A 57,671-nucleotide genomic window follows, 5' to 3' on the forward strand; every position below is an offset into this window, starting at 1 on the left:
CGATATGTCCGAGTTCTACGCGAGCATTGACCTGCTGGTTTTGGCCTCGCGCACCGAAGGCTTTCCGAATGTGATCGCCGAAGCCATGAGCCACGGCCGCCCGGTCGTGACGACTCATGTCGGCGACAGCGCCAGAGTGGTGGACTCGTGCGGCTATGTCGTGCCGCCACGTGATCCGCAGGCATTGGCAGAGGCACTGGTCCAAGCTGCCAACTGGCCGCCCGAAACCTACAAGGCCCATAGCAATGCTGCCCGCGACCGCATCGCCACACACTACTCCCTCGACGCGATTGCCCGCGCCTATGATCAGGCCCTGAACCAAGCTGCCAACCCGGCGCCACCCACAGCGCCTCAAGTCGAATAAAGGACCTGACCCATGTGCGGTATCGCCGGATTTCTGACTTTTCAGCCCATGGGCGCCGACTCGGGCCGCACCACGCTGCAGGCCATGTGCGACGCTATTCAGCACCGGGGTCCCGATGCCGACGGATTGTTTGTCGATCCAGACGCCGGTGTAGCTCTGGGCCATCGCCGCCTTTCGATCGTCGACCTGTCGGAGACCGGGGCGCAGCCAATGACCTCGCCCAGCGGCCGGTTCACCATCGTCTACAATGGGGAAATCTACGGCTTTCTGGCCCTGCGGCAAACGTTGCTGGACAAGGGCGTCACGTTTCGCGGCACATCAGATACCGAGGTGCTACTGGCGGCTATGGACCTCTGGGGCATCCGCAAGACATTGGAACAGGCGCACGGCATGTTCGCCTTCGCGGTCTTGGATCGCAAGCTGAACCGGGTGGTTTTTGCGCGCGATCGGTTGGGCAAGAAACCCCTGTATCTAGGCCTCAAATCCGGCCAGCTTTTGTTTGGTTCCGAACTCAAGGCGCTGCGCGCGAACCCCGCATTTGGCTCGCCGGAAGCCGACCGGCGGGCCCAGGCGCAATACGCCCGCTACGGATATGTGCCGGCACCACTCTCGATCTATCGCGAAGTTATGAAGTTGCCCGCCGGATCAATGGTCGAAGTCCGCCTGGACCAGCCGCCCGCGACGGCTCAGGACCTGGTAGATGCCATCCGGACGTTCTGGGACCTTCGCGACTGCGCGAAACGGGGACTTGCCGCACCGATCCACGACGAAGAACGGGCGCTGGCTCGTATTGAAGAGGAACTGCAGCGTGCCGTGCAGGAGCGCATGGTCGCGGACGTCTCGGTGGGGTCCTTCCTGTCCGGCGGGATAGATTCAACCCTGATCACTGCCATGATGCAGGAACAAACCAACGGCAAGGTAACAAGCTTTACAGTCCGTTTCGAGGAAGAAGGCCTGAACGAAGCAGACCATGCCGCCGCAATCGCTGCACATCTGGGCACGGACCATCACGAGGTCACTGCAACACCATCCATGGCGTTCGAATTGCTCGATGACCTACCACACGTTTATGACGAACCTTTTGCCGACCCGTCCGGCGTTCCAACCCTGCTGGTTTCCAAACTGGCCCGCGACCAACTGACCGTCGTGCTGTCGGGTGATGGCGGCGACGAGTCCTTTGGCGGGTACGAACGCTATGCCCGAATGATGGCGATGGAACGCCTGGGTCGAAAGCTTCCTCGGCCGGCTGCGTCGATTTTGGCAGCATCGCCTGATGCCCTGCGTGCAGCCGTTGCGCCGATCCTGCGTAAATTCGTTTCAGGCACTATGCGCGACCAGATCACAGCCGACAGGATCTCCAAAGTCGCCTCGGTCATCGCGCAGCCTGATTTTAGAAGCCGATACAATACCCTGTTCAGTCTTTGGGACCCGGCAGCAGCGCTGAAGGACGTGAATGACGGCGGGGTCTATCAAACACTCGGATTGCCCAACGGTCTTGATGAAGTTGACACGATGCTGCTGCTGGATTCCTGCCTGTATTTGCCCGAAGGCATTCTTGTGAAAGTCGATCGAGCGTCGATGGCCGTCGGTCTTGAGGCGCGCGCGCCCTTGTTGGATGACCGCGTTGTCGCCGCCGCTTGGCAGGCGCCCCGATCCCTGCGTTTCGACGGTAAACAGGGCAAGGTGGCCCTAAGGCGCCTAGTGGACAAGCGCGTACCAAAGGCCTTGTATGACCGCCCGAAACAAGGGTTCGGGATTCCCGTCAACGACTGGCTGCGTGGCCCGCTGAAGCCTGTGGCAAACGAGGTATTTTCAACAGGACAGGGGGTCGAGGACGTATTCGACACAGCCACCTTGGCGCGACGATGGCGCGAGCATCTCAGCGGGCGTCGCAATTGGGGGCCCCATCTGTGGACGGTTCTGATGTATCATTTCTGGCAGAAAAAATGGCTGGCCTGATCCTCGAACCGCGGACTTCTGTTCACCAAATTCGCACAAAAGGACACAATTCAGCCGATTGTCATGTGAAACAGAGGTGCACGCCCGTATCGTTTGTCACGCGCCGTACCGGCGTGCCTAAGTCTGTTCATGACTGAACTGATTGCATCCTGCTCGGGCCTTTGGCGCGATATCCGGTCCGAATTTCGGTCTCCACACCCCCCTGCAATGAGACGGCAGGCGGGCCTCGCGCTACTGCTTCTGTTTGGCGTGGTCTTTGCTTTTTTCTATTTCCGGCTGGAATTCGCGCGGCAGTTTCTGGACATGCCCGCACCGCCGGGCAAACCGTTCTACAACGACGACTGCATCCTTGCCTCGGACCCTGGCCGTTACTCGCATGGCTTGTTTCAGGGGCACTACCTGGCTTTCCACCTTGCGCGCCACCCGCTGGTCGTGATGCTGAACGCCGCCATCGCCGAGCCGTTGACCTGGCTGGGCATCCGGCAGCCTATCGCGATTTCGATCAGTCTCGCATTCTGGGCCGCCATTTCGTCTGTCACGATTGCACTATTCCTACTGCGCCAACACCTGTCGCTCTCCGTTTCCATTCTGGCGACGCTTGCTGTTCTCCTGACCTTCGGAACCGTCACCACGCTCAGCGTTGTCGAGACCTACAGCGTCTCACTCTGGGCGATCGCCATGTCATTGTTGATCATGGCCGAGATGGCCAGACACTGCGCCAAGTACCCGGCCCTTACCAGCGTGATCGCTGGCCTGGCTTGCGGTGTGCTGGCCGGATGGTCCCATTTGCCGGCGGCCGCATTCTCATTGGTTTATGCCGGATTTTCATGGGCTTTTCTCAACGGAGGTGTCGGGCGGAAACTGACGTTCGGAGTGGCGGTTCCGTCGGTGATCGCCGTAATCTGCATGATGGCTCCGGTCGTTTTTCTCGGCATCGTTCTGGACGGTGATCCTTTCATGGAACCGACCGAGATGGTTGGCCGCTACGCGGACGCCGCGAACTTCACCAACCCCAAAATCATCAAAGACTATGCCGCTGGCTTCTTCCTGTTTTCCTGGGTTGCGCCAGCCGAAACGGTTCAATGCCGCTTTTTGCTGGATCGACTATGGGAGATTCTCCGCGATCCAAGCCGCTTGGCCCTGACAATTCTGGCGACAATCCTGGTCGGATGGGCAATTGTTTCAGGCGCAAGAACAGCTGGCCGCGCCCCGCTTGTGCTGGCAGTGTGGGCGTTGGTGGGCACGTTCTTTGTGTTCTACCTGTTTTTCAACCCGCCCGAAGTACTGCTTTACAGCTCTCACTGGACCACGGCCCTTATCCTGGGTTCGGTCATTCTGCTAAAAGAAAAGCCGGGACTAGTCTTGCTGTTGAGTGGAATTGTGGCACTCAGCCTGTATGTGAATGTACCGCCTCTTGCGGATCCGGCTTCGTTCGATCCGGTGCAATGCTGTCCGCACGGAGGTCGAAACTAGGCCGGACAGAGCGGCGGCTGTGGATAAACTTGACAACAAAAGTGACCCTACTTAGCGTTTTGGGTCATCGTCTCCGCCGGTGAAAAATTAAGGATACGCCGAATTCGCAAACTGCTACTTGCGCCGTTCGGAAGTGTTTCACGCTGTTGGTTGTAAAAGTGTTTTTTGGGTTGAATTCATGCGGCAGTCCACCGAACTGAAGGTCTTTTTCTTTTTCCTCGTTGCCTGTGCAGCCGGGCTATTTGCGGCCGGCACATGGCACGGAATCGGAATGCGTCCGGATTCTATGGCCTATCTGGGGCTGTCCCCCGACCGGTTTCAACAGGCGCCAACCTATACCGCGCTGATTAATCTGCTGGCCGGAATGGGTGTCCAGCCCGTGCTTGCGGCCACTGTACTGAATATCCTCAGCCTGATCCTGAACATCGCTTTGATGTTCTTGATCCTGCACGACTGCAAGGTTCGGCCACGGATGATCTTTCTGGCAGCACTGATCATGGTCCTGAGTCCCCAGTTCATGTACGCGCATGTCACAATACTGTCGGAACCGCTCACGACAAACTGCTTGCTGGGCACCTATTTCTTCATGTCCCGTTACCTGCGCGGCGACAACGTGTCCGCCTTTGTGTTGGCAAGCTGTCTGGCCGCCCTGTGCGTGCTGACCCGGTTCGCACTGGTCCCTCTGATCGCGGCCTGCTCGCTGACAATCCTTGTTTATGGTCACGGCGACCTGCGCCGTCGACTGGTTTCGGCGATTGTGTTCGGCCTGATCGCATCCGCAGTCATCATCGGGTGGTACCTGTACAATCAAACCTCTGGCGGGACCGGCATCGGGCGTCAAGCAGCGTTCCTTGGGGATCCCGACGCCGAGACCTTCCGCGCTGCACTGACCACGCTTTCAGCCTACGTGCTGCCAAGCTCCCTGCCGCCGATCATCACGTTGACCGCTTTGGTGGTGGTTTTGGGGTTCGTCGTTGCTCTGATCGCCACGGCTTTGAAGGTTCAGACCAACCCTGATGACCTTCCCGGTCTGCCAGTTGCGCGTCCGATCTCGTTCTTTTTGTTGGTCTACGTTCCTTTCCTGGTTCTGGCCCTGTTTATCGAGGCGAATCTGACCATCCATGCCCGATACCTGTTGCCAGTGTTCATTTCGACTCTGGTTCTGGGGTTTGCTCTGGTTGGTGGTCAGCCAGGAACGGATATGATGAACCGGCTGCGTCCCGTAGCCCTCATACTTGCGCTGGCGTTGACCGGAACCTATGCCGTACGCACGGCAGCGATGACCCGCACCCACATGACTGAGGGGAATTTCTATGCCTCACCGGTCTGGAAGAACTCTCCGACCTTGGCGCATCTGGACAATTTGCGGGATGGTGTCGTGGTCTATTCCAACGGTTATGATGTCATTCGGCTGGTCAAGGGCGTGGATGCGCTCAAGTCCCCTGAGTTGTTCGAACGCAGAACCGGCAGGCCGGACCCTGGTACGTCGCCAGAAAAAGAAATTCAGGAGGTCCGCAAACGCGTGGCAAACCAAAACGCGGTTGTCGCCATCCTGAACGAGGTCGACTGGCGGTTCTATCTGGTCAATGAGGAACGGCTGATCCGCGAAGCCGATCTGACGCTGCTCTATGAGGAGGCCGACGGGCGGATCTATGGATCTCCCGCCAGTTTCAAACCGATCGAATGAAGGATCGTTTATCATGAAGCTTGTTCCAACACTCGCGGCCGAACAATGATAGGATCGATGATATTCAATCGGGTGGCTCTGCATTCACGCCCTGAAGGATTGCTTGATGAAGTTTGAAGACCTCAAACACGTCTCGGTTCTGGTCGGTCGCTATTTCGTGACCGGGTGCACGGCCGTCATCATCCATTTCTCGGCGATGGCGTTCTCGGTCGAAGTCTTGGGCATCTACGAAACGATCGCTTCGGCAATCGGATTTCTGATGGGGGCCACATTCAATTACTGCATCCAAAGACTATGGGTGTTTCAGTCCAGCGTTCCACATCGCAGTGCCCTGCAGAGGTTCATTCTGGTCACGGCGACGACGTCGGCGATAAACGTGGCGCTGTTCTCTCTTCTCTTTGCGTTGTTGCCTTTCCACTACTTGATCATTCAGGCGTTCGTGACCGGGTGCATATTCCTTCTGAATTTTACCCTGAACTGGAAAATCACATTTCGCGAGCCTGCTGCTGAACCACCGGAAGCCCAGGCACAGGACGCCGGAAGGTAGGTATGCCGGACCAAACCCACTGTGTCGGCTTTGGAAACAACGCCAACAACCAACCGCTTTGTTCACGATTTTAAGACTTCGAAAAGGCAGCTCTTCGCCCGACGCCAGAATGGCTAAAAACTCTCTGCTCTCGGATTTGCATCGCTTTTTTTGCCCGCCAAACTCACAGGGACGGCCTTTTGGCCTGATATGGCTAGATAAATCTATCGAGCCGATCAAAGTACAGGTAAAACAATATGATAAATAACAGTTCGATTCTGACGCCGATTTTAAGCCGTATTCACGGTCCGAAAAAAATGGAGAACACTCGTGCAATCCGGTGACGACGCAATTGCCAGCCAGCATGAAACCAACGATTTCATCAATATCTGGTTGCTGCTGCGCCGGAACCTGCTGGTCATCTTTCTGTTGGTCGTCGGTGCGGTCTCGGCAACAGCCTTCTACATGTCGACCATCCCCGACCAGTATCGGTCGGACGCGCAGATGGTTCTGGCTCTCACGGAAACACGATTCAGCGAGTCGACCGGACAGCTGGAAACCTATGAACTGAACCGGTCGAGCGTGGAAACCGAGTTGGCCCGACTGCGGTCTCGCGACTTTGCCGAGCAGGTGGCAGACCGCTTGGGTCTGTTCGACGACCCCAGCTTTGTGCGCCGTGCCCCCGGCGCGGACAGCGAGGCGGATGAAGAGATTCACCGCGCCGCGGTCACTGACAAAGTACTGGCCTCTTATTCCGTCTCCCGCGCGGGAGAAAGCCTCGCCATCAGCATCGAAGGCCGATCCACATCGCCGGTGCTGGCTGCAGCCCTGCCCAATACCGTCATTGCCGTCTATATCGCGAACGAGCGCGACGCACGCGTCAATCGCTTGATGACATCGATCGACAATCTCAAACGCCGGGTCGGTATCCTTGGCGAAGAATTGACTCAAGCGGAATCGAATTTGGCCGAGTTCATACGTGAGGACAATCTGGACGACGAACAGTTCGTGACCCGGCTGCGCGCCGAGGTTGAGCGGCGCAAGGCCCAGCTGCGCATCGGCATCGAACGCAACCTACCGGAAGACGAAATTCTGGCCCTCCAGGAGCAGCTGATCACATCCGAGCAGGAGCTGGAGGCCCGCACCCGTCTGGAGCTGTCGTTGCTGCGCCGGGAACGCGAGGTCGAACTACTGCGAACCCGCTATCAAACCACGATCGACAACCTGACCTTGCTGGAAACCCGCATCGGCCAGCTTGAGGACGGCACAGTTCAGGTTTCCAAAGCGCGAATTCCGGTTGAACCCTATGCCCCCAGCAGGTCGTTGATCACGGTACTGGCCGGCCTGTTCGCAATGATCGTTGGCTTCATCATCGCACTGGTGCGCGAGGGCCTGGACAGAACGGTGCGCAGCGAAAACCAGATCTTCCGAATGACCGGCCTCAGCAATCTGGGATATATCGCCCGTCAGCGACGCAGCAAAATGTTCGCCGGTGAGAACAAGGCGATCGAAAACCTGTTGCAGAGCCAGAAATCGCCCCTGGCCGAAGCCGCCCGGGGCATCTTGACCAATTGTATCAAGTTCCAGCATTCCAAGGTGATCCTGATCACCTCAGGCTTGCCGAACGAGGGCAAATCCTTCGTCAGCAGCGTTCTGGCGACCTCGGCGGCCGTTGACGGACTGAACGCTCTGCTGATTGATCTGGACACGCACCGTCGCGGCGCGACGAAGACGTTCATTCCAGACATGGATGAGGTGCAACTTTCGGAAATCTATTCTGACAGTGTAACCCTGCAACATGCTCTGACCACCGAAACCAAAGGGTCACTGGATCTGATCACCGCAGCCTCGCCTACGCACGAGCTGTCTGATGCCGCGTCAAACAAGCTCAAGCAACTCAAAGAAACGCTGCTGGATCAATACGATATCATTATCGTGGACACACCCCCGGCACTGGTGATGGATGAAGTGTACCGCAACGACATCCTCGCCGACGCCGTTCTGCTGGTCGCGCGCTGGGGAAAAACGCCACAGCATGCGTTGCAAGCCGCGGCAAAACGGCTTCAGTCATCCGGCTTCAATGTACTGGGTACGATTCTGAATGACGTCGACCCCAAGAAATACCGCTGGACCACCTACGAAGGGTATTACGGTACTTACGACGACTACTAGAAAATCCGGCGACCGCGCCGTTCCGGCCACCGGGGATGTCTGGTGGCCGAGTCTGTGCTACCATGCGAGTACCGGATGCTGCGCGCGGGTACTGATCGACGTGCGGCGCGGTCGGAAATACCGGACTTTGCTTGGAGTGGGTTTTGGGGAAAGCTTCTTCAAGGGCAGATGAAAACGGGGGGCTCATAATCATCGCGCTGGCACTGGTCCTGGCGGTGATTCAGACGGCTTTTCCCTTGGTTGACGTAAACTTCTCCAGTGACTCGGCAGACTACGTTCAGGCCGCCGCCTATCGCGGCTTTGCATATCCTTTTTTTCTGGACCTTTTCGACGGGTTCCCGGACCCGCTGCGCGCCGCTGTTGTGGGCCAGATCTGGGTATTCTCGGCTGCTGCATGTCTATTGTCGGTCACACTGGCTCGGGCCACTGGCCATCCCCGTGCCGGTCTGGTCCTGCTTGGAATTCTGATCATCAACCCGATGACGTTCTACTTTAACTACAGCATCCTGTCCGAGTCTCTGTTCCAAAGCGCGACATGCGTCTATCTTGCCTGTCTGGTGCAAGCGATCCACGGCCCCAAGCCCTGGCACTTTGCAGCCCTGGGCATGACAGTCGGCGCTTTGATCGCGATCCGTCCAGTTGGTTTTGCTCTTCTGCCCATCCTTATCGTGGCGGTTCTTTGCGCGAGCTATATCAATGGCAGGCGCCCGTGGGCTGGATTGGCTCTGGCGGTTCTGGGCGTCGCCTTCGTGCTGCTTGCAGACCGCGCCGCTTACGACCTTCGCCACGATGAACCTCGCGAAAGCGTGCTGGGGAACGTCTTATTCGCAAAAAGCGCCATGTTCGCTGCAGGCCCAAACCCCTATGCCCCCGATGACCCACGAACCGAAGTCTGGATTATTCTTGAAGAACAGGGCCCGGCTGACGCACGAGAGGCGATTTCCCGGGCGCCATTTGGACCGGTCTCCTTCTTTCTGATGCACAGCTACGAAGCCAGCTTGATTTTTCTGTACGAGAAGGACCGGTTGCAGTCCATTGCCGACCGAATTGGCATTCCAAAGACCGAACTCATGGCCGAAATCGGTTCAAGACGAATTCTGGCGAACCCGACGGGGTTTTTGCGGTTGCCGCTACAGCACTATGTCGCCCTCTGGCAGCCCTTCTACCATGCCGTGACCGCGAACGACATCACCGCCTACATCGCGCAGAATGGGCCGTTCCCGATGGACAATGCGCTCGGCTATATCACCCGCGATGTTTTTGATCCGCCGTATGCACGTCTTATCCATTCCGCGCTTGCGATAGGTTGGCTGGCTTCGATCTTGATCCTGGCGGCCTCAATCCTTTGGCTGCGCCAAAACTGGGCCGGACGTCAAATACTGACTCTGGCCGGGTTGGGGGTGCTGAGCCTGCACGCGCTATTGTTTCTGTCTGCAACACTATCCATCGCGTCGGTTAGGTATCTTGCAGCACTTTGGCCTATCGTCGCGGTGGTCATATGTGCTAGTTTTCTTGTGGTTTTGAAGCTTTATGATCGCCGGAAGAAGCACGCAAGGCGCAGTCTGGAAATCTGACATGCCGCCCGTAGTGTTCTGTTTCTCGCCTTTTCGGGCCCGGCAAATGTTGTTGTGTCGGTGAAAGTGGTTGCAATGGTAAGAGCCGGATTCAAAGACTATTTGTCCATTGCGCGCATCGACCATTGGTTCAAGAACATCTTCATTCTGCCGGGTGCCGTTCTTGCGGTCATCATGGGTGCCGAGTTCACCAGTCGGTCGGCAATCGACCTCGCCGTCGGGATATTTTCGATCTGTCTGGTCGCGTCGGCCAACTATACTATAAATGAGTGGTTGGACCGCGAATTCGACCGGCACCACCCGAAGAAGAAAGAGCGTGCCTCAGTCGTGACCGAGATCGACGGCCGGATCGTCTGGTTGCAATGGCTGGGTCTGGCGATCGTCGGTCTCGGACTCGCGCTACTGATCAATACGCCGTTCTTCCTGACGGCGCTGTCCCTGCTGATCATGGGGATCATCTACAACGTCAAACCAATCCGGTCCAAGGACCGCGCCTATTTGGACGTTCTGAGCGAGGCCATCAACAACCCCATTCGGTTCTTTGCGGGCTGGTTCATTATGGTTCCGCCGATCGTGGCACCGTCCAGCGTGTTGATCTCGTACTGGTTCGGCGGCGCGTATCTGATGGCGATCAAGCGCTTTGCCGAATATCGTACCATTGACGACCCGGCACTTGCCGCGCGGTACCGCGCATCTTTCAAAGACTATGACGAGTCGAAGCTATTGGTGTCGGCGCTGGTCTACGCAATCTTGTCCACCGCTTTCCTGGGCGTTTTCCTGACAAAGTACAAGGTCGAGCTTCTGCTGTCTCTGCCCTTCGTGGCGATGTTGTTCGGGCGCTATCTTGCCGTCGGGCTGGCCCGGGACTCGATCGCACAGGCCCCCGAAAATCTGTACAAACAACGCGGCCTTGTTTTTCAGGTTATTCTGCTGGTGGTGGTCATGTTCGTTCTGCTCGAGATCAAGCTTCCGTTCTTTGAACAGTTGCTTGAAATCCGGCCAGTCGGGTCATAGGTGCCGGGCAACGGACCGGCTTGCTGCCAGACTGGAGGTGATGCGCGCATGGTGAACCAGCCTTCAGATGATGTTGTATCCGCACCGATCCGGCGATGCTGGCTGTGCGGCACCGGCGGCCTCAGGAGGATAAAGGAAAGCACCCTGCGCGGGGATCCGACGTCGCGGAACTTTGAAATTTCGAATGCCGACTACGGTACAACCGCCGCGATCGACCAATGCGTCCGCTGCGGTTTTTGCCAATGCACGGATATGGTCGATGTCCTTAAATTCTACGAAGACCTCGAAGACCCGGCCTATGAGATGACGCGCCCCCAAAGGGCGCGGCAGAAACGGGTGCTGCTAAACAGGCTGCCAAGACCCACTGCCGGCGCGAACCGGCTGCTGGATGTGGGGGCCGGAACCGGTATCCTGGTCGAGGAGGCCATCGCCTGTGGTTACGACGCGATCGGGGTTGAGCCGTCGCGACGGTTTTGCGCCCGGGCAAAACATCATGGCCTGCCGGTGGTCCAAGGCGTTCTTCCACATCCCGATCTGACCGGCCCCTACGATGTAGTCACTCTGGTAGACGTGGTCGAACATGTTTCGGATCCGCTGGACCTGATCACCCGGGCTGCACGGTTGTTGGCCGATGGCGGAGTACTGGTCGTCGTTACGCCCGACCGCTCGTCCCTGCTGGCGCGTATCATGGGAGACCAATGGTGGCACTATCGTGTTGCGCATATCGGCTATTTCGACCCTGAAACACTGCGCTTTGCCTTGGCCAAAGCTGGCTTGCAGCAAACCGAATTTCATCGTCCAACTTGGTATTTTCCGTTAGGATATCTGGTTGAAAGAGTGCATCGTTATCTACCCAGATGGGCGCGCTTCAAGGTTCCGGCACGGCTGGCTGACCTAGTGATCCCAGTGCACCTGCGGGATTCAATGATGGTCTGCGCGACCAAAGCCCAAACCCGGGACACCGCGCCCTAGACCAAAGGCAGAAGAATTTTGACAACAGCCAAGGTTTTTAGAATGCCCATTGCAAAAAGGCCAAGACTGCTCGCCGTATTCCAAGTATCGCTTTTTGCGACTGTTCTGGCGATTGGCTGCAGCCCTGGCACGCTGCTGGCCGAGAACGCGAACCGGTCCTTTTCGGCACAACTGCCGGATGGCTCCCAAAGAGCATTTCCCAGCGCTGAAGGGCATGGCGCCGCCGCCAAAGGTGGGCGCGGCGGGCGCGCGATTTATGTCACGAACACCGAAGAATACGGGCCCGGCTCCTTACGTGCATGCATCGACGCCAAAGGCCCTCGAACCTGCATTTTTCGGGTCAGCGGAACGATTACACTGGAAAAGGCGTCTCTGATCGCAAACAGTCCTTTTCTGACCATCGCCGGAGAAACCGCTCCGGGCGGTGGGATTGCGATCCGAAACGGCCCACGTCAATTGCGCCCATCACTGGAAATCCGAACGCACGATGTCATCGTGCGCCATGTTCGGTTCCGGCCCGGACCGCACGACGTAGAATCCTGCTGTTCAGGGGCCATTGGCGTCTACACCAAAGCCGCGCGTGACGTGATCTTCGACCACATTTCGACCAGTTGGGGCAGCGACGAGACGATTGACTCAGAAAACGCCGAACGGCTGACCTTTCAGTGGAGCATCATCAGCGAGCCCCTCTTGCATGGCGGACCAGGCAAAAGCAACCGGGCCCGCAACATGCTGCTGACAAAGGGCGGCAACTTCAGCATCCATCACAACCTGTTCTCTCATGGGATGTTCAGAAACCCGCAAATCGCGCCCCAGACCCCGGGGACCACGACCGAAATCGTAAACAACCTGATGTACTCACCGATCTGGCAATATGTCGTTTCGCTGGACAATCGCTGGACCGAGCTGGACGCCAATATCATTGGCAACCTGAAGCTGTCCGGTGAAAGCATCGATTCCAATCTATTGGTGCACCTGTTCGACGGCTTCAAGAACGGCTACCGATTGTACCTTCGGGACAATCTTGATGAAGACAACCGCAACAGCCTGGACCTTCCCGAGGAACTGGTCCTTGCCCCAGAACATCGTGTCTATGTCGTTGATGAGCCGGTCACCCCGCCTTTGGTCCAGGCCGATCCGGTCTCGACAGTGTTCGAAACGGTCCTGCAAAACGCTGGAGCGACACGCCCATCTCGCGACGCGGTGGATCAGAGGGTTGTTCAGGAGGTCCGTGACCGATCCGGCAAAATCCTAAAGAAGAACCCTGAAAAGGTCGGCGGTTGGCCCGAGCTTGAAAGCGCCCTGCCCTATGCAGACAGCGATGTTGACGGGATGTCTGATGAATGGGAAACGCAATGGGACCTGAATCCCACGGACCCGATGGACGCAACCGCGGATTCGGACGAAGATGGCTGGACCAACCTCGAGGAGTTCCTGCACGAATTGGCTGGCGACGGGACCGGGATGGGACAAAGCAACCCGTGACGTGAAAAGCTAGCGGCGCCGGTACCGATCGGACGCAGCCAACAGCCCCAATGCCACGATCCACGGGATCAGCATACCGCGCTGGTAAACATGGGTGTAGTTCATGGACAGCGCCGCAAAGGTCAGCGTGACCGTCACCACGGTCGCGCGCCCGTACACCCTGTTCGGCACATTATGCCGGGCCATTACGGCGTAGACGATGGCGGACCCCAAAACGAAGCACAATCCCAGCAAGGCTAGAATACCCCCTTCGTTGGCCAGCAACAGGTACAGGTTGTGAACGGGAATGCCTTGACTGCTCAGTTCGCGATACTGTCCCGCGCCCATACCGACCAGAAAGTAATCCGGCAGAAACTGCCAGGCCTCGATCATGAGATCCGCGCGGTCCTCGAATGTACCCGCGTGACTCAGGTCCCCCTCGAGCAGAGGTGACAATACCCGGTTGCGGAACGTCGGCGGAAAGATGAACTCAGCCCATTGGATACTGATCCAAGCCATCGTCGTCACAGCTGTTCCCCAGATCATCAGCACGCGCTGATTTCCAACCAGCAGCAGGAACAAAGCACCGCAGATGACCGCACCAGCAAGGCTGGAATTCGAACTTGCGTAGATCAAAGTGATGGCAAGCAGCCCGAAGAGGGCCAAGAATGGCAGTTTTCTTAGCGCACCCGTCAGCCCAAGATACCACAATACCGGGAACCAAAGCACGATCAGTCCAGCCAACCCGTTTGGATTATCCACCAGTCCCGCCACGCGGTAATTGCCGCTGACCAGCATGAAATACCGGGATTCGCCACCGGAATAGCCCACGCCATAGGCGATCATCCCGACAAGACAGTTCAAGGCAATCGAGATCACGCCGACCTTTGCAAGAGTAACAGCCTCTTCATATGGGCGACCCAGGATCGCCAGAGGCAGAAGAACAAATGAAAAGAAATACTGCACGATGACCACGAAGGCCGACACCGGATCGCCGTGCGCGATAGAGCCGATCGACAGTCCCGCCACCATCATCAGCATGCCGATGAACCAGACCGAAGACGCGGATTGCAACGGAAACAGCGGCAGGCTGCGGTTGCACCGCAGGATCACGGCAACCGTCAAAAACATGTCGCTGGCCGTGAACAGAACCGCCGGATGGCGAAAGGCAGTGAACGTGCTGAACAGCAACGCAGTCATCAGACACGCGAATTCGATCTGCTCCAAAATCGGCTTAGGCCGGCTGATACTGTTGACTGGCGCCATATTCTACAATCCAAACGGCGGTGGGTTACCTGGCCCGCAGACTGGTACCCGGAATACAAGGGTAACACCCAAGATACCTTCAAAAAACATGTTTCCGGCTCCCATCGCCCGGCTGCCGGACCGGGTCATGCCGCTCCCGGCAGCAATTGGCCCCTCAACGTCATTTCCAGACCCGTTGCAATGTCCACGACCGGCGCATAGCCGAATGCAGCCCGGGCTGCGTTCGAGGACAGATCGAACCTCGTGAATGGCGGACTGTCTCCGGATCGGGTTTCGATCATACCCTGGCCACCTGCGACGGACATGACCTCCTGCGCCAAATCCGCCAAGGAAACCGGATCTCCGCCGGAGATATTGAATACACCGCAAGCTGCGGCCTGGGCCGATTGCAAAATCGCCCGGCTCAGGTCATGCGCATGCACGAAATCAATGCTGTTCTTTGGACCGGTTACTGTGATGTTTTGCCCCGCGGCCGCATCATTCAGCATCCGCACAAGAAACTTGTCATCAGGCAGCCCATGACCATAGAGCGCCGAAGGTCTGAGCACGGTCACTCGCGCTCCAGAAGTCTGGGCAAGCTCAGCCAGCCCCGCTTCGGCCAGACGCTTGGTTGTAGCGTAATCACCGCCAAGCGGCCCCGGGGCGGTTTCCGCACTTTCGTCGATTCCGCGGGCATGAGGATCGCGATATACCGACCCGCTGGACACAAAGATGAAGTGCACGTCACGATCTGCCGCCCAACGCGCCGCATTCAACGTGGCTCGGACATTGCTGTCAAACAGCACCTGCCAAGCCGAGCCGTCACCCGCAGGCCCGGCAAGATCAATCCGGGCCGCGCAGTGCACGAATACATCCGCACCTTGCACCAGTTGATCCAGCCTGTCATGGGCGATCGCGTCCTGCAGATCCCAGTCCGACCGGTCGATCCGCGCAACAGGAATGTCACGTCGGCTTAGCCAGGCCACAAGATGGCGACCCAGCAAGCCGGTCGCCCCTGTCAGGGCAACTTTCATGACGTCCCGCCATAGAGGCTGAACTGGGCCGGGATCTGAGGTTCCGACTGTCCGGCCTGATCCAATGTATCTGTCATTGAACGCGGAACGACCAGCTCACTCCAATACCGCAGAACCATGCTGTCCCAAGCGATTTCTGGCTCATAGGCAAGGCCGCGGTCGGTCTTGAGGTAAAATTCGACCGGGTTGAAACCCAGTTGAGCACAGAACGGTGTAGTACCAGAGAACCGGGCATTGATTTCGAACACCTTGGGTACTCCGTCGTCGCCAAGGCGCAGCTGAAAATTGCAGGCCCCTTCGACGTCCAGCTTGCGCGCGATAGCTGTGACATAGTCTTCGATCACCGGATTCCGCTCGGGAATGGCCCGATATGTATCGCCCGACCGAAGCACTCGACGCAGTGCCAGAACCGGCGACAGACTCCCCTTCGCCCCGACGATCGTGCACGTGAACTCGCGCGCGTCATCGCCGATCAGCTCCTGTACGATGGTTGCCGCCGGATCACCGGGGTAGTTGGCCAGCTCGTCCCGAGAATTCACCCGTTCGACCCCGATGGACCGAAACCCGACCGCCGGTTTGGCAATGACCGGGTAGATCAGATCATCCATTTCCAAGGCCTCGGCCATGGGCCACGTGCGCGGATAGGGCAGCCCGTTATTCGCCAAAAAAGCCGAGGTCAGTCCCTTGTCATCGGCAATACGCACCGTCTCTGGACTGTTGACCACGACCTTTGTCCCGAACTGTTCCGCGATGCGATCCCGGTTTTCGGCACACAATGCCAGTTCGATATCCGTACCGGGGAAATAGTAATCCACGGACTCTGCCTGAAATATCCGTGCCAGTGAGTCGAGGTATCCCGGCGAGCGGCACCCTTCGACCAGAAAGGCTTTGTCGCAGGCATAAAGGCCGGCGGATAGGGCAGACATGTCGGCTCCAAGAATACGCAGCGGCGGATCAGAAATCAGCCTGAGCGACTTGATGATGCCCTGGCCCACTCCGCCACCCGCACCTGTAACCAAAACCGTGATCAATTCATTTCTCCATGAATGAAATAAGCCGTTCCTTTGTCCCCTGACTGAGGTCAGTGGCCTGAATATCCGCGCGGATCTGTTCCAGATCAAAGCTGATCGACGGGATGTCGATTCTCACCCGGTCGCCATCCAGCTCAAGGGTCAGATAAGACAGGCCCGTGCCCCGCCCCTGCCCGACCGCTCCGGGGTTCAGCAGCAGCACTGACCCTTTCGGAATCCTTATCCATTTGCGTTGATCCGCAGGTGTTGGTCTTCCGGCTTCGTCGATCATGACGGCAAAGGCCCGGTGCGAATGCCCAAAGACCCCGACCGTTTTTCCCATTTGTCGCAAGACCGCTGCGGCTGGTGCCCATTGATCCGGTTTCGAGACATAGGACCAGTCCCCATAATCGTAAGGGTTGGCATGTGAGAACAGGATCGGCCCCATGCTATGGCGGTCGGCCCAGGGGTATCGGTCGGCCAACGGTGGGTCGCCCCGGACCTCACCATGCGTCCACTCGACGGACTCCAACACAAATCCTGCAATGTTGTCGTAGAGAGACGGGTTACCTTTATCCAGATCGAAATAGAACTGATCGTGGTTGCCGCGAATGAACACGCAGTTTTGGCGAGCCATCAGTTGGTCGGTCAGTTCCAACACCTGCCGAGGGCGCACACCATATGTCAACAGATCGCCCAACATTACGACGACATCCGGCGCAAAAGCTTCGGCCTTTTGGATCGCGGTCGCATACGCCGTGGCGTTTCCATGTATGTCGGACAGTACCGCGATCTTCAGCGTACTCATGACCACTCTCCGCCGACCATGTCCGGCAATCCAAATCAAGCGCCGGCCCTGGTTCCAACCACTGCGAACACAGGCGCTCTGAAACACCCTTTAACAAATCAACTGCACAGCCCGGCCGAACCGTTCGACGGTGCAAACTTTCTGGGATGATACCGGCTGAGAACCGTGCCGCAACTCCCTTTGTCCAACCCAGGTCGCCCTGGAACAGTTCGGGTCCGGCCAATCAAGCCAAAGCAAACAATAGCTCAGGAAAATACTAACTGTCGCCTGATCGGACGAAATAAGAAAGGCCGGGCTCATTCGCCCGGCCTTCTGTGGTCAGCCAATGATCGCGTTCAGTGTCGCACTGGGACGCATCACAGCGGCAGTTTTGGCGCGATCGCCATGGTAATAGCCGCCCAAATCAGCAGGCTTGCCTTGAGCGGCCAGCAGTTCGGACAGGATCTGCTCTTCCTTTTCCGCCAGTTCTTTGGCGATCGGTGCAAAATGCGCCGCCAGTTCAGCATCATCCGACTGCGCGGCCAGTGCCTCAGCCCAGTAGCGGGCGAACCAATAGTGGCTGTCGCGGTTGTCCGGCTCGCCAACCTTGCGGCTGGGCGAGCGGTCGTGGTCCAGGATGCCCTGCGTTGCGGCCTCGGCCGCAGCGCCCAGAACGGCGGCCTTGGCGTTTCCGCGGCTGTCGGCCAGGAAATTCAGCGATTCACCCAACGCGCAGAATTCGCCCATCGAGTCCCAACGCAGGTGGTTTTCCTCGACCAGCTGCTGAACGTGCTTGGGCGCCGAGCCACCTGCACCGGTTTCGAACAGGCCGCCGCCATTCATCAGCTTGACGATCGACAGCATCTTGGCCGAGGTGCCCAGCTCGAGGATCGGGAACAGGTCGGTCAGATAGTCGCGCAGCACGTTGCCGGTGATGGCGATGCTGTCCTTGCCGGCGGTGATGGTTTCCAGCGACTTGCGGGTCGCCTCACGCGGCGCCAGGATCAGGAACTTGTCGGCTACGCCCGCTGCCTCAAGCGCCGGCTTGACGTATTTGATCAGCTCGGCGTCATGGGCGCGGTTCGCATCCAGCCAGAAGATCGCCTCGGAGCCGGTCAGACGCTGACGGTCCATCGCCAGTTGGATCCAGTTTTCAATCGGGGCTTTTTTGGCGGTGCAGGCACGCCAGATGTCACCCTTTTCGACCTCATGCGAATGCAGGACCTCGCCATTGGCCAGAACGACGCGGATCGTGCCGTCGGCGGGCGCCTCAAATGTGGTCGGGTGGCTGCCGTATTCCTCGGCCTTCTGGGCCATCAGGCCCACGTTGGCCACCGAACCGGCGGTCGCCGGGTTCAGCGCACCGTTGGCTTTGAAGAAATTGATGGTCTCGTCATAGACCGGCGCATAGCAGCGGTCGGGGATCACGCAGTTGGTGTCGCCCTTCTTGCCGCTCTCGTCCCAGCCCTTGCCGCCCGCGCGGATCACGGCCGGCATCGAGGCGTCGATGATCACGTCCGACGGCACATGCAGGTTGGTGATGCCCTTGTCGCTGTCGACCATGTACATCGAGGGACGGTCTGCCTTGACCGCTTCGATCGCGGCCATGATCTCGGCATCTTCCTTGACGCGGTTCAGCAGATCGCCCAAGCCGGAGTTCGGGTTGACGCCCAGCTGTGCCATGCGGTCGCCGAATTTTTCGAACACCGGCGCCAGCCACGACTTTACGGCGTAGCCGAAAATGATCGGGTCACTGACCTTCATCATCGTCGCCTTCATGTGCAGCGAGAACATCGTGCCGTCTTTCTTGGTGTCCTCGATCGCGGCATCCAGAAACTCCGACAGCGCCTTGATTGACATGAAGGTAGCGTCCGCAACGGTGCCCTCTTCCAGCGTCCAGCCGTCTTTCAGGACGGTAGCACCACCATCCTTGCCCACGAATTCGATCCGCGCATCACCGGCCTGATCCGCAGTGATGGTGGCCGATTTCTCGTTGGCATAAAAATCATTGCCCGGCATCGACGACACCTTGGTCTTGCTGTCGGCCGACCATTCGCCCATCGAATGCGGGTGCTGCTGGGCATAGCGCTTGACCGCCTTGGCGGCGCGGCGGTCGCTGTTGCCCTCGCGCAGAACCGGGTTCACGGCCGAGCCCTTGATCGCGTCATAGCGGGCGCGGATCTCTTTTTCGGCGTCGGTCTTGGGGTCCTCGGGATAGTTGGGGATGTCGTAGCCCTGCCCCTGCAGTTCCTTGATGGCAGCGACCAGCTGCGGCACCGAGGCCGAGATGTTGGGCAGCTTGATCACGTTGGCCTCGGGGGTCTTCACCAACTCGCCCAAGGCGGCCAGATCGTCGGGCTGACGTTGCTCTTCGGTCAGGTTTTCGGGGAAGGCCGCGATGATGCGCCCGGCCAGCGAAATGTCTTTGGTACCAACGCTGACGCCCGCGGCCGCGGCGAATTTGCGGATGATGGGCAGGAACGAGGCACTGGCCAGCTCCGGCGCTTCGTCTACGATGGTATACAATATGTCGAAGTTCGATTTTTCTGCCATGTTCCCTTACCTTTTTTAAGCCTTTCAGGGGCGTGCGAGCCGAGAGTTGTGCCGCGTGCAGCGCGGCGTGCGAGGAGCATGAATGCTGTTCCGCTCCGGGGTGACTCTGATTTGACAGGGCCTCCCTTAAATCACCCGAGGCCCGGGATCAATCGCATCTGAACGCGCATTTTGACCCAGTTTGCGCAAAACCGCGCATATGCCCGTATTTTCAGCCCGCCGACGATACGCGACGCCTTTCCCTTGGCGCGGGCGCTGGCTAAGACGGTCCTCCAACCCGAGATCAAGGAGGCCCCGTTGGACCGCATCGCCCGCACCATCGCCACGGAAATCAATGCCCGCCCCGAACAGGTGGACGCGGCGGTCAAACTGCTGGACGAAGGCGCCACCGTGCCCTTCGTGGCGCGCTACCGCAAAGAGGTGACGGGCGGGCTGGACGACAGCCAGCTGCGAACCCTGTCCGACCGGCTGGCCTATCTGCGCGAGCTTGAGGCACGGCGCGAGACGATCCTGAACTCGATCAAGGATCAAGGGAAGCTGACCGACGATCTGGCCAGATCCATTGCCCGCGCCGAAACCAAGGCGCAGCTGGAAGACATCTACTTGCCCTACAAACCCAAGCGTCGCACCAAGGCGATGATCGCGCGGGAAAACGGGCTGGAGCCGCTGGCCGACGCGATCCTGGCCGACCGCAGCGCCGACCCCGAGGGTCTGGCCCAGGCCTATGTGACCGAGGCCGTGCCCACCACCAAGGACGCGCTGAATGGCGCGCGCGACATCATCACCGAGCGTCTGACCGAAAACGCCGCCCTTCTGGGCGAGCTGCGCAGCTTTATGCAGGCCGAGGCGCTGCTGACCTCGAAGGTGATCGAGGGCAAGGAACAGGAAGGCGCCAAGTTCAGCGACTATTTCGACCATGCCGAGACCTGGGCCAAGGTGCCATCGCACCGGGCGCTGGCGATGCTGCGCGCGTCGAAAGAGGGGATCGTGACGCTGGACATTGCCCCCGACCCCGAAACCGGCGCCGCCCGGGCCGAGGCGATCGTGGCGGCGCATCTGCAGACGCGTGGCGACGGCCCGGGAGACGCCTGGCTGCGCAAGGTCGCGGGCTGGACTTGGCGGGTAAAGCTGTCGCTGTCGATGATGGTCGAGCTGATGGCCGATCTGCGTAGCCGCGCGCAGGAGGAGGCCATTCTGGTTTTTGCACGCAATCTCAAGGACTTGCTGTTTTCCGCCCCGGCGGGCCCCCGCCCCACCCTGGGGTTGGACCCGGGCATCCGCACCGGCGTCAAGGCCGCGGTGGTGGACGCGACGGGCAAGCTGGTGGCGACCGCCACGCTGTATCCGTTCCAACCTAAGAACGATCTGCGCGGCGCACAGGCCACCATTCTGAACCTCATCGCCACCCACAAGGTCGAACTGATCGCCATCGGCAACGGCACCGCCAGCCGCGAGACCGAGCGGCTGGTGGCCGACACGCTGAAACTGCTGCCCAAGGGGGTGCAGGCGCCCACCAAGGTCGTGGTGTCCGAGGCCGGGGCCTCGGTTTATTCGGCCTCGGAACTGGCCGCGCGCGAGTTTCCCGATCTGGATGTCTCGCTACGTGGCGCGGTGTCGATCGCCCGCCGCCTGCAGGACCCGCTGGCCGAGCTGGTCAAGATCGAACCCAAGAGCATTGGCGTCGGCCAATATCAGCATGACGTCGATCAACACCGGCTGAGCCAGTCTCTGGAAGCGGTGATCGAAGACGTGGTGAACGCCGTTGGCGTCGATCTGAACACCGCCTCGGCGCCGCTGCTGGCCCATGTCTCGGGCCTGGGTCCCGGTCTGGCCGAAGCCATCGTCACGCATCGCGACCTCAATGGCGCGTTCCGATCGCGGCAGGATCTGCTGAAGGTTGCGCGCCTCGGCCCCCGCGCCTTTGAACAATGCGCGGGCTTTTTGCGCATCCGCGACGGGGATGAGCCCTTGGACGCCTCGGCTGTCCACCCCGAGGCCTATGACGTGGCCCGCCGCATCGTGCAGGCCTGCGGCCGCGACATCCGTCAGATCATGGGAAATGACGGTGCGCTGCGTGGTCTGCGCGCCGAACAGTTCGTGGATGACCGGTTCGGTCTGCCGACGGTGCGCGACATCTTTGCCGAGTTGGAAAAACCCGGCCGCGACCCGCGCCCCAGCTTCGTGACCGCCAGCTTCAAGGAGGGCGTCGAAGAGATCACCGACCTCAAACCCGGCATGGTGCTGGAAGGCACCGTGACCAACGTCGCTGCCTTTGGCGCCTTTGTCGATATCGGCGTGCATCAGGACGGTCTGGTGCATGTTAGCCAGTTGGCCGATCGGTTCGTGAAAGACCCGCACGAGGTGGTCAAGGCCGGACAGGTTGTTCGAGTTCGTGTGGTTGAAGTCGACGTGCCGCGCAAGCGGATCGGGCTGAGCATGCGCAAGGATGGCGCTGCCTCCGACCGGCGAGATCGCGACGTCAAAGGCCAGAGCGCGCGCGGAAAGAATACAGGCACACCGAAATCACAACGCGCTAAATATCCCCATAATGCGCAGCACAGTGCGATTGGGGATGCGCTGCGAAATGCATTGAAAAATCAATAAGCCCCCTGCCCCGCCTGAACTTCAGGCGGGGGTTTCCGTCTGGAACGCATCGGGCTCCAACTCCTCCCAAAAGGCAAAAATGGCATTGGCGTTCAAACCTGATCGCCATCCGTGTTGCCGGAAGTTCTCTCGGTCTAGCTCGTCCGACAGAGTCGACATGAACAAGCGTTTGTCGGCATCCCGTTGAGTGGGGTTTCGCCGCGAAACCAGGTCTTCGACTATGGCCAGCTTGCGGGCACGCTCGGCGCGCTCCGCCACGCGCGCGGCATAAGCTTGATCTTCGCGCGCTTTCTCTTCCTCCCGCTGCTTGGCTGCGGCCAGCGCCTCGGGACTAGGCGGCTTCACGGTCTCTGCCGCGGGAGCCTTGTAGTCATCGCGCAGGGCGACCGAAAGATATCCCAGCGTTGATTTCACGTCCCCCTGCCCGGCTACATAGTCCAGCTTCTGCTGAACGTAATCCTCACCATGCTCAGAGATCCACTGCCGCGCCAGCCGATCGGACACCCCTTGTTTGCGCAAGGTTTTGTAGACCGCCAGGTTGCGCACCCCATCGCCGTCGTCGATCTCGAACATTGCCTTCTGCGGGTTCGCCTTGATCAGGAACCGAATGTCGGTGACGCTTCGGCCCTTCTTGCGGAACTCGGGCTCGATCAGAATATCCGAGCTTTTGTTCACCTCGGCCACAGCGGGTTTGATGATCTTGGCATTCAGGTGTTTGAAGCTCGTGTAATAGTCACTGCCGTCCACACCCATCAACTTGCGGAACACCTCGAGCGCCCACCACCCGGTCGACCCGGTACGGACGAAACGATAACAATTTTCATACAAGGCCAGCCCGTGCCCCGAGCTGAAATTGCGCTGGATATGCACATTGATCAACGCATAGATCTTCGGATCGTACAGCTTCTGCGCCAAGGCCGGGGAATAGGCGTATTCGCAGATCCCGCCCTTGAGCTTGGCGAAACTCAGCAACGACGACACGCCCCACTCTTGCCGACCTTTTTCATCGAGCATGTCCCATTCGGCCACTGTCTCGGCAAGAGCTCTCAGGCTGGCGCGCAGTGTGTCGAAGTCGTTCGAGTTGTAGCCTACCATCATCGCCAGGGTGCGAGCATCGATCGTATGGGTCTGCGCGGTGGTCAGAGAGTCGTAGGCATTGAGAAGCAACACATTGGACAGCTTGCGCTGCAACAGCGTCAGCTTGCCGCTGATATGGATCGCGGCCACATTCTTTTTCACCGTTTCCCGACGCAAAGCGCCTGAGAGGTGATCCATGTCCAGTTGTGTATCCGGCATGATTCTGCCCGGCTGCTCGTTTCCCAAGTTTGTGACACAAAAGGTACCCGTGGATCAACTGAATTTGGGTCCCCATATGCAGGACGGAGTGAATCCCGTAGACAGGTACCTATCCGAATCGGCGACCCAGTTATCCACAGAAGTGGGGGGCAATTGGTTCCAACTTGGAGTCGTGTCCCGCGTGGGCGGCGGTCATCGCAATCGGATTAGACCCTAAATAGTCCTCGATAGAGCCCAACCGCGAATCGGTGCCCTTATCCCCGGATTCGGGAACCTTTGATCCTGTACGCAGGTGCCTTTGATCCCGAAGCCAGGAACCCTAAGTCCTGTATTCAGGTGCCGAAGCTTACGTAACTATATGTTTTATATAAGTTTTCTGTATGCAAAGAATCTAAATTCCTTAAAGAAAATAAACTTTTTGGTGTGCACCTCTTCATGAATTAATGCAGGTTTCGTCGCGAAACCGAGCTCTTAGGCATTCTTCTGTGGAAAACTGCTCTTTCGAGGATAGCGCAGAAAGAAAATGTTCGGTACATTTCCAGATATACGCCGGAAAGGCGAACATTATTCGAGGCATCGACAGTGACAAAATCTAAACAACCTGCTCTACCGCCGTATTTCAATCTGGATCCGGCCAAGGCTGCATCAAAGTTACCCGATCCTATCGGGACATCACGATTCGCAAAAGCTGCAACCTTCTGTGCCAAAGGGCGCGAAGATCTGGCGCGCCGCGGGTATGCGCCCGATGGCGAAAAGCGCCTCCGCCGGTTTTCGATATGGGAGATTACCAAGTATCTGATCCCAGTGGCTCCGGCCCACCTTCGCCGTGTCCTCAAGGCGAATCCTGACCTTCCGCAAGGCGAAGGCGAAGCGGGATCGAAATGGTTCACGCTCGAAGAAGTTCTGACCTTGAGGCACCATTTCGCTGCTGAAGGTGTAAGCACCAAGGAATACCTGCCTTACCGACCGGAAAACTTGCCGGCAAAAGTTGTTGCCGTTGCCAATTTCAAAGGTGGAGTGGGCAAGACGTCGACTGCTGCTCATCTGGCAATGTCAGCTGCGTTGGACGGTTATAAAGTGCTGGTGATTGATCTTGATAGCCAGGGATCCATGACGTCCATCCTGGGTGGTCGCGTCGCGGATGAATGGCAGACGGTCTTCCCCTTGATCGCAAAAGACTATGCGCGCGCGGTCCAGGAAGAGAACAGGGTCCGCGCCGCTGCCGGTCAACCCGAAATTCCGTTGGACGAAACTCTGCAAGAGGCATTGAGGACCCAACCGCAGGATGCCATTCAGAAGACCCACTGGCCCAACATTGATCTCATTGGCGCTCAACTGAACCTCTATTGGGCCGAATTTCAGATCCCGGTCTGGCGGATGGGCCTTCGCAGCTGGCCGCTGTGGGACGGGCTCACCAACTTCTTGCAGGACGAGGCCGTATTGAATGATTACGACATCGTGTTCCTCGATACTCCTCCTGCACTTGGGTACCTAACGATCAATGCGCTGGCCGCAGCGGACATTTTGCTGGTGCCGCTCGGAGCCTCATTCCTCGAGTTTGACTCCACCGGGCGCTTCTTCGACATGCTCTACACCACGTTCGCCAGCATCGAGGATGGCGAGAACGCGGCACAAAGGGCGGCTGGGTTGCCCGAACTGAAGTTCGAGTGGGATGTCGTGCGCGCGATCATCACCCGGTTCGACGCCAGCCAGCAGACGGACATGGCCAACGTGATACAGGCGTATTTCGGTGACTTCATGAACGCCTATCGGCAGGATTACACCGCCTTGGTCGGTCAGGCCGGAGAACAGGTGAACGGAATCTATGAAGCGGACTACCGTGACTTTAACCGCGACACCTATGTCCGAGGGCGAGAGACCTTCGATCGGACCTACGCGGAATTCAAAGAAGTACTGATCGGGTGTTGGTGGCGCGACGCCCAGATGGGAGGACAGGCAGATGGCTAAACGCAGAAGACTGACGGCGCCGGATGCGGCGGAACTTGAACAACTCGAGGCTGGTTTCGCCGCGAAACCCTCGATCAGCCCGTTCGAGGCCAACCCGACAACTCCGCCAATCGCGCAGGTCGCGGCCGAGGCCGCGACGCTGAATGGCATGGCAGCAGTGACCGATCGTGCAACCCTTGCAAAAGACCAAGGCGACGCTGCGCGTTGGCGGGATGCCCAGGACGCCGGTCTGGTCGCAGAGATGGTGCCCATAGATCAGATCGATGCCGATTTCTTGCGGCGCGACCGCATGGTCGATGACGAAGAGGCAATGTCCGAACTGCTGGAATCTCTGCGCTCCAACGGACTGCGGACGCCGATCGAGGTGACCAAAACCGAGGATGGCTATGGCCTGATATCGGGCTATCGCCGGTTGGACGCCTTCCGCCGTTTGGCCGGCGGTGATCCGAAATTCGCCCAAATTCCCGCGTTCGTGCGCCAGGCTGGCGCAGGGCAGGGGGCGTATGTTTCGATGGTCGAGGAGAACGAACTTCGATCAAACCTCAGCCCGTATGAACGTGGGCGCATCGCTGTCCTCGCTGTGGGGCAGGGTGTCTTCCCGTCGACCGAAGCCGCCGTGGATGTTCTGTTCGCCGCATCCTCCAAGGCCAAAAGGTCCAAGGTCCGCAGCTTTGCGGTGGTTCACGAGGCCTTGGGCGACTTACTGCAGTACCCGGTTGCGTTGTCGGAAAAGGCAGGTCTCAGGATTGCCGCGGCTATCCGGGATGGCGCGCAGGCCAAGCTGAGGGAGGCCTTGTCCCGGGGTGAGGCCACGGACCCGAAATCGGAACTGACCGTGATAGAGGCTGCGTTGAAAGACGCGCCTGCACCGACTCAGGAAAAGCCGCGTGGGGGCCGCCCGAAACAGATTCAACGGCTGCCTATTCAGACGCTGCCCAAAGGCGGAGAATTGCGAGCAGAGGTATCAGCGGGCGAATTGCGGATACATCTTCGCGGCCGGACTCTGAGCGTAGACGAAGCCGCGCGGTTGTTGGAACGGCTAGTTGAGCATTTGGGCTGACCATTTTTAACCATTGGTTTGGCCTGTGCTTCCACCGGCCAAACCTTCCTGTAAACGGGTACCTTTCCGCCACTTCCCCTGTAGTATGCAAAAAGGCATAATTATGATCATTATGACGGACGCTCGGTTTGTTTCCAATAAGCCGGCGTTTGACCATTTTGACGCCGAACCGCCACCGCTATGAGTAGCGGAGAGACAGACTGAAACTTGGGTAGCGTGAACGTCGGCTGGGCCAATTCTGGCAGGATGCGTTCTTGATTGAATCCCGCTTGGCCCGAAGGTGCATTTTGCCAGCCAGTAGACGCAAATTCCGACTTGGGATAGGTTCGTGTTGGGGCAACAATGCGGGCGTTCCGCCTTGCATTGGCAATTAATACGCAACGCGCTGACTATAAGGGCCGGCATACGGTCGGACATATTTTAGCTTCGTCAGAAACCCGGTCCCTCTGACTGACGCCGATTGAACAAAAGGCAAAGCACATTGAAGTAATTTCGACCGAGGACTGAAGATGGCTGACATCAAGGCGTGGTTGGAGAAGTATTCCCTTGAGAAGTACCATGATGTGTTCGCCTCGAACGCGATCGAATTGGATGTTCTTGCCACCCTCACAGAAAATGACCTGGTCGAGCTTGGACTGAACCTCGGGGATCGCAAACGCATGATGCGGGCGATCGAGGCGCTTCGCTCGGATCAAGGTGGCGTTTCACATTCCGAGAATGCTCTCACGTCATCGCAAACTGGGCCTCACGCGCCTCAACCCACGGCATTGGAGGGTGTCCCCGAGCGCAGGTATCTGACTTTGGTCTTTGTCGATCTCGTTGGATCAACTGAATTGTCCAGTCATCTGGATCTTGAGGAGTACCGCTCCGTTCTGCACGACTATCAAGCCCTTTGTTTTGATGTCGTGACCCGGCACCAAGGGCACATTGCCCAATTCATCGGAGATGGAGTGGTTGCTTATTTCGGTTATCCGACGGTCGAAGAGAACGATGCGGAAAGGGCCGTTGCCGCCGGACTGGAAATCTGTGGCTCCATTGGTCGTATCAAACACGGCAAGGGTGAGGTCATCGGGGTTCGGGTCGGGATTTCTTCCGGGGAAGCCGTGGTCGACAATCACTCGACTTTGGGAGGTCTGGTGGTCGGTGAGGTTCCGAATTTGGCGGCCCGTATCCAAGAACTGGCGGACCCTGGGACGGTCGCCATCAGCGAGCACACCAAGCTGCTGATCGGGAGCAACTTTCGCTGCGAGTGGAAGGGGAAGCAAAGCCTAAAGGGGTTTGAGAACCCGATCGGCATCTGGAAAGTTCTGAGTGCGGAAGAGCCGATGCTGCGGTTTCAGGCGCGTTCCGGGGTTCAAGGCTCGCCCTTCGTCAACCGGGTCGATGAGGTCGCGACGATCAAGAAGCATTGGCAGGCCGCACTGAATGGAGAAGGGCAGGCGGTTATGGTTTCCGGTGAGGCCGGCATCGGAAAATCGCGTCTTGTCGAGGAAGCGACCCGCGGATTCGAAGAGCAACAATATCTGCGGCTTGGGTTCCAATGCTCGCCCAACCACGAGCGAAGTGCCCATTTCCCGGTTCTTAGCTGGATCAGCCACATGGCCGATTTCCGCAGAACCGACTCCGACCAGCGGAAGCTGCGCAAACTCAGGCAACTGTTTCAGGAATGGTCGGAGGTTCCGGAAGACTATCTTCCTTTGTTTGCCTATGCCATGTCGTTGCCGGTGGAGGCCGAGGAAGACCTGCTGAAACTGCCCTTTGACCGGCTCAAGCAGCAGTTTCAGGAGGCCTTGGTGCAGACCGTTGCTGCGCTGGCGCGGCATCGACCGGTTCTGTTGCTGGTTGAAGACCTGCATTGGATCGATCCCTCGACTGAGGAAATCATCGCTTTGTTGATCGAGCGCTTCAGGTCCATGCCCGTCATGATCATGTGCACGTTCCGCCCGTCCTACCATCCACCGTGGGAAGGCCGGGAGGGTGTCGTCCCGCTGACGATTTCCCGCCTCGACCGGGACCACGTCCACCAGATGCTGGATGCGCTTTTGCAGTCCAAGCAAGTGACACAGACCATGAAAGACCGGATCGCGAACAGGACGGATGGCGTCCCTCTGTTTGCGGAAGAGATGGCACGAATGATCCAGGACGGGTTCTTCGACCAGACGGACGCGTCCGCAATGCAGATGCAACAGGCACTGCCATCGACGCTCAAGGAACTGTTCTGGGCCATGTTCGACCGGCTGAGCACGGCCCGCGATATCGTGCCGGTCTGCGCCGCCATTGACCGCAACATCCTGCCTGCGATGGTCAGTTCGGTCAGCGGTCAATCGTACGAGGCAACCCTGCGCATGTTGGACGAGTTGGTCGAAGCGCAAATATTGGTGCGGCGCGGGGTCAATATGGGAGGTGCCTATGCGTTCCGCCACGCTTTGATACGGGACGCGGCCTATGACCTGATGTTGCCCAGTCGGGCGCGGGCGGTGCACAGCCGGATCGCCGAGGTCCTCGACACTTCGTTCAGTGACCTTGTGGGTCAGAACCCTGAATTGCTGGCCCAGCACTATGCCCGCGCGGACATGCCCAAACAGGCCCGGGACGCGTGGCGCCGGGCGGCAGTCATCTCGGGCGAGCGATTTGCCAACGAAGAAACCATCCACCATCTCAATGAAGCCTTGACCGAGAACGACAAAATCACCCCAAGCCCCGAACGGGATCGAGAAGAGATTTCGCTGCGCAAGATGCTGAACGTGGCCCTCAGTACCAGGGCGTTCGGGTCGAAAGAGGTTTTGGCCAATCTGGACCGGTTCCGCCACCTGCTTGACCGTTCCTCCGCCAGTGTGACGGATGCGTTTCTGGCCGTGCATGTGCAGTTCGGTGCTCAGTTGACTCTGGGCGATCCGAGGGGCGCGTTGGCTTTGTGTGATTACCTGGAGGAGGTCGCACGGCGCGCGGAAAACCCGACGATGGAGGCGCTCGCGGCGCACAATATCGGTATGAGCAACTTCATGCTCGGCCGTCTGGAGGTCGCCATTTCTGCTTTCGACCGAGCGATTGCGTTGCGCGGGGCAACTGATCCGGACGATCTGCTGAATTATCACGAGGCAGACATATACTTGGTTGATCAGGCGATGCGGTGCTGGGCCGTGGCGCTGCAAAGCGGAGACGGCGAAACGTTTCGCGCCGAGCTAACGGAACTGGTTGAGCGGATCAGTCGTGAACCACACGATTTCACGCGTTGCTACGGGCTGAACATCCTGGCGACCATCTATCAGATATTGGGCGACACGGGTGCATTGCTGGATATGGTCAACCAGGCTCTCGAAATCAGTGGGCAACGGGAGTTCCACTACTGGGATGCCTGGGGCCGCATCCTGCACGGCTGGGCGCAGGCATCAGAAGGCCACCATGCCGAGGGGATCGCCGAGATCGCGGCCGGGATCGACGCCTATGTTGAAACAGGTTCAACTCAGATCGTTCTCTACGCTCAGACATTGCTCGCAGACGCGCACTTGATGGCTGGAGAGATTGCCGAGGGCTTGAAAGTGATCGAACTTGTGCGAGCGGGTGAGAAATCCTGGAGTGTCCGGTATCAGCTCCCGTTCACCGACCGGGTCGAGGCGGCCTTGCGCAATGCGCAGTCCGAAGTCGCAATGAAGTGAACCACCCGGTTCGACGCAGTTTTTACACCAGGTTTTTGGTCTGGACATAACTTCAGCCGAACTGCCGAAAGGTGCGATTATTGAAACATATACGAAAATTTGATAGTGTTTGATGGCATTGTTTCGATTTTTAGATCAAAAAACTGGGGATAATCATGTTCAGACTTAAGGCTTTAGGCGTTTCAATTCTTGGCGCAGCGATGGCGCTTGCAATCCACGGACCAGCAAAGGCACAGGAGATTTTGTCCGAAGACGGAACCGTAAAATTTGAAGATGGGATACCGCAGTACTCCGGCGGCACCGAGTTGTTTACCTTTCAGTATCATCAAATCGTCGATGAAAATGATCCTGAGAACCTGCTGTTTTCAGCTGACCGTCAGTTGGTTTCCTTGGATCCCGTTGAACTTTTCCGCGAATACGGAGATTCCACGCGGGTTTTGGAGGCCCCCGGAATGTCGGCGCTTATGGCGCAGTCCCTGGAGGGTGGTTTTGCGTCGTCCTTTTCGGACATGGTTCTGACGGAACTTGCGGTGCTGCAGAAAAATTGTGTCGTCAACGGTGCTCCGATCCAAAGTGCCACCATCAAGCCGGTTTACAGCGTTCTAAGGCTTCACACGAACCCGATTAGAACAAACGCCGTGCTGAACATTTTTTCGTACAAGTTGCTGGAATGCAGTGAAGACGGAGTTGATATTTCCATCCCGCTCAAGCGCCGGTGGGTCATCTCGATTGGTTCCGGGTTGGAACAGGGGCCGATCGACAAGACAATCGGTGGGGTCCAGATGACCTACAAGATGTTCGCGCAGGGTAAATCGATCAAGCTGATGGCTTATTACTCCAATCTGACACTGCATGGCGAAAGATGGGGACCGAATATGCGTCTAATCTCCGGGTTTGACCAACTCGGCAATGTCGACCCCAGAAACAAGTACTACACTCCGAAGGCCGCAAGTTGCCTTGATATCGACTTCAAGAACAAGCCGCCGAATGACGTTGACGTTTGGTCCGTTGCGCCCAGTGACATGAGGTTCTGCGCCCGTGGGTGCATCCCCGGAGATGTCAGCGCCACCAAGTAAGGCTGCTTCTGTTCAGGTTTGACCAAACGCAGACCCCGCGCCTGTTTGCCAAGACAGGTCGATCGGGATGCCGCCACGTGGATACCAGTGCCTTCCAATCCGCAACCACCGCTGCGTCGGAAACCTGACCCGGCGCCGGGCAATGGAAACGGTGCAGTTCTCTTGGAAGGAGCCGTGGTTTCGGAACGATCCCAGAAACAGTTTCAGCGACTTCGACCTGACAAGCCAGCCCTCCGAATTCAATCGATCACCAGATGACCAAAGTCAGCCTGTCCCTTCATCGGGCAGAGCGAAGTGAATTCGGGCGCGGTGAACCTCACGCACTATTCGAAATCGGCTTGTGGAATCTGAACCCTTGTTTTGCAACTCGTTTACGCTGCAACCGGGATGCGCAGTGTTTAACGGTGGGCAAGCTACTGCCAAGCCGATCTGTTTCGTGGTCTCTGAGTTTCCTGCCGAGTTTTACGCATTTCGGGGTGGCCGGCGGGTCAGCGCATGACAAAAGGATCAGGAATAGGGTCGTCGCTGGTGCGCAACCAAACGGACTTGATTTTGGTGTAGTCCAATGCAGCCTGCAGCCCGCCCTCGCGCCCATGCCCCGACAATCCATGCCCCCCAAACGGAGCGATCGGACTGACTGCGCGGTAGGTGTTGACCCAGACAATGCCGGCTCGGATTGACCGAACCACCCGATGGGCCCGCGTGAGGTTTTGCGTGAACACGCCCGAGGCCAGGCCAAACCGGGTATCGTTTGCGATCGCGATGGCCTCATCTTCTGTTTCGAAGGAAACGACCGACAGGACGGGGCCGAAGAATTCGTGCGTCATGCAATCAGCATCGCGCGCCCGACTGCAATCCAGAATGGTCGGTGGAAAGTAGAATCCCGCGCGATCAAGTGGCTGGCCGCCAGTGATCAATTGCGCGCCTTGGGCCTGCGACCGGGTGACAAGTTCAGCGGCCCATTTCTGCTGTCGCTGCGTGCACAGGGGCCCGACTTCGGTCGCCATATCATCCGGTGCGCCAATCACCACCGCTTCGGCCTTTTGCCGCAGACGGTCCAGAACCGCGTTCTTGATCGATGCCTGAACCACAAGCCGCGAACCGGCAACGCAGCTTTGACCCGACGCCGCAAAAATCCCGGAGACCTGAGCGTTGACCGCACTGTCCAGATCCGCATCCTCGAACACGATGAACGGCGACTTTCCACCCAACTCCAAAGAGGTCGACGCCAGGTTCTCTGCCGAGTTTCGCACGATATGCCGAGCCGTTTCCGGCCCGCCGGTAAAGGCGACATGGGCAACTCTTTCGTGCCGGGTCAAGGCAGCGCCGACATCGGGCCCGCCCGTCAGGACATTCAGAACGCCTTCGGGAAACCCGGCCTTGTGAAAAATCCGCGCGAATTCCAGCATTGGGGCAGGGGCCTCTTCCGAGGCCTTCAGCACCACTGTGCAACCGGCCGCTAGGGCCGGGCCGATCTTGACCGCCGACAGGAACAATTGTGAGTTCCAGGGCACGATCGCCGCGACAACCCCCACGGGTTCTCGCCGCAGCCAAACTTCCATATCTGGCTTGTCGATGGGCAAATGGGCGCCTTCGATCTTGTCCGCGAGGCCCGCGTAGTAACGATAGTAATCCGCGACATAGGCAATCTGCGCCGAGGTTTCGCGGATGATTTTTCCAGTGTCGCGGGTTTCCAGCTCGGCCAGTCTCGGTGCGTTTTCAGCAATCAGATCTGCCAACCGGTATAGCAGCTTGCCCCGCGCGGTTGCGGTCAGTGACGCCCATTCCGGGGATCTGAAAGCCTGGTCCGCTGCCATCACGGCCTGGTCCACATCAGCTGGGCTGGCGGCGGGCATCTGCGCCCAAGCCTCACCTGTGGATGGGTCGACACTTTCGAACCAGGTGTCGCCATCGCGGAAAGTGCCGCCGATATAGTTCTGAAACCGTTGCATCCCGAATTCCCCTATTGAAAGGCCGGCATCACATCCTTGATGAAACGCTCCAACGAGGCCTTTTTGCGTTCAAACGGCATGCTGGAGTCGATCCAGAATGAATACTCGTCATACCCCAGTTCCTCGCTTCTCCGAAGCCGGTCGATCACGGTATCGGCTGTTCCGATGACAAGGTCGCGCTCCATGTTCTGGGGCGAATAGAACGGATGCTCGGCGATATCGGCATCACTCAGCGGGGCAATCAGCCCCTGGGTAACGTCACGCTTGTTCATGAACCATGCGCCGAAATAGCAGTAGAACCGGTTCAACTCGATGGCGGCCTGTTTTACGTCGTTCTGATCTTCGGCCACGTAAGTGTGGCGCAGCAACATGATCTTGGGGCGCGGCATGTCAGGAAACTTTGCGCAGGCGGCATTGAACTTGGCCATCAGGTCGATGACCTCGTCGTCGCCGTTCCACAATGGCGTGACCTGTACGTTGCACCCTGAGCTTACGGCGAATTCGTGGCTGTTGGGGTCGCGTGCGGCCACCCAGATGGGCGGCCCACCAGGTTGCAGGGGCAGGGGCGACGAGGTGGTCTTGGGAAATTGGTGGAATTCGCCGTCATGGGCGTAATCTCCCTGCCAGAGCTGTTTCACGGCAGGGATGAGTTCGCGCATGCGCTGCCCGGCTTCCCACGCATCCATGCCAGGCATCATGCGTTCGTATTCGTAACTGTAGGCACCGCGGGCAATGCCCAGATCCAGCCGTCCGTCGGCTATGATGTCCGTCATCGCGGCCTCACCGGCCAAACGGATCGGATGCCAGAACGGCGCGATCACGGTGCCGGTGCCCAGCCGGACATTCCGGGTGTGCCGAGCCACGTCAATCAGGCTGAGAAACGGGTTGGGTGCGATTGTAAAATTCATCCCGTGGTGTTCGCCCGTCCAGACGGCATGCATCCCGCCGTCGTCGGCGATTTTGCACAGTTGGATGAACTCGTCATACAACTGCTTCTGGTCCTGCTCTGGCGAAATCCGCTCCATATGCGCAAACAGCGAGAACTTCATTTCAACTCCCCCGAACCAACGGTTTGACCCGTCCGCTGGTTTCATCTCCGTAGTATATGCCGAAATTGCCCATGCGGCTTTCCCGGGCGAAACGTTCCAGCATCGTACAGATCGCCGGGTCCGCGACATCCATCAGCGTCGACTCGACGATCTGCGTAAAAGCCCCGTTGGCTGGGGTGCCGTCCTCGGCTTGGCAAAGGAACGAGATATGCTGTCGTCGCGACTTGTCCTGGTAGACCGAATAGATAAAGCCCGGTTCTGCCTTGATCCCACATTCCGCGATCAACTGGGCTAATGCAGTATCGGCGCCGTTCTCCATGTCCTCGGTTGCCGGAATGGACAGCCCGCCGTTGCCATCGTCCAGCAGAAGGATCTGGCCGTCCCGCTCGATCAACGCGGAAACCACGACGCCCGCGCGACGGTTGAGCGCCAGGGCTTCGGCGGCAGGCGTCACATAGGCGCCGCGGGCATAGCCCAGGCCAGGTGCGATCGAGTGGTCGAAGGCCTCGACCCGACCGATCAGGATCAGGTGGTCGCCGGCTTCGACTGTCTTGAAAACCGAGCAGTCAAACCAGGCTGAAACCCCGTCAAGGATTGGTGCGCCGTTGGGTCCTGGCTTCCAATCGACACCGGCAAACCGGTCCTGCGAAGGGCGTGCGAAGGTGTTCGAAACGCTGATCTGATCCTCCGACAGGATGTTGACGGCGAAACCGGCGGCTTCAGAGAATGTGTTGAAATTGCTGGAAGTATTGGCAAGACAAACCGAGACCAGCGGAGGGTCCAGCGAAACCGAGGAAAAGGAATTGGCGGTAAAGCCGATCGGTCGGCCGGATTCGTCATGGGTCGTGACCACCGTGACACCGGTGAGAAAGGTTCCGAACGCGCTGCGCAGGGCGCGAGGGTCGAAATCGGTCATGCGGGCGACCTTTCGGGCGTTGGGGTCTTCAGCCATTGAACAAGGGCCGCGTTGACAGTCTTTGGATCAGTGAGGTTCACCATGTGCCGATGACCCTCGACGACAACCGCCTGCCCCTTGGCGGCCGCGGCGATGGCGCGGGTCATGTCGGGTGTGGAATTCGGATCCTCAGCACCCGTCAACGCCAGCAAGGGGCAAGAGATCTGAGGGTAGCGATCAGCGTAGACCATGTCGCCCCGGGCAAAGGCATCGTAGGCCGTCGCATAGCCGTCTATGTCGACCGCGGCCAACCATGCGGCGACTCTGTCCCGAGCGGCGCGGTCGGCCGGACCGATTGCGAACCAGCGTTGCAGTGGGGTTTCCAGATCAAACCTTCCGGCGCTGATCAAGCCGGCGCGCGCCAGCACAGAGTCCCGGGCCTGATCGTCCCGACGAAACACTCCGTTCAGCAAGGCGACGCGCCGGACCCGATCGGGATGTTCGACCGCAAACCCGCCGGCAATCAGTGCGCCCATCGAATGACCGGCAAGGTTCACGCAATCCAGGTTCAAAGCGTCCAGCGCCGCCCGCAGCCACTCCACAAATGCTGGTAACTGCGCCCCCGCAGCGATCGGGCCGGACTGGCCATGCCCTGGCAGATCCAGTGCGTAGACCGCGTGCAAGTCGGACAAGGCATCGATCTGCGGTACCCAGGCCTCCGACTGCATACCGACCCCGTGCAACAGGACCAAAGGTTCGCCATCGGGGGGGCCGGCGAAGCGCAAGCCTAGGCGCCCGAATGGTTCAGACAGCTGCCGGATTGTCGACGTCATGTCCCAAATCCTTCAGATCCTGATAACGATCTCCGATACGGTGATGCGGGCGCCCTCCGATCGAAGCACCCAAAGCGATCATGATCTCATCCGGGGCCGGAGCGTCGGCGACCTGCAGGTGGATGGTCAGATAGTGGCTGCGCCGCCCACCATCATTCTTGTCCATCAGGGGAATTTGCATGGCCGCATTCGCCGGTCCGCGCGTGTTGGTGAAGGCAAGGTAGGATTTTGCGCCGACCGCCTCGCGATAGGCATTTCCAAACCTCAGGGTATGGATCAGGGCCGACCCGTGCTCGACCTCGCCATTCACTCCGACAACGGCGGCTTTGCCATAGGCTTCAACCCGGTCACCGCCGCCGGATGCCTCGAGAATCATCTCGGTCAGCATGTGGCCCAGCCCCGGAGCGCAATCGTGTATCTCTGGACGCAGATCTTCGACAAAGCCGCGGCCGGCCCAGGGGTTGGTCACAACGGCGACCGCCGCGATCAAGGTCAGAGGGCGCTCGGCGGTTTTGCCACCTTCGATCAGCGTGTTTTCGACATGCAGCAGTGTTTTACGAATGGTGGCGGGCATCGCAAAGGTCCTGTGATTCCGTTTCCGGCATGATGGTATACCATAAGACAGGATGTCAATCATACCTTGCTGAGGCAACGCGCGACCGATAGATTCCCGTCCATGACATCGCCAAGACTGACCAAGATCGATCATCCACGGGCAACCCTGCGCGACATGGTGCAGGAGCGCATGCGCGAGGCCATCATCGAAGGTGTCTTCCAGCCCGGCGAACGGCTGGTGGAACGTCCGCTATGTGATCAGCTTGGTGTCAGCAGGACAGTCATCCGGGAAACGATCCGCTACCTCGAGGCCGAAGGCCTGGTCGAAATTCTGCCCGGGCGCGGGCCGATCGTGGCTTCGATCACACGGGATGAGGCACGGCAGATCTACGATATCCGCCGCATGCTGGAAACCGCGGCCGCCGAGAACTGCGCGCGCAACATCACATCAGACAGGGCCAGTAGCCTGCATGGGGCGCTGGTGCGGCTCAAGCAGGGCTTCGTGGACAAGACGCCGGGCTCGATCTTCCGCGCCACTTCCGATTTCTACTCAGAGATTTTTGAGGGGGCAGGGCATAATGTGGCCTGGGATGTGGTCCAGCGCCTGAACGGTCGGATCAGCCGGTTGCGGATGATGACCTTGACGGCAACAGAACGCGACCGCCCCGGGATCGAGCATATGGAGGCCATCTGTTCCGCGATTCAGTCAGGCGACCCTTCCGCCGCGCGCCGAGCCGTCGAACGGCATCTGGACGATGCGGCGTCGGTTGCCGAATCCCTGTTCGATGCAGAAGAGGGCCTGGGCAAAGCCGCAAACAGCTAGATCATGCACCGGTCAGAGTTGGGCGCCCAGATACGTCGTCAGGGCCTGACGCGCTCCCTGATCCCAGATCACCCTGAGCCAACGGTCAAACGCATCGCGAAACGCGCCGGATTGTGACAGGTCCTGATAGTACTGGGTCTGCTCAAGCCAGGTGGTCGGGTTGTCGCGGGCCGCGTTGGCCGAGGTGACCAGATCGGACCAGTTGGGATCGTTGGGTTCGATGACACTTCCATCCTCGCGGGTGCCGGCGCACATGCGGGCCCACAGCGCCTCGACCAGGGCCAGCCCATTGACCGGCGCGCTGGCAGCCAACGCATCATAGACGGTGGGAAGTACAAAACCCACATGCCGGGATGATCCGTCAAAAGCAACGCGCCGCGTGGTGTCGACAATGGCTGGGTTGCGGAACCGCTCCTCAATCAAGGTGATGTAGTCCGCCACCGACAGATTGGGCACCGGACGCACAAAAGGCGCGATTTCTTCGACCAAAACCTTTCGGAAGAATGCTGAAACCAGCGGATCGGCCATGCAGTCTGCGATCGTATTCAGGCCCAAGACTTCGCCGACATTGGCCAGAACCTGGTGGCCCGCGTTCAGAATGCGCAGTTTCATGACCTCATAGTCATGAACGCGGTCGGTAAAGGTGGCACCGACCTTGTCCCAATCCGGGCGACCGGCGCAAAAGGCGTCTTCGATCACCCATTGGCGAAAGCTTTCATGGGTGACCGGCGCGGCGTCGTCGATCCCCAGCGCGCGCACCAACTCCAGCTCGGTCGGGCCGGTGGCGGGCACGATGCAATCGACCATCGAGTTGGGAAAGGTGCATTGCGTGTCGATCCAGTCGGCCAAATCGGGGTCCGACAGGCGCGCCAGCCCCACCACCGCCTGACGCAGAACCTGCCCGTTGCCGATCAGGTTGTCGCAGCTCAGCCCGGTCAGCGGACCGACGCCCGCATCGCGCCGCCGTCGCAGGCCCGCGACGATTGCGCCGAAGGCGGTGCGCGGACGGTCGGGATTGGCGGCATCGTGGCGGATGTCGGGGTGGTCGGTGTCCAGCCGCTTGGTAACGGGGTGCACGAAATAGCCGCCCTCAGTCACGGTCAGCGAGACGATGCGGATCGCCGGATCGGCCAGCTGCGCGATCAGCGGACCGTTGTCCTCTCGCGGGGGCAGGTAGTCGATCATCGCGCCGGTCACCTCGGCGCGGCGTTGGCCTTCGGTCAGCTCGACCAGCGTGGTCAGACAGTTCTGAGCCAGCAGCTTGCGCCGCATCTCGGCGTCATAGGCGCGCACGCCGGCGCCGATGATGCCCCAATCCTGCGCCGCGCCCTGCTGCATCAGCCGGTGCAGGTACCAGGCCTGATGCGCGCGATGAAAATTGCCCACTCCGATATGCACGATCCCCGGCGTCAGCGCCGCGCGATCGTATTCCGGGCGCAGAACACCTGTGGGCAACGCGCCCAGATTGGCCTGACACAACCGGACCGGTCGGGTATCCGCGGGGCGCTCCACCATCAGCTCATCCAATTTCCACCATCCACGTTGTATGTCTGGGCCACGATGTAATCGGCCTCGGACGAGGCCAGAAAGACCGCCATTCCGGTCAGGTCCTCGGCCCGGCCCATCCGGCCGAAGGGCACCGCTTCGCCCACTTCCTTCTTTTTCTGACCCGGCGCCTTGCCCTCGAATTTGGCAAAGAAGGCATCGACGCCGTCCCAGTGCTCGCCATCCACCACGCCGGGGGCGATGGCATTCACGTTGATCCCGTGTTTGATCAGGTTCAGCCCCGCCGATTGGGTCAGGCTGATCACCGCCGCTTTGCTGGCGCAATAGACCGCCACGAGTGGCTCGCCGCGGCGGCCCGCCTGGCTGGCCATGTTGATGATCTTGCCGCCAGTGCCCTGCTCGATCATGTGTCGCGCGACCGCCTGCAGGGTGAACAGGGCGCCGGCGACGTTGATGTCGAACACGCGCTGGTAATCCGCGCGGGTGATTTCCACGATCGGGGCGGCGGTGAAGATCGCGGCGTTGTTGATCAGGATGTCGATCCCGCCCATCCGCGCCACGGCGTCGGCCACGCCCGCCTCGATGCTATCCTGCTGCGAGACGTCCATTTCGACCGCAATCGCCTGCGGCCCGATCTCGCGCGCGGCTTTGCGCGCCTGCTGCACGTCGATGTCGGCCAGGGCCACCTGCGCGCCCTCGGCGGCATAGGCCTGGGCAAAGGCCAGCCCGATGCCCCGCGCCGCCCCGGTGATCAGGGCCCGTTTGCCGACCAGCCGGTTCATGCGATCCGCAGCCCCGCCGCGTCGAACCGGTGGATCTTGTCCTCCTCCGGCGTCAGATGGATCGTGTCGCCATGGCGCAGGCCGACCTCGCCGCCGGCGCGCACGGTCATCGGCTCGGCGAAGCCGTCCACATGGACGTGAAAGAACGTGTCCGAGCCCAGATGTTCGGACACCCCGACCGTGCCTTTCCACAGACCCTCGCTGGGTGAGGCGGCAATGTGCTCGGGACGTACGCCGATCGTGTGGGCGCAGTGTTTTTCGGCCTCGGGCCCTTCGATGAAATTCATCTTGGGCGAGCCGATGAAGCCGGCCACAAACTTGTTGCGCGGCGCGCGGTACAGCTCGAGCGGCGATCCCACCTGTTCGATGACCCCCGCCTGCAGGACCACGATCTTGTCGGCCATGGTCATGGCCTCGACCTGGTCATGGGTGACGTAGATCATCGTGGTTTCCAGTCGGTTGTGCAGCTCGGATATCTCCAGCCGCATGCCCACGCGCAGCGCTGCGTCCAGGTTCGACAGCGGTTCGTCGAACAGGAAGGCCGCCGGTTCGCGCACGATGGCGCGGCCGATGGCGACCCGCTGGCGCTGGCCGCCCGACAGCTGGCCGGGGCGGCGGTCCAGATAGTCGGTCAGGTTCAGAACCTCGGCCGCCTGTTCCACGCGGCGGTCCTGCTCGGCCTTGTCCAGCCCGGCCATGCGCAGTGGAAAGGCGATGTTCTTGCGCACGGTCATGTGCGGATACAGCGCGTAGGACTGGAACACCATGGCCAGACCCCGCTTGGCCGGCGGCACCGCGGTGGCGTCCTGACCGTCGATCAGGATGCGGCCGCCGCTGACGTCCTCCAGCCCCGCGATCAGGCGCAGCAGGGTGGATTTCCCGCAGCCCGAGGGGCCCACGAACACCACGAATTCGCCGTCGTTGATTTCGAGATTCAGCGGGGGAATGACTTCCACGTCGCCAAAGCTCTTGCTGACTTTCTCAAGTACGATGCGTCCCATGTGTCTTTCCTTACTTCACGGCGCCGAAGGTCAGGCCGCGGACCAGTTGTTTCTGACTGAACCACCCAAGGATCAGGATCGGGGCGATGGCCATGGTCGATGCCGCGCTGAGCTTGGCGAAGAACAGGCCCTCGGGGCTGGAATAGCTGGCGATGAACGCGGTCAGCGGGGCCGCGTCGACGGCGGTCAGGTTCAGGGTCCAGAACGCCTCGTTCCAGGCCAGGATGAAATTCAGCAGCACGGTCGAGGCGATGCCCGGGACCGCCATCGGCGTCAGGATGTAGAGGATTTCCTCTTTCAGCGTGGCGCCGTCCATGCGCGCGGCTTCCAGAATGTCGCCGGGGATTTCGCGGAAATAGGTGTACAGCATCCAGACGATGATCGGCAGGTTGATCAGCATCAGCACCACCACCAGCCCGGCGCGGCTGTCCAGCAGGCCCAGCTGGATGAACAGCAGGTAGATCGGGTACAGAACCCCCACCGCTGGCAGCATCTTGGTGGACAGCATCCACAGCAGGATGTCTTTGGTGCGCGCCGAGGGCACGAAGGCCATGGCCCAGGCGGCGGGCACCGCGACGATCACGCCCAGCAGGGTGGACCCGCCCGCGATGATGATCGAGTTCCACAGAAACCGCGTGTAGTTCGACCGTTCCTGAACCACCGCATAGTTTTCCAGCGTCCAGTCGAAGTTCAGAAAGATCGGCGGGCTGGCGATGGCCTGGGCCTCGGTCTTGAAGCTGGTCAGGATCGTCCAGAGGATCGGAAAGAAGATCAGCAGGCCGACAGCCCAAGCAAAGGCGGTATTGATCAGCTTGCGTTGTGTGGTGACGGTGCGGGCCATGATGTCGTCCTCCTCACGCGTCCAGGTTTTTGCCGACGATGCGCATCAGGAAGATGGCGACGATATTGGCAAGGATGATGGCATAGACCCCGCCGGCCGAGCCCAGCCCGACATTCTGGCTTTCCAGCACGCGCTGGTAGATCAGGTAGGTCAGGGTGCGGGTGCCGAAGGCGCCGCCTGTGGTCACGAAGATCTCGGCGAAGATCGACAGCAGGAAGATCGTCTGGATCAGGATGACGATCGTGACCGCGCGGCTCAGATGCGGCAGGATGATGAAAAAGAAGCGTTTCAGCGGCGGCGCGCCATCCATTTCGGCGGCCTCCAGCTGTTCGCTGTCCAGCGACTGGATCGCGGTCAGCAGGATCAGGGTGGCAAAGGGCAGCCATTGCCAGGACACGATCATCACGATCGACGGCATCGACGCCTCGGACAGCCACGAGATCGGCTCGGCCCCGAAGAACCGCCACAGATGGGCGAACAGGCCGTTGACAGGATCCATGAACATGTTCTTCCAGACCAGCGCCGAAACGGTGGGCATCACGAAGAACGGGGCGATCACCAGAATGCGCACGACGCCCTGGCCCCACATCGGCTGATCCAGCAGAAGCGCCAGCAGGATGCCCAGCACCACGGTGATGGCCAGCACACCGCCCACGATCACCAGCGTCGCCTGAACGGCGGGCCAGAAGGAACTTGAGGTTACGAACCGGACGTAGTTGTCGAATCCGACCCAACCCAGATCACCGCCGCGCAGCGGCAGGTATTTCTTGAAGGAAAAATACAGGGTCATCGTCAGCGGAACCAGCATCCAGCCCAGCAACAGGACCACGGCGGGGGCCATCATCAGGCGTGCGACGGATCGGGAGTGTTGAGTTGCCATGACGCAAGACCTCTCTGTTCAGGCGGCTTGTTGCCTGCGAGACTAACACGGGTTGTGGAAGGGGGGAGAGCGGGGGACAGAAACCTGCCCACCCGCCGGGAGGAGGCCTCAGTACCCTGCGGCTTCCATTTCTTCGGCCGTGAAGGCCTGTGCCTTGGCCAGAGCTTCGTCAACCGACTGCTGTCCGGCATAGACCGCCGAGAATTCCTGGCTCACCTGGGTGGCGATGCCCGCGAATTCGGGGATGGCGACGAACTGGATCCCGGTATACGGCGTCGGCTTGACGCAGCAGTTTTCCGGATCGGCCGCAAGGATCGACTTCAGCGTCATCTGCGCGAAGGGGATGTCCTTGTAGTCGGGGTTCTCGTACAGCGAGGTGCGCGCACCCGGCGGAACGTTGGCCCAGCCCTCGTTCTCGGCAACCAGTTCGATGTATTCCTTCGAAGTGGCCCATTCGATGAACTGCTTGGCGGCGTCCTCTTTCTGGGTGCCGGCCGGAATGGCCAGGGCCCAGGCCCACAGCCAGTTGGCGCGCTTGTCAACGCCTTCCGAGTTCGGCGCCAGAGCAAATCCAACCTGATCGGCGACAGTCGAGTCGTCGGGGTTGGTCACGAAAGATGCGGCAACGGTGGCGTCGATCCACATGCCGCATTTGCCCTGCTGGAACAGCGACAGGTTCTCGTTGAAGCCGTTGGTGGCATACCCGGCGGGACCGGATTCGTTCATCATGTCGACGAAGAAGGTCAGCGCCTCTTTCCACTCGGGCTGATCGAATTGGGGTTTCCAGTCTTCATCGAACCAGCGCGCGCCGAACGAGTTCGCGGTTACGGTGATGAAGGCGCCGCCCTCACCCCAACCGGCCTTGCCGCGCAGGCAGATGCCGTTGATGTCGTTGTCGCGGTCCGTCATCGCAGCCGCCGCTTCGCGGATAAACTGCCAGGTTGGTGCCTCGGGCATCTCCAGACCGGCCTTCTCCATCAGGTCGGTGCGGTACATGATCATCGAGCTTTCGCCATAGAACGGCGCCGCATACAGCGTGCCGTCGTGGCTGAGGCCGCCGCGCATCGCGGGCAGGATGTCGTCCACGTCATATTCCGCGGACATACCGTCCAGCGGCACAAGCCAGCCGTTCGCGCCCCAGATCGGCGTTTCGTACATGCCGATGGTCATGATGTCGAACTGGCCGCCCTTGGTCGAGATGTCGGTGGTCACACGCTGGCGCAATACGTTCTCTTCCAGAGTGACCCATTCCACCTCGTGGCCGGTCGCTTCGGTGAACTTGTCGGTGTATTTCTGCATCCGGATCATGTCGCCGTTGTTTACGGTGGCGATCGTGATCGTCTCTGCAGTTGCGGCGCCGGCGGTCAAAGCCGCTGCGCTTGCCGCCCATAGAACGGATTTCAGGTACATTCTTTCCTCCCTGGTGTCGAATTACCTGGAGGAAAGCATCACGAATTATTTGGCGCGCGTCAACTAAAATTTTACGCGCGTAAAAAAGGTGTCGAAAATCAGGCCGAACTCCGCAGTATCAGACGCGCGGGAAACAGGGTTTCGGTGCGCGCGCTCAGCCGCCCGCCGGATTCGACCAGTTGCGTCAGCGTCTCGACGGAGCGATTCGACACCGCGTTGTAGTCATGCGCCGCGGTGGTTAGCGACGGGCAGGTGAACTTGGAAAACGGATGGTCGTCATGCGAGGCGACGCGCAGGTCGCAGTCGTCGCCCAACCCGACCCGCAGGCCCTTTTCATAGCAGGCCGACAGGAACCCGATGGCCAGCCGGTCGTTGCTGCACAGAATGGTGCGCGAGGGCAGCCTGGGCTGCTCCAACAGCTTGAATGCGCCCTCGCGGCCGATTTCCTCGAATCCCCAGCCGCGCCCGTCGACCTTGATCACCTGCGGCTCAAAGCCCAGGCTCTCCATCTTCTTGACATAGGCGATTCGACGTTTGTTGGCGTTGGGGTTGGCGGGGTGGCGCATCTCGAAGAACGCGGGCGGCTCGCCGCTGCGGCACAGGTAATCGACGGTCTGTTCGATGAAGCTGGCATTGTCCGACCCGACAAAGGCCGCGCCCATACCCTCCAGGTTGCTGTCGAACAGGATGGTGGGAATGTCCTTGCAGAATTTCTCGATGAACGACCGGTCGGAATCGCGCCCCAGCGGCGCCAGCAGCACGCCGGCCGGTTTCAGCGCGCGCAGGCTGTCGAGGATCTCGGCCTCCTGCGCGGGGTCGCCATAGGCGCTGTAGAGCGTCGGGCGGAACCCGGCCTCGATGCATTTTTCCTCGATGTTGCGGGCGATCTCGGCAAAGAACGGGTCGGCCAGATAGGGCACTACGATGCCGACATTCTTGGTCAGCTTGCGGTTCTGGTTCATGGCAAAGATGTTGGGGCGATAGTCGAACCGCTCCAGCGCCTGCTCGATCCGTTCGCGGGTCGACCGACGGACGCTGTCGGGATCGTTGAAGTATTTCGAGACCGTCGGGCGCGAAATCCCGCTGACGGCGGCGAACTCCTCCATGTTCCGGATTTTTCTGGGTGCCATGCCTTGCCTCTGGCGCGGGACACGGCCCGCGCCACTCTGAATTTGTCGGTGTTTTACCTTTTCTTATCGCGCGACAAATTTCAACGGCAGAGTTCCGGGACGGCCATTCCGGTCAGATCAGCATCTCTAGCCGGGCCTCAGGGAAGCGTTGCAGAACCGGCGCGATCCGGTCGGCGGGCAGCAGGCACAGCGCGGTCGACAACCCGTCGGCCAGCGCCGCGTCAGGGGCCGAGACCGAAACCGCCCGATGTCGGACCGGCTGACCCTGCGGGCCCAGAATGTGGCCATGACGCCCGGCCAGTTGTGTCGCATCGGGGGCCGAGGTTGCCACCGCCCGGTCGCGCAGTTCGATGCGCCGTGTCACGCCTTCGGGGCCGGCCAGGCCGACGCGCCAGTCCGACCCGTCGTCGCGGCTGCCGATGGCGGCGATCTCGCCCATGTCGACCAGCACATCGGTCAGCCCCTGCGCCCGCAACAGCGCCGCGATGCGGTCGGTCACAGCACCCTGAGCGATGCCATTCAGCGTCAGCGCCGCGCGGCTAGGATGGGGCAGGCGGATCGCTTCGGTCGAAACCGAAACCCCCTGCCACCCGACCAGCGCCCGCGACCGTTCCACTTCGGCATCCGGCGCGTCGTTGGCCAGCGCCATCCACAGCGGTTGAACGGTCGGGTCGAAGGCACCGCCGGTCGCGTCATGCAAGGCGGCGCTTTGGGTCAGCACCTGCAGCAGTTCCGGCGCCGGGGCGGGCAGGGTACCGTCACGGTTCAGGCGGCTCAGCTGCGAGTCCGGGCGGTACAGGCTGAAGATGTTCTCCAGCCGGTCCAGTTCGGCCTCGAGCGCGGCGATGATCGGCGCGGCCTGCGCGTCACTCAGCCCGACCAGCTGCAGGCTGGCGGGTGCCCCCAGCGCGGTGCCGCGCCAGCGGGCAACCGGGGCGGCGCGCGCCACGGTCGGCAAGGCGGCGCAGGCGGCCGAGATGGCCAGGAAACGGCGGCGGGACAGGGGGGTCATGCGGGTGTCTCCAGGGATTGCGTCAGATCGACGGGCCCAAGCGCCGCGTCGTCGGGAATGTCGGTCAGGGGCAGGGCGGTGCCGCCGTAGGTTTCGATGAACCGCGCGGCGGCGTCCAGCGTGGCAAAGGGCACGATCTCGGGCGCGCCCATGCCGCCGGCCACGCCGGCGCCCACCACGAAGGTGGCCTGATCGGCGGCGATCCAGTTCGATATGCCCGGCTCGTGCCAGCTGGGGGCCGCGCCCATGTCGCTGACATAGACCGCGGTGATCTCGGCATCCCGCTCGGGGCTTTTGAGATAGGCCACCATGTCGCGCACCTGCGCAAAGAACAGTGGCGCGGGATAGCCTTCCAGATGGATCTGCCCCTTGGGACCGCCGTGTTCGGCCACGTTCATCTGGCAGAAATAGCTGAGCGCGGTATCGGTCAGATCGACCGGATCCGGCGGGGCGGCTGCCTGTTCATCCTTGCAGGCCGCCAGCGCGATCAGCGCGATCAGAGCAAGGCGGGTCATGGCTCGACCCTCCGGAAGGCCAGCCGTGCAAGGGCAAAGCCCAGAATCGGCCAGACCAGCAGCGAGGCGGGCGCCGCCCAGGCGGGCAGGGCCTGCGCCGCGCCGGTCATGCCGGACGCCATGGCCACGCCCTCGGTCGCGGCGATGTTCCACAGACGGAACGCGTCGGCCGGGTTGGCCACCATCACCCAGGGAAAGACGGATTGGGTGAAGACGCCGCCTTTGTCCATGACGACGGCTCCCAACAGCCCAAGATCATAGAGGACGACGAAGACCAGCCAGAGCCCGGCCGACAGACCTGCCGCCGCCGTTGCGCCCCTCGCCAGGGCGGACAGCAGGTATCCCAGCGCCAGAAACACGGCGCCCAGCAGGATCGAGGTGACGATCAGGCGGCCAAGCGCGAACAGGCTGTCCGCGCCCGCGCCGCCGAACCACGCAGCGACCGCCCCGGCGGTGCCGAAACCGACCGTCATGGCGAAGGCCAGCGCCGCCAGGTGGGCGGTGAATTTGCCCAGCAGAATTTCCCCGCGCCCCGCCGGGTAGGACAGAAGCAGCGACAGGCTGCCCCGGTCCACGTCACCGGCGATGGCGTCAAAGGAAATCATCAGCGCCAGCAACGGCGCAAGATATACCGAAAGCGTGGTCATCGAGGCGACCGACACCGTCAGCATGTCGACCCCCAGCGTGCCGGTGGGCGCGCTTCCGGCAAAGGTCAGGGCCAGCGCGAACAGAACCATGATCAGCGTCGCCACCAGCAGCCAGCGGTTACGGCGCAGGATCAGCATCTCGGTACGGGTGATGGCAAGGAAACGGGTCATTGCAGCGCCTCCTGAGCATAGTGGCGATAGAGGTCTTCCAGCTTGGGCGGGGTCATCTCGAGGTCGGCCACGGCATCGCCCAGCCCGGCGATGCGGCGCAGCGCCTGCATCTTGTCGGCGGGCGAACACAGCAGCTCGACCGAGGCGCCGTTGATCCGGTTGCCGCCCAGTTCGGCGGCCAGCGCGTCGGCATTGGCGCGGGCGCGGACCCGCAGCCGGATCGGCAACCCTGCCAGCGCCGACAGGTTGGCCAGCGTGTCATCGGCCACCATCCGCCCCTTGCGCATGATGGCGATGCGGTCGGTGCGGGCCTCGACCTCGGTCAGGGCGTGGCTGGCGATCAGCACGGCGGTGCCCTGCGCGGCCAGCTCGTCGATGATGGCGTACAGGTCCTGGCGGGAGATTGGGTCCAATCCCGAGGTGGGTTCGTCCAGCAGCGCCAGTTTCGGCTGGCCCAGCAGCACCTGCGCAAGGCCCAGCCGCTGCCGCATCCCCTTGGAATAGGCGCCGATCCGGCGGTCCATCGCGTCGCCCAGCCCGACACGATCCAGCAGGGCGGGCACGTCGGCGCGGGTGCCTGACAGCTTGGCAAACAGGGTCAGTTGCTCGCGCCCGGTCAGGGCCGGGTGGAACGAGACCGCCTCGGGCAGATAGGCCGTGTCGCGACGCGCCTGCGCGCTGCCAGGGGCGGCGGTGCCGATGCGGATCGTGCCGGCCTGGATGGGTGTCAGGCCCAGGATCGACTTGATCAGGGTGGATTTTCCGGCGCCGTTGTGGCCCAGCAGCGCCACGCGCTGTCCGGGCTCGAGCGTCAGGGAGATATCGCTCAGAACGCGGGTCTTGCCGCGATCCTTGCAGACCGTTTCGATGGACAGGGCCTTATCCGTCATGAGGCACCTTTTTCATGGCTGGGGGTTGAGGGGCTTGCATCAAGGGGTGGCTGTCGATCACGCCACCCGGCAGCAGCGCCGGGAAGGCCGATTGCGACCAGCGCACCAGCTGCACGGCGGGCGAGCCGAGCAGCAGCTTGGCTGCGGGTTGGGTCCACAGCACATGGTCCATGCTATCGTTGGGGCGATAGGGGGCATCGGCGATGCCGTCGCCGTTCACGTCATACGCGGCAAAATCGGACCAGTAGTTGCCGCGGCCGTCTTCCGACCACTCGACCCATTTGGTCGAGACGTATTTCACCTGTGTCCGGTTGCCGACAAAGGCGTTGCCGACGATACGGTTGCGTTCGCTGCCGGCGGTGAAATGAATCCCGATGCCGCAGCCTTCGAACCAGTTGTCGGTGAATTCGTTCTTGTTGGAATTGTACAGAAAGGTGCACTTCTCCTTGGCGCCTTTCACCACGTTGCCCGAGATCACGCTGTCATTGGCATAGTTCAGCATGACCCCGTGTTCGCGGTCGCCGACCGAGACGTTGTTGATCACCTGCACGTTCGAGGTGAACATCACCGCATAGCCCAGATCGTTGCCGATCGAGACATTGTCGCTGACGATGGAATCGTCGGCATACATGTAGTGCACGGCAAACCGCAGGTCGCGGAAAGTGTTGCCGGTGAAGGTATTTTTCTTCGACGAGTTCACGAAGATCCCGTCGCGGCCAAAGCGGATGTCATTGCCTTCGACCACCGCGCCCGGCGCGTTCCAGACATAAACACCGTTGCCGCGGTCGTTCATCCGGCGGTCCTGCCGGCCCTCGATGCGGTTGCCGCGCACGATGCTGTCATCGGCACCGTGGATGTCGATGCCATAGAGATTGCCCAGCAGCACGTTGTTTTCCACCACGGCGGCGCGGGCCGTCTTGGTCAGTTGGATGCCGCTGTCGATCTCACCATGGTCCGACCCCGACCCGATCACGGTCAGGCCGCGCAGGTTGATGTCGGGTCCGGTCACGGTGATGACGCTGCCGGTGCCTTGTCCGTCGATGGTGGCCTGGCCCTGCCCGTCGATGGTGACGGGCCGGTCCAGAACCAAGCGTTCGGCATAGACGCCGGGGCTCAGGCGGAGGGTGTCGCCATCCGCCGCCTGCGCCAGTGTCTCAGTGATGGCCCCCGCCCGGTTGGGCACGTCCCAGTCCGCCGCCCAAAGCGGCGAGCCGAGCAGAAGCGGGATGAGCAGGGGCCAGCGCATGGGTCAGGCTCCCTGCGGTTCGACCAGCATCCGGCCGCGCATTTCCATGTGCAGCGCGTGGCAGAACCACTGGCAATAGAACCAGTGCACGCCCGGACGGTCGGCAGTGAAGGTGATCGAGGCGGTGGCCTGTGGCGCGACCTCGAAGGCGATGCCGTAGTTGCCCAGGCAGAAGCCGTGGGTCACATCGTCCACGTCATCCAGGTTGGTGACGTAGATCGTGACCTCGTCGCCCTGTTTGACGGTGAACTTCTCGAGGCTGAAGGTCGGCGCCTGCGAGACCATGTAGACCCGCACCTTGTTGCCGTCGCGGATCGGCTCTTCGGCGCCTTCCTCCAGATCGACGCCATCGGCCTCGGCCTGTTTGCGCGCATCTTCCCAGGTCGGGTCGTTGCGGTCCCAGACGTTGACCGGGTTGACGATGTCGCGGCGCACGATGATCGAGTCATGCGGCTCGGCAAAGGTCGGGCCGTCATGCACCACCTTCATCTCGTCGGTCGAGATGTCGATCACCTGCTCGTTCTCGGGCTTGAGCGGGCCGGTGTTCAGGAACCGGTCCTTCGAGAACTTGTTCATCGAGATCAGCCACTTGCCGTCGGCCTCTTTGGTTTCACCCATCGAGGTCGAGTTGTGGCCCGGCTGGTAGTGCACATCCACCTTCGAGATGATCGGGTCGACGTCCTCGCCGTTGTAGGCGCGGATGGCCTTGTCGAGGTTCCATTTGACGATCTGGCTGTCCAGGAACAGCGTGGTGAAGGCGTTGCCCTGACCGTCATAGGCGGTGTGAAGCGGGCCAAGGCCCAGCTGCGGCTCGCCCACGATGCACGACCGCGGATCGGCGTCGCTTTCGAACAGGGCATCGAGCTTGGTCACGTCCATGATCGACACGGTCGGCGACAGCTTGCCGTTGATGCAGACGTGCTTGCCGTCGGGTGCGGTGTTGATGCCGTGCGGCGAGTTCGGGATCGGGATGTAGCGGGTATACTTCTTGTTCGACCCCTTGCGCCCGTCCAGAACCTTGACGCCCTTGATCTCCTGATAGTCGCCCGCGGCGATGCCGGCCTCGATTTCCTTGAGGTTGAAGACGACGACGTGGTCCATCTCGCTCTCGGTCATCTCGGCCAGGTTCATGCCCATTTCCGAGTTGTACGAGGTCGAGTAGGCGTATTTGCCCTGATAGTCGCAATCGGTGTTGTCGAGGTTGCCCGACACCATCACCTGCCAGGCGATCTCCATCGTGTCACCGTCGATGGCGGTGAAGATGTTGACGTATTGCGACGGATCGTCCAGCACGCTGCCGTCGTTGATCAGCGGGGTTTCGTCCTCGCCATTGGCAAAGACATAGCCGGTGCGCGGGAATTTCTGCGGGCGCAGACCGTGGATCGCCTTGGCGTTGGGGATCTCGATGATCTTGTCGCATTTCATCACGTCGCAGCGCACGCGGGCCACGCGTGTGTTGGCCTTGTCGTTCATGAAAAGATAACGGCCGTCATAGGTGCCGTCGGTGAACGACATGTGCGGGTGGTGCAGGTCGCCGTTGTCATAGGTTTTCATGCCGCGCTTGGCCAGGAACTCCTTGGTTTCCAGCAGAAGGCCTTCGGTCATGATCTTCAGCGACTCGTTGGTCTGGCCCCATCCGGTGGCCGAGCAGCGGTTGAACACCGGCACCCGCATCAGTTCGCGCATGGAGGGGAAGCCCATGATGCGCAGCTCGCCAGTCTGGCCCGAAGACCAGAAGCCGTAATATTCGTCCAACTCGCCTGGCGCCAGTTCGACCTTGGCCGCGGCGCTGGCCTGTTTGGCGGTCATCATCGTGGACCCAAGGCCGGTTCCGGCCAGCACGGCCCCGGTGGCCGTGGCCCCCAGCATCCCGCGGCGGGTGATGTTCAGTTTGGTGTCGTGGTCCGACATGGTCGTTCCTCCTTTTAGGAAACGGTTTGCGGTTTGGCGTTCGGATGGTTCGCCGGTGGTTGTCCGAGGGGGGTCTTGATCTTGACCGACCCGGTCTTGGCCCGCCGTTTCAGTTGGCGGATGACGACGGGACATTTGCTCTCGGACTGATAGAGCACCTGACAATGCAGGCAGGTGACGCACTCGTTCGGGTTGATCTCGCCGGAGGGGTGGATGGCCTGAACGGGGCATTCGTTGGCGCAGGTCTGACAGGGGTTGCCGCAATCCTTGTAGCGGCGCAGCCAGTCGAACATGCGGATGCGGGCGGGTATCGCCAGCGCCGCGCCCAGAGGGCACAGATAGCGGCAATAGAACCGTTCGATGAACAGACCTATTACCAGCAGACCCACCGCAAAGACCACGAAGGGCCAATCGCGCATGAATTTCAGGATGATCGCGGTCTTGAACGGTTCGACCTCGGCATATTTCTCGGCCAGCGGGATCGACACCATGCTCAGGCCGAACAGCGCCAGGAAAATCATGTACTTGATCGGCCACAGGCGCTCGTTCAGGCCCCAGGGCAGGATCCATTGCGGCACTTTCAGCGCGCGGGCGATCTTGTTGGTCAGCTCTTGCAGGGCACCGAAGGGGCAGAGCCAGCCGCAATAGGCCCCGCGCCCCCAGAACAGCAGCGCGGCGGCCACGGCAAACCATTGGATGAACACCAGCGGGTCCAGCAGAAAGGCATCCCAGGTGAAGCCGCCGCGCAGGCTGCCGGCCAGCGCCATGATGTTCACCACGCTCAGCTGCGCATTCGCGTACCAGCCGATGAAGAACAGTGTCATCGTCAGGAACCCGATGCGGAACCAGTAGAAGACCCGCGCGTTCATCGTGGCGTGGAACTGGAAGAAGAAAGTGATCGTCAGCACCAGCAGCATGGCGCCCAAGACGGCGATCTCGACCTGGCGGTCCTTCCAGATGCGCTGCCACAGGGCCGACTTGGCGACGGCCTCGCCTGTGGCATCGTTCACGACCTTGGGCGCCGCCGCGACCGGCAACAGGTATTGTTCGGGCAGATTGTAACCCAGATCAAAGGTCAGGAAGGTCTTTTCCACCGCGCCGATGGCCCGCTGCACCAGCAGTTGCAGGCGGAACGGTTCGGTCGGGTCGAACTCGGCATCGGCGGGGATCTTGAAGATGTCCAGCTCGGTAAAGCTGGGCGCATCCTCGGCGGCCACCGTGCCCAGGCGACGGTGCTGACGGTCGAAGAACCGTACCGAATTGTCGTCCTGGATCAGCTGGATCCGGTCGAAGATCCCGCCGCGCACATAGCCCGAGCCCTTGAAGCTGTACTTGCCGCGGCCCAGCACCAAGATCGCGTGTTCGCCCTCGTCCAGCCAGTTGACCAGGTTCTGGTACTCGGCCTCGCCCAGCAGCGACTTGCCGATCGAAGGCACCGAGACCAGCGCCACATGCATGTCGATGAAGGTGTCCTCGGGGTTGCCCTTCTCGGGGCGCTTGATCGCGCGCTGGTCGCCGGTGGCCTCGAAGGCGGCGTTGACCTGACCCACGTCCAGCGTCAGCCGCCGGGTCGAGCCGTCGCCCGAGAGCGTTGACCAGTCATGGGTATCGGCCTTGGTCAAATCGACTTCGCGCTGGGGGCCGTCAGCCTGCACTTCGGACAGACCGCCCAGACCCAAGGCGCGGGCCACCTTGATGCCGCCGCGCACAAGGCTGTCATCGATCACCATGATCGTCACGGTCGCACCCGAGATGATGTCCAGATCATGTCCCTCGCCGCCTGTCTCGACCTCGCGTTTGAGGTCCAGACCGGCATAGCCTTCGGTCAGCTCGACCATGCGCGCGTTGGGAATGCCGATCAGAACGATGGGTTCGGAGTGTTTGACCAGCTTGACGCCGGTCAGCACCGCATCACCGTCGATGGCGGCGACGACGTGAATGGGCTTGCCGGAATAGCCGGTGGTGCCCACGAAATCGGATGTGAGAAAGGCCCAGGCGATGGTTTCGCCGCCTTTCAGCACCGGGGCCACCGGCACGTCATCACGCACCGGACCAATGGCATCGGCACCGGGCGACAGTTCGGCGGGTTCGATCTCGGGCAGGAAACTGGCCAGGCTGTCGGCCCGCGCGCCAAGCGCCAGCAGGCAGGACAGGACAAGGGCAACAAGGAAATGGGCTGCGCGGGTCACGACCACGGCGCACCTCCTTCGGTTCGGGTTGACGCCGTGGACGCGCGCGACGCGCGATCGGTTCTGATTTCGGGCGCGGCCGGGGGGCCGCGGGTTTCGGGCCACAGCCGTTCGAAGTTGTACAGATCCAACAGATCAGTGAACGCACACCGTGGGATTTGTACAAACCCGGGCTGTTGCACCTGCGGCAGGTCCGGGGCCGGTGCCGCCGCCGTAATCGCGCACAGGGCGCAATCGGCGCATTTCGGGCAGGGCGCGGTCGGGTCGCCGGTGTCGTCTTCCAGGTCCACCTGGACCCAGACCGCTCCTGCCTCCGAGCAGATCTCCATCCAGGTGCCCTGGCCGGGACTCGCCAGCGCTGGCCCAAGCACCTGCAACATCAAAAGAAAGATGCCCGCCAGCCCAGCTGCCACGCGTGTCGCGCGGACCGGGAGGCTGTGGTTTTGGCGGGCGGCGGGCATGGAGACTCCGACTCGAATTTGATGTTGCCCGAGTCGTAAGGGATTGGCAGGCGGCACGACTTGACTTCGATCAGGTGGTCAAAAAAATGGCACTTCGGCCCTGGGCAGTTCGCTCGGGATCAGCCGTCGGCCTCATCCATCAGCCGCCGCACCCAGCGCCCCGCCAGCCAGCTGGCCGGAACCCCAAGGGGCACACACCAGATCAGCGCGGCCACCGGTGTAACTGCGCCGAACCCCAGCGCATGGGCGATCAACCCGGCCAGAAACAGGTTGATGGCGACGGTCAGCGCCGTCGCCGGATACAACAGAATGGCCAGTTTCCAGACCGGCCAGCGCCTGTCAGTGGCTGGTGCCTTCCGAGAAGGTGATCTTGTTCCAGACATTGTATTTCCCCGAAGGTTTGCGCATTGGCAGGCGTTTGATTTCCTCGAGCGTCTGCGCGTCATAGACGATCACCGCGCCGTCATCCTCCCAGATCGACACCAGCGCATGGGCGCCGTCGCGGGTGAATTCCACATGCGCCACGGTCTTGCCCGGCGCGGGCCGCAGGGTTTTGACGATCGCGAGGCTCTGCTTGTCGATTACATGCATCGCGTCCTTGTTGGGGCCGAAAAACACGTCGGCCCAGACATAGAGCGAGTTCTTGTGGCTGCGCATAAAAAAGCCCGGGCCTTCGGTCTCGATCCGCTTGATCGTTTCCCATGTGCCCATGTCGATGACCGAGATGGTGCCTTCGGTCAGGTGCGGCGTTGCCATCACCGTGGTGCCACCCCGCTGCCAGGTGATGCCCGAGCCCAGATGCGGCATGCCGGGCAGGTCCAGATCCGCCACTTTCTGCCCGATCACGAGGTCGATCACCTGACCGCCCTTGCCATCGCGCGACGCGCCCATGACGTATTCATAGCTCTGGTCGAAAAAGAAATCGTCCAGATAGTCGGGCGTGGTGATCTTGCGGACGGGGAAGGGGTCGGGGTTCTTGAACTGCCCCTCGATCCGGAAATCATGGCCCAGCCCGAATTGCGGCGGGTTGTCGCCATAGAACACTTCCCAGATCTCGGGCACGTCCTTGAGCGCCAGCACGAAGCTTTCGCGCGGCGGGGCCTGGTACACAGCCGAGACCCGGCTGGGCTTGCCCTGCTTGCCCTTGACCTCGACCACCTTGGCCACCGACAGATCCTCGGTCGACAGCAGGGTCAGGCTGTTGGGCAGATAGTTCGCCACGGCCAGCCACTTGCCGTCGCCCGACATGGCGATGTTGCGGCTGTTCAGGCCGGCGCGGATACGGCCCACCTGTTTCAGCGCCCAAATGTCGTATTTCTGCACCCAGCCATCGCGCGACATGATGAACACATAGCGCCCATCGGGGCTGAACTTGGGGCCGCCATGCACGGCAAAGGGGGTTTCGAACCGGTCCAGAACCTCGAACGTGTCGCCGTCCAGAACGCTGACATGGTGATCGCCGGTTTCCACCACCAGCGTGATGTTCATCGGGTCGCTGTCCCAAACCGGCGCATCGACCGGTGCGTAATCGGCATCCAGCGTGCGGCTGGCCATGATCTGTTCGGCATCCCATTCGGGGTCGACCTCCAGCGGAGATTTCAGCCAGCCCGCCAGTTCCTCGATCTGAAGTGAGTCCAGCTCGTGCGCGAAGGCAGGCATCTGGGTCGCGGGGCGCCCTTCGGCGATGACGGCGGCCACGCGGGGGCCGCGCATGCGTTTGAGAGTTTCGGGGATCAGCGCCGGGCCGACGCCGCCCAGCCGCGCCTCGCCATGGCAGCTGGCGCAATGCTCGGCGTAATCCGCCGCCGGGTCGGCCAATGCCAATCCGCCCGCCAGAACCGAGCACATCGCGGCGACCGTCGTGGCGCGGGTCATGCGTCCGCGCGCGGCATTGTTCGATGCGTCAGGGCAGCGGTCGTCAGAAGAACTGATGCGCCGGATCATGGCTTTTCCCCCGGAAAGGCGTGACCTGCAGGCGCTCGCCCGCGCTGTCCACGCCGATTTCGTCATTGGTCAGGTAGCAGGCCGGATCTTCGGCCCACGGGTCGCCGGTCAGCTGCAGGGCCCGGATGCGGGTGTTGCCGCCGCAGACATCCTGCAACCGGCAGGCGCCGCACCGCCCCTTCAACGGGCGCGGCCGTGTGCGCAGCAGGGCCAGCATCGGGTCATCCCCGGACCACAACTCGGAAAACGGAGTGAGTTTGACGTTGCCCACCGTGTAGTCCGACCAGTAGGTGTCGGGATGGACGCGGCCCAGATTGTCGATATTGGCTACGCCCAGACCGCTGGAATTGCCGCCCCAATGGGCCAGGTGCTCGCGCACATGCGCGACGGCGTCGGCGTCGAACCGGGCGGCGGCCCAGTTCAGGAAATACCCGGCATCCGCGTCGTTGTTGCCGGTCACGATGTCCAGCGGGCGTCCGCCCGAGGCGGCCTCCCATGCGCGGGCCAGCAACAGGTCGAGCCCCTGCCGGGTGCGCTGATGTTCCGCGTCCTCGCCCCGGTTCTTGTCGCCGCGCCCGGCATAGACCAGATGCGAGAGATAGAACTTGTCCACCCCCTCGTCGTCGCACAGTTTCAGCAGGTCGGGCAGGTGGTGCTGGGTGCCTTCGGTCAGGCAGAACCGCAGGCCCACCTTGATGCCGCGTTTCTTGCATTCGCGCACGCCGCGCAGGGCGTCATCAAAGGCGCCCTCGACCCCGCGAAACCAGTCATTCGTGGCCCCGATCCCGTCGAGCGAGATGCCGACATAGTTGAAGCCCACGTCGGCGATCATGTCGGCCGTTTCGTCGTGGATCCGCGTGCCGTTGGTCGACAGGGCCAGCATCGGCACCAGCTGGCGCGCGCGTCGGGCGATGTCGAAGAAATCGAACCGGTCCAATGGCTCCCCGCCCGAGAGGATCAGGGCCGGGACGCGAAACTGGCCCAGATCCTCAAGGGTGACCATGGCTTGCTCGTGGCTGAGCTCGCCCGGGAAGGCCACATCCGCAGACACGGTGTAGCAATGGCGGCATTTCAGGTTGCAGCGCCGGGTCAGGTTCCAGATCACCACCGGCTTCACCGGTCCGGGGCGGCGTTTGCGCACCGGCGTCGGGTTGACAAGCTGCTGCATGTATTCGGTCAGGCGGAACATTGGTCTCAGCCTTTCGCTTTCAGGCGCAGCCCGGTTTTCTTCAGGATGCGCGTGGAATAGAGGATGTCGCTGCCCCGGCAGGCCGATCCAAGGATTGCGGCGATCTGGCCGCGTTTCTGTTCGACCTCATCGGGCGAGCTGCCGTGAACCATGGCGAACAGGTTGTAGGGCCAGTCGGGCAGAGCGCGGGGCCGTTCGTAGCAATGGGTGACAAAGGGTAGCGCTCCGATTTGCGCGCCGAGTTCGCCGATCAGGTCGTCCTGCACGTCCCAGACCGTCATGCCGTTCGATGTCATGCCCAGCTTGTAGTGGTTGGGGGCCGCGGCGATCCGCCGGATCACTCCG

General features: G+C 60.7%; 46 protein-coding genes and 1 pseudogene (2 of these 47 running past the window's edge). 16 read left to right on the forward strand and 31 right to left on the reverse strand.

What is annotated here, in order from left to right:
* The 10 genes from ACR0FC_RS15395 to ACR0FC_RS15440 all read left to right on the forward strand — a co-directional run.
* Nucleotides 1–364 carry the end of a glycosyltransferase gene (locus ACR0FC_RS15395; protein WP_170341688.1) on the forward strand. It extends 755 nt beyond the left edge of the window, so 364 of the gene's 1,119 nt are visible here — the last part of the coding sequence; the start codon falls outside the window, past its left edge; its stop codon occupies nucleotides 362–364.
* Between the two features lie 12 nt (nucleotides 365–376).
* Complete coding sequence (gene asnB / locus ACR0FC_RS15400; RefSeq protein WP_170341690.1) at nucleotides 377–2,323, forward strand: asparagine synthase (glutamine-hydrolyzing); 1,947 nt, start codon at nucleotides 377–379, stop codon at nucleotides 2,321–2,323.
* A 129-nt stretch (nucleotides 2,324–2,452) separates the two neighbouring features.
* Complete coding sequence (locus tag ACR0FC_RS15405; protein WP_170341691.1) at nucleotides 2,453–3,796, forward strand: hypothetical protein; 1,344 nt, start codon at nucleotides 2,453–2,455, stop codon at nucleotides 3,794–3,796.
* Nucleotides 3,797–4,067: 271 nt separating this feature from the next.
* Nucleotides 4,068–5,483, forward strand: coding sequence for an ArnT family glycosyltransferase (locus ACR0FC_RS15410; RefSeq protein WP_170341693.1), 1,416 nt, complete (start codon nucleotides 4,068–4,070; stop codon nucleotides 5,481–5,483).
* Between the two features lie 106 nt (nucleotides 5,484–5,589).
* On the forward strand, nucleotides 5,590–6,030 hold the full coding sequence (locus ACR0FC_RS15415) for a GtrA family protein (protein ID WP_170341695.1): 441 nt from the start codon (nucleotides 5,590–5,592) through the stop codon (nucleotides 6,028–6,030).
* Nucleotides 6,031–6,339: 309 nt separating this feature from the next.
* Nucleotides 6,340–8,181 (forward strand): GumC family protein, encoded by a 1,842-nt coding sequence (locus ACR0FC_RS15420; RefSeq protein WP_170341697.1) that lies wholly within the window; start codon nucleotides 6,340–6,342, stop codon nucleotides 8,179–8,181.
* 143 nt (nucleotides 8,182–8,324) lie between these two features.
* Nucleotides 8,325–9,755, forward strand: coding sequence for a hypothetical protein (locus tag ACR0FC_RS15425; RefSeq protein WP_170341699.1), 1,431 nt, complete (start codon nucleotides 8,325–8,327; stop codon nucleotides 9,753–9,755).
* 75 nt (nucleotides 9,756–9,830) lie between these two features.
* Nucleotides 9,831–10,769 carry a UbiA family prenyltransferase gene (locus ACR0FC_RS15430; RefSeq protein ID WP_170341701.1) on the forward strand — a complete coding sequence of 313 codons (939 nt, stop codon included), beginning with the start codon at nucleotides 9,831–9,833 and terminating at the stop codon, nucleotides 10,767–10,769.
* Nucleotides 10,770–11,021: 252 nt separating this feature from the next.
* On the forward strand, nucleotides 11,022–11,741 hold the full coding sequence (locus ACR0FC_RS15435; RefSeq protein ID WP_170341703.1) for a class I SAM-dependent methyltransferase: 720 nt from the start codon (nucleotides 11,022–11,024) through the stop codon (nucleotides 11,739–11,741).
* Between the two features lie 42 nt (nucleotides 11,742–11,783).
* Nucleotides 11,784–13,226, forward strand: a complete 1,443-nt coding sequence (locus tag ACR0FC_RS15440) for a hypothetical protein (RefSeq protein ID WP_217354954.1) — start codon at nucleotides 11,784–11,786, stop codon at nucleotides 13,224–13,226.
* Nucleotides 13,227–13,235: 9 nt separating this feature from the next.
* Here the strand turns inward: ACR0FC_RS15440 and ACR0FC_RS15445 are convergent, their stop codons facing one another.
* From ACR0FC_RS15445 to ACR0FC_RS15465, 5 genes are all read right to left on the reverse strand, one after another.
* Nucleotides 13,236–14,471, reverse strand: a complete 1,236-nt coding sequence (locus tag ACR0FC_RS15445; RefSeq protein WP_170341705.1) for an O-antigen ligase family protein — start codon at nucleotides 14,469–14,471, stop codon at nucleotides 13,236–13,238.
* A 125-nt stretch (nucleotides 14,472–14,596) separates the two neighbouring features.
* Entirely contained in the window at nucleotides 14,597–15,484 is an 888-nt protein-coding gene (locus ACR0FC_RS15450; protein ID WP_170341707.1) for an NAD-dependent epimerase/dehydratase family protein, read from the reverse strand.
* A complete protein-coding gene (locus ACR0FC_RS15455) occupies nucleotides 15,481–16,515 on the reverse strand; it encodes an ATP-grasp domain-containing protein (RefSeq protein WP_170341709.1) in 1,035 nt (344 codons plus the stop codon). The genes ACR0FC_RS15450 and ACR0FC_RS15455 overlap by 4 nt, the downstream gene beginning before the upstream one ends.
* 1 nt (nucleotide 16,516) lies before the next feature.
* Nucleotides 16,517–17,302 (reverse strand): metallophosphoesterase family protein, encoded by a 786-nt coding sequence (locus tag ACR0FC_RS15460; RefSeq protein WP_170341711.1) that lies wholly within the window; start codon nucleotides 17,300–17,302, stop codon nucleotides 16,517–16,519.
* Between the two features lie 318 nt (nucleotides 17,303–17,620).
* On the reverse strand, nucleotides 17,621–19,834 hold the full coding sequence (locus tag ACR0FC_RS15465) for an NADP-dependent isocitrate dehydrogenase (protein WP_170341713.1): 2,214 nt from the start codon (nucleotides 19,832–19,834) through the stop codon (nucleotides 17,621–17,623).
* 297 nt (nucleotides 19,835–20,131) lie between these two features.
* Between ACR0FC_RS15465 and ACR0FC_RS15470 the strand changes: the two genes are divergently transcribed.
* Nucleotides 20,132–22,438, forward strand: a complete 2,307-nt coding sequence (locus ACR0FC_RS15470; protein WP_170341714.1) for a Tex family protein — start codon at nucleotides 20,132–20,134, stop codon at nucleotides 22,436–22,438.
* Between the two features lie 21 nt (nucleotides 22,439–22,459).
* On the opposite strand, the gene ACR0FC_RS15475 is transcribed toward ACR0FC_RS15470, so the two are convergent.
* The gene (locus ACR0FC_RS15475) at nucleotides 22,460–23,734 is read right to left on the reverse strand and encodes a replication initiation protein (RefSeq protein ID WP_170341716.1); all 1,275 of its coding nucleotides are present in this window, start codon (nucleotides 23,732–23,734) and stop codon (nucleotides 22,460–22,462) included.
* 582 nt (nucleotides 23,735–24,316) lie between these two features.
* Between ACR0FC_RS15475 and ACR0FC_RS15480 the strand changes: the two genes are divergently transcribed.
* From ACR0FC_RS15480 to ACR0FC_RS15495, 4 genes are all read left to right on the forward strand, one after another.
* Nucleotides 24,317–25,702, forward strand: coding sequence for an AAA family ATPase (locus ACR0FC_RS15480; protein WP_170341718.1), 1,386 nt, complete (start codon nucleotides 24,317–24,319; stop codon nucleotides 25,700–25,702).
* Nucleotides 25,695–26,762, forward strand: a complete 1,068-nt coding sequence (locus tag ACR0FC_RS15485) for a ParB/RepB/Spo0J family partition protein (RefSeq protein ID WP_170341721.1) — start codon at nucleotides 25,695–25,697, stop codon at nucleotides 26,760–26,762. The genes ACR0FC_RS15480 and ACR0FC_RS15485 overlap by 8 nt, the downstream gene beginning before the upstream one ends.
* A 509-nt stretch (nucleotides 26,763–27,271) precedes the next feature.
* Nucleotides 27,272–30,418, forward strand: coding sequence for an adenylate/guanylate cyclase domain-containing protein (locus tag ACR0FC_RS15490; protein WP_170341723.1), 3,147 nt, complete (start codon nucleotides 27,272–27,274; stop codon nucleotides 30,416–30,418).
* Between the two features lie 155 nt (nucleotides 30,419–30,573).
* Entirely contained in the window at nucleotides 30,574–31,494 is a 921-nt protein-coding gene (locus ACR0FC_RS15495) for a hypothetical protein (protein WP_170341725.1), read from the forward strand.
* A 12-nt stretch (nucleotides 31,495–31,506) separates the two neighbouring features.
* Here ACR0FC_RS15495 and queF read toward each other — a convergent pair.
* The 6 genes and pseudogenes from queF to ACR0FC_RS15525 all read right to left on the reverse strand — a co-directional run.
* Nucleotides 31,507–31,814 (reverse strand): annotated as a pseudogene (gene queF, locus ACR0FC_RS15500) (preQ(1) synthase); the annotation flags it as partial.
* Nucleotides 31,815–31,982: 168 nt separating this feature from the next.
* The gene (locus tag ACR0FC_RS15505; protein WP_170341727.1) at nucleotides 31,983–33,446 is read right to left on the reverse strand and encodes an aldehyde dehydrogenase; all 1,464 of its coding nucleotides are present in this window, start codon (nucleotides 33,444–33,446) and stop codon (nucleotides 31,983–31,985) included.
* An 11-nt stretch (nucleotides 33,447–33,457) separates the two neighbouring features.
* The gene (locus tag ACR0FC_RS15510) at nucleotides 33,458–34,495 is read right to left on the reverse strand and encodes an LLM class flavin-dependent oxidoreductase (protein ID WP_170341728.1); all 1,038 of its coding nucleotides are present in this window, start codon (nucleotides 34,493–34,495) and stop codon (nucleotides 33,458–33,460) included.
* A gap of 1 nt (nucleotide 34,496) precedes the next feature.
* On the reverse strand, nucleotides 34,497–35,411 hold the full coding sequence (locus ACR0FC_RS15515; protein WP_170341730.1) for a flavin reductase: 915 nt from the start codon (nucleotides 35,409–35,411) through the stop codon (nucleotides 34,497–34,499).
* Entirely contained in the window at nucleotides 35,408–36,223 is an 816-nt protein-coding gene (locus ACR0FC_RS15520; protein WP_170341731.1) for an alpha/beta fold hydrolase, read from the reverse strand. The genes ACR0FC_RS15515 and ACR0FC_RS15520 overlap by 4 nt, the downstream gene beginning before the upstream one ends.
* On the reverse strand, nucleotides 36,195–36,797 hold the full coding sequence (locus ACR0FC_RS15525) for an amino acid synthesis family protein (protein ID WP_170341733.1): 603 nt from the start codon (nucleotides 36,795–36,797) through the stop codon (nucleotides 36,195–36,197). Before ACR0FC_RS15525 ends, ACR0FC_RS15520 begins: the two co-directional genes overlap by 29 nt.
* Nucleotides 36,798–36,899: 102 nt before the next feature.
* Between ACR0FC_RS15525 and ACR0FC_RS15530 the strand changes: the two genes are divergently transcribed.
* Complete coding sequence (locus ACR0FC_RS15530) at nucleotides 36,900–37,601, forward strand: GntR family transcriptional regulator (protein ID WP_170341735.1); 702 nt, start codon at nucleotides 36,900–36,902, stop codon at nucleotides 37,599–37,601.
* A 12-nt stretch (nucleotides 37,602–37,613) separates the two neighbouring features.
* On the opposite strand, the gene ACR0FC_RS15535 is transcribed toward ACR0FC_RS15530, so the two are convergent.
* The 19 genes from ACR0FC_RS15535 to ahbB all read right to left on the reverse strand — a co-directional run.
* Complete coding sequence (locus ACR0FC_RS15535) at nucleotides 37,614–39,116, reverse strand: mannitol dehydrogenase family protein (protein ID WP_170341737.1); 1,503 nt, start codon at nucleotides 39,114–39,116, stop codon at nucleotides 37,614–37,616.
* Nucleotides 39,116–39,889, reverse strand: a complete 774-nt coding sequence (locus tag ACR0FC_RS15540; RefSeq protein ID WP_170341740.1) for an L-iditol 2-dehydrogenase — start codon at nucleotides 39,887–39,889, stop codon at nucleotides 39,116–39,118. Before ACR0FC_RS15540 ends, ACR0FC_RS15535 begins: the two co-directional genes overlap by 1 nt.
* On the reverse strand, nucleotides 39,886–40,890 hold the full coding sequence (locus ACR0FC_RS15545; RefSeq protein ID WP_170341742.1) for an ABC transporter ATP-binding protein: 1,005 nt from the start codon (nucleotides 40,888–40,890) through the stop codon (nucleotides 39,886–39,888). Before ACR0FC_RS15545 ends, ACR0FC_RS15540 begins: the two co-directional genes overlap by 4 nt.
* Nucleotides 40,891–40,900: 10 nt before the next feature.
* Complete coding sequence (locus ACR0FC_RS15550; protein ID WP_093963212.1) at nucleotides 40,901–41,731, reverse strand: carbohydrate ABC transporter permease; 831 nt, start codon at nucleotides 41,729–41,731, stop codon at nucleotides 40,901–40,903.
* Between the two features lie 13 nt (nucleotides 41,732–41,744).
* A complete protein-coding gene (locus ACR0FC_RS15555) occupies nucleotides 41,745–42,611 on the reverse strand; it encodes a carbohydrate ABC transporter permease (RefSeq protein WP_093963211.1) in 867 nt (288 codons plus the stop codon).
* A 108-nt stretch (nucleotides 42,612–42,719) separates the two neighbouring features.
* Nucleotides 42,720–44,021 (reverse strand): ABC transporter substrate-binding protein, encoded by a 1,302-nt coding sequence (locus ACR0FC_RS15560; protein WP_170341744.1) that lies wholly within the window; start codon nucleotides 44,019–44,021, stop codon nucleotides 42,720–42,722.
* A 98-nt stretch (nucleotides 44,022–44,119) separates the two neighbouring features.
* On the reverse strand, nucleotides 44,120–45,151 hold the full coding sequence (locus tag ACR0FC_RS15565) for a LacI family DNA-binding transcriptional regulator (RefSeq protein ID WP_093963209.1): 1,032 nt from the start codon (nucleotides 45,149–45,151) through the stop codon (nucleotides 44,120–44,122).
* A 112-nt stretch (nucleotides 45,152–45,263) separates the two neighbouring features.
* Complete coding sequence (locus tag ACR0FC_RS15570; protein WP_170341746.1) at nucleotides 45,264–46,163, reverse strand: FAD:protein FMN transferase; 900 nt, start codon at nucleotides 46,161–46,163, stop codon at nucleotides 45,264–45,266.
* A complete protein-coding gene (locus ACR0FC_RS15575; RefSeq protein ID WP_170341748.1) occupies nucleotides 46,160–46,678 on the reverse strand; it encodes a nitrous oxide reductase accessory protein NosL in 519 nt (172 codons plus the stop codon). The genes ACR0FC_RS15570 and ACR0FC_RS15575 overlap by 4 nt, the downstream gene beginning before the upstream one ends.
* Complete coding sequence (locus ACR0FC_RS15580) at nucleotides 46,675–47,496, reverse strand: ABC transporter permease (RefSeq protein ID WP_005977220.1); 822 nt, start codon at nucleotides 47,494–47,496, stop codon at nucleotides 46,675–46,677. The genes ACR0FC_RS15575 and ACR0FC_RS15580 overlap by 4 nt, the downstream gene beginning before the upstream one ends.
* Nucleotides 47,493–48,386 (reverse strand): ABC transporter ATP-binding protein, encoded by an 894-nt coding sequence (locus ACR0FC_RS15585; protein WP_170341750.1) that lies wholly within the window; start codon nucleotides 48,384–48,386, stop codon nucleotides 47,493–47,495. Before ACR0FC_RS15585 ends, ACR0FC_RS15580 begins: the two co-directional genes overlap by 4 nt.
* Complete coding sequence (locus ACR0FC_RS15590; protein WP_170341751.1) at nucleotides 48,376–49,632, reverse strand: nitrous oxide reductase family maturation protein NosD; 1,257 nt, start codon at nucleotides 49,630–49,632, stop codon at nucleotides 48,376–48,378. Before ACR0FC_RS15590 ends, ACR0FC_RS15585 begins: the two co-directional genes overlap by 11 nt.
* A 3-nt stretch (nucleotides 49,633–49,635) precedes the next feature.
* Nucleotides 49,636–51,543 carry a TAT-dependent nitrous-oxide reductase gene (gene nosZ, locus ACR0FC_RS15595; protein WP_170341753.1) on the reverse strand — a complete coding sequence of 636 codons (1,908 nt, stop codon included), beginning with the start codon at nucleotides 51,541–51,543 and terminating at the stop codon, nucleotides 49,636–49,638.
* 14 nt (nucleotides 51,544–51,557) lie between these two features.
* The gene (locus ACR0FC_RS15600; RefSeq protein WP_170341755.1) at nucleotides 51,558–53,738 is read right to left on the reverse strand and encodes a 4Fe-4S binding protein; all 2,181 of its coding nucleotides are present in this window, start codon (nucleotides 53,736–53,738) and stop codon (nucleotides 51,558–51,560) included.
* Nucleotides 53,729–54,193, reverse strand: a complete 465-nt coding sequence (locus ACR0FC_RS15605) for a DUF2946 family protein (protein WP_254437826.1) — start codon at nucleotides 54,191–54,193, stop codon at nucleotides 53,729–53,731. Before ACR0FC_RS15605 ends, ACR0FC_RS15600 begins: the two co-directional genes overlap by 10 nt.
* A 119-nt stretch (nucleotides 54,194–54,312) precedes the next feature.
* On the reverse strand, nucleotides 54,313–54,576 hold the full coding sequence (locus ACR0FC_RS15610) for a hypothetical protein (RefSeq protein ID WP_005977208.1): 264 nt from the start codon (nucleotides 54,574–54,576) through the stop codon (nucleotides 54,313–54,315).
* A complete protein-coding gene (locus ACR0FC_RS15615; protein WP_170342003.1) occupies nucleotides 54,533–56,068 on the reverse strand; it encodes a nitrite reductase in 1,536 nt (511 codons plus the stop codon). The genes ACR0FC_RS15610 and ACR0FC_RS15615 overlap by 44 nt, the downstream gene beginning before the upstream one ends.
* 43 nt (nucleotides 56,069–56,111) lie before the next feature.
* The gene (nirJ, locus tag ACR0FC_RS15620; protein ID WP_170341757.1) at nucleotides 56,112–57,326 is read right to left on the reverse strand and encodes a heme d1 biosynthesis radical SAM protein NirJ; all 1,215 of its coding nucleotides are present in this window, start codon (nucleotides 57,324–57,326) and stop codon (nucleotides 56,112–56,114) included.
* 5 nt (nucleotides 57,327–57,331) lie between these two features.
* Nucleotides 57,332–57,671 carry the 3' portion of a siroheme decarboxylase subunit beta gene (ahbB, locus tag ACR0FC_RS15625; RefSeq protein WP_170341759.1) on the reverse strand. 143 nt of this gene lie beyond the right edge of the window, so only the last 340 of its 483 coding nucleotides appear in the window; the start codon falls outside the window, past its right edge — the gene reads right to left on this strand; its stop codon occupies nucleotides 57,332–57,334.

The sequence above is a fragment of the Ruegeria sp. BB9 genome, assembly GCF_056539345.1.

What these genes read in the sequence shown, in the direction of transcription:
- asnB (WP_170341690.1), top strand. Translation starts at nt 377, where the DNA reads ATGTGCGGTATCGCCGGATTTCTGACTTTTCAGCCCATGGGCGCCGAC.
- ACR0FC_RS15405 (WP_170341691.1), top strand. Translation starts at nt 2,453, where the DNA reads ATGACTGAACTGATTGCATCCTGCTCGGGCCTTTGGCGCGATATCCGG.
- ACR0FC_RS15410 (WP_170341693.1), top strand. Translation starts at nt 4,068, where the DNA reads ATGCGTCCGGATTCTATGGCCTATCTGGGGCTGTCCCCCGACCGGTTT.
- ACR0FC_RS15415 (WP_170341695.1), top strand. Translation starts at nt 5,590, where the DNA reads ATGAAGTTTGAAGACCTCAAACACGTCTCGGTTCTGGTCGGTCGCTAT.
- ACR0FC_RS15430 (WP_170341701.1), top strand. Translation starts at nt 9,831, where the DNA reads ATGGTAAGAGCCGGATTCAAAGACTATTTGTCCATTGCGCGCATCGAC.
- ACR0FC_RS15435 (WP_170341703.1), top strand. Translation starts at nt 11,022, where the DNA reads ATGGTCGATGTCCTTAAATTCTACGAAGACCTCGAAGACCCGGCCTAT.
- ACR0FC_RS15440 (WP_217354954.1), top strand. Translation starts at nt 11,784, where the DNA reads ATGCCCATTGCAAAAAGGCCAAGACTGCTCGCCGTATTCCAAGTATCG.
- ACR0FC_RS15445 (WP_170341705.1), bottom strand. Translation starts at nt 14,471, where the DNA reads ATGGCGCCAGTCAACAGTATCAGCCGGCCTAAGCCGATTTTGGAGCAG.
- ACR0FC_RS15450 (WP_170341707.1), bottom strand. Translation starts at nt 15,484, where the DNA reads ATGAAAGTTGCCCTGACAGGGGCGACCGGCTTGCTGGGTCGCCATCTT.
- ACR0FC_RS15460 (WP_170341711.1), bottom strand. Translation starts at nt 17,302, where the DNA reads ATGAGTACGCTGAAGATCGCGGTACTGTCCGACATACATGGAAACGCC.
- ACR0FC_RS15465 (WP_170341713.1), bottom strand. Translation starts at nt 19,834, where the DNA reads ATGGCAGAAAAATCGAACTTCGACATATTGTATACCATCGTAGACGAA.
- ACR0FC_RS15475 (WP_170341716.1), bottom strand. Translation starts at nt 23,734, where the DNA reads ATGCCGGATACACAACTGGACATGGATCACCTCTCAGGCGCTTTGCGT.
- ACR0FC_RS15485 (WP_170341721.1), top strand. Translation starts at nt 25,695, where the DNA reads ATGGCTAAACGCAGAAGACTGACGGCGCCGGATGCGGCGGAACTTGAA.
- ACR0FC_RS15490 (WP_170341723.1), top strand. Translation starts at nt 27,272, where the DNA reads ATGGCTGACATCAAGGCGTGGTTGGAGAAGTATTCCCTTGAGAAGTAC.
- ACR0FC_RS15495 (WP_170341725.1), top strand. Translation starts at nt 30,574, where the DNA reads ATGTTCAGACTTAAGGCTTTAGGCGTTTCAATTCTTGGCGCAGCGATG.
- ACR0FC_RS15505 (WP_170341727.1), bottom strand. Translation starts at nt 33,446, where the DNA reads ATGCAACGGTTTCAGAACTATATCGGCGGCACTTTCCGCGATGGCGAC.
- ACR0FC_RS15510 (WP_170341728.1), bottom strand. Translation starts at nt 34,495, where the DNA reads ATGAAGTTCTCGCTGTTTGCGCATATGGAGCGGATTTCGCCAGAGCAG.
- ACR0FC_RS15515 (WP_170341730.1), bottom strand. Translation starts at nt 35,411, where the DNA reads ATGACCGATTTCGACCCTCGCGCCCTGCGCAGCGCGTTCGGAACCTTT.
- ACR0FC_RS15520 (WP_170341731.1), bottom strand. Translation starts at nt 36,223, where the DNA reads ATGACGTCGACAATCCGGCAGCTGTCTGAACCATTCGGGCGCCTAGGC.
- ACR0FC_RS15525 (WP_170341733.1), bottom strand. Translation starts at nt 36,797, where the DNA reads ATGCCCGCCACCATTCGTAAAACACTGCTGCATGTCGAAAACACGCTG.
- ACR0FC_RS15530 (WP_170341735.1), top strand. Translation starts at nt 36,900, where the DNA reads ATGACATCGCCAAGACTGACCAAGATCGATCATCCACGGGCAACCCTG.
- ACR0FC_RS15535 (WP_170341737.1), bottom strand. Translation starts at nt 39,116, where the DNA reads ATGGTGGAGCGCCCCGCGGATACCCGACCGGTCCGGTTGTGTCAGGCC.
- ACR0FC_RS15540 (WP_170341740.1), bottom strand. Translation starts at nt 39,889, where the DNA reads ATGAACCGGCTGGTCGGCAAACGGGCCCTGATCACCGGGGCGGCGCGG.
- ACR0FC_RS15545 (WP_170341742.1), bottom strand. Translation starts at nt 40,890, where the DNA reads ATGGGACGCATCGTACTTGAGAAAGTCAGCAAGAGCTTTGGCGACGTG.
- ACR0FC_RS15550 (WP_093963212.1), bottom strand. Translation starts at nt 41,731, where the DNA reads ATGGCCCGCACCGTCACCACACAACGCAAGCTGATCAATACCGCCTTT.
- ACR0FC_RS15555 (WP_093963211.1), bottom strand. Translation starts at nt 42,611, where the DNA reads ATGGCAACTCAACACTCCCGATCCGTCGCACGCCTGATGATGGCCCCC.
- ACR0FC_RS15560 (WP_170341744.1), bottom strand. Translation starts at nt 44,021, where the DNA reads ATGTACCTGAAATCCGTTCTATGGGCGGCAAGCGCAGCGGCTTTGACC.
- ACR0FC_RS15565 (WP_093963209.1), bottom strand. Translation starts at nt 45,151, where the DNA reads ATGGCACCCAGAAAAATCCGGAACATGGAGGAGTTCGCCGCCGTCAGC.
- ACR0FC_RS15570 (WP_170341746.1), bottom strand. Translation starts at nt 46,163, where the DNA reads ATGACCCCCCTGTCCCGCCGCCGTTTCCTGGCCATCTCGGCCGCCTGC.
- ACR0FC_RS15575 (WP_170341748.1), bottom strand. Translation starts at nt 46,678, where the DNA reads ATGACCCGCCTTGCTCTGATCGCGCTGATCGCGCTGGCGGCCTGCAAG.
- ACR0FC_RS15580 (WP_005977220.1), bottom strand. Translation starts at nt 47,496, where the DNA reads ATGACCCGTTTCCTTGCCATCACCCGTACCGAGATGCTGATCCTGCGC.
- ACR0FC_RS15585 (WP_170341750.1), bottom strand. Translation starts at nt 48,386, where the DNA reads ATGACGGATAAGGCCCTGTCCATCGAAACGGTCTGCAAGGATCGCGGC.
- ACR0FC_RS15590 (WP_170341751.1), bottom strand. Translation starts at nt 49,632, where the DNA reads ATGCGCTGGCCCCTGCTCATCCCGCTTCTGCTCGGCTCGCCGCTTTGG.
- nosZ (WP_170341753.1), bottom strand. Translation starts at nt 51,543, where the DNA reads ATGTCGGACCACGACACCAAACTGAACATCACCCGCCGCGGGATGCTG.
- ACR0FC_RS15605 (WP_254437826.1), bottom strand. Translation starts at nt 54,193, where the DNA reads ATGCCCGCCGCCCGCCAAAACCACAGCCTCCCGGTCCGCGCGACACGC.
- ACR0FC_RS15610 (WP_005977208.1), bottom strand. Translation starts at nt 54,576, where the DNA reads ATGTCTGGAACAAGATCACCTTCTCGGAAGGCACCAGCCACTGACAGG.
- ACR0FC_RS15615 (WP_170342003.1), bottom strand. Translation starts at nt 56,068, where the DNA reads ATGACCCGCGCCACGACGGTCGCCGCGATGTGCTCGGTTCTGGCGGGC.
- nirJ (WP_170341757.1), bottom strand. Translation starts at nt 57,326, where the DNA reads ATGTTCCGCCTGACCGAATACATGCAGCAGCTTGTCAACCCGACGCCG.